Below are 54,075 nucleotides of genomic sequence, written 5' to 3'. Positions count from 1 at the left end.
CCTCGACACCCGCACCTACCACAAAGGCGTCAAGGTCTCCAATGCCCAGATGGCAAGCCTCGACATCACCGGCGACGCTTTCCATCCAGAGTGGAACTACACCATCACCCCAAGAAACACGTAGCGGTTATTCTGCGAACTGTCCTTAGCGTCCGAAATTTTCGATTTATTTCGGACGCCATAACCCGGATGGCCGCCTTGAAGGGATACGAACCGCCGATCCTGTCTTTCCGCAGTTGAGGAGCGAGATTCAATTATCGGCTCTGCCAATTTCAAATCTCTTCATACAGGCGGTGCCACCTTCCGACGTGGCAGCCGGCCGAGCAACAAGGCTAGCCCGGCTATCGCAGGTAGCGCATCACTTCGTGTTTACCGACGTCGCCAGCGATACCCCGTGCATGATTGGCGATGCGATCGTCGACACGAGGGCGACGAGATCGGCCTGCCGTGCGGTGGAGGTCTTCGCATAGGCCCGGCTAAGATGGGTCTTTAACGTATTCTCGCTTATGGCAAGCGCAGCAGCACATTGAGCTGCACTCAATCCTCTGCCGATCTGCAGGACGACCCGTGCCTCGGCCGGGGTCAGATTGTAAAGCGTGATCAACACGTCTTCTGGCGGAGGAGAAGCTGAGATGGCGGTTGATATGAACACGGCAGCGCATGCAGGCCTAAACGCTGCTCGGGCCGTTCCTTCGCTCAATGGCAGGATATAGGCGACCGCCGGAGACTGGCTCGGTGTGGAAATCGGAAGGCCGATACCGCGCGATCCTAACAGGGCGTCCGCATGGGCCGCGGCCTCTATTGCTTCCAGCAATGCGCGTGAAACAACCGGCGTTTGGGCCTGAAGAACGCCGTTTCGCGAGCGCAGAAGTACTTGCTCGTCAAGCATTTTGGCCGCATGGGCGTTGGCGTGGAGAACTGCACCATCTGCTCCAGTGAGTATGACGGGGACTGCGAGGCTGTCGAGTACACCGCGATACATACCGGTGGTGAGGCGCGTCTGATCCAGGAGGTCGCCAATCAGGGAAGCCCGTCGCAGGTGGGGTGAAAGCAACGCCAGAAAGCGCTGTTCTTCGGCGCTGATGGGCGGCCGATTCGCCCACGTCGTCGTACTGAATAGTCCGATCCGGTCGGCAGTATGGACGAACTTCGTCGTACACGCCTCGCGCAAGCCTTGAGGTTTTGCCCATTCCTGAAAGAATGCGGATTCCTCCAGTTCCACCTCGCTGACGAGAGACAATGTCCGCTGCGGCAGATCGATGTCGCCAATGACCGCTGCCCTCAGGCCCGGTATCGCGTCGAGCTCGTAGTCCTGTAGCGCTCTCAACTGCTCGGCATCCCAGGGAGATTGAGCCGCAAATCTACCTCGACTGTCCGTGACGCTGGTGAGCGCAATCGTCGTATAGGCGGCGTCGATGGTACTCGTAATGCGGGTCAGGACGCCCGTCCAGCCTTCCGGGCTCAAGGCGCAATCATAGATCTCGCCGATAATCGAGGACAGAATTTCGTCACCCAGTCTGCTCATACCGTCCCCTGCACAATCGCTTCGTCTCACCTCCGCCAGTCGGGCACTGGCAGCAATACCAGAAGATATGCAATCGAAAGCGCTCGTGGCGCAAGCTCCGCCGGGAGACAAAACTAAGACATCATACTTGCGGGTGACGACATTGCCGGGAGCGTGCTCTAGACGTCGTTGGTCAGGACGCGACGCGTCCTTCAGAGAACTTCGATTTCAAGAACATCCATGGATATCTGACCCCACTATCGACCGCGCCAATGCACAAGATTCGTTGTGGTGTTCCGTTTCGACTTGKGTTTGTTGAATTTTCATCTTTTTTAACAAACAAAGAGGTCTGAATATTGAAAACATATATTTATTCATCCGCGGATTTACCTGAACATTTGGGAAATGACGCACGTTTTTCATTGTGGCGCGATATATATACGGCAGATATCGCAGCTGTTGAATTAGGAATCTCCGACAAGGATCCATTCTATGCCAAGTTCGAAGCTTCGCATATTGGGGGGCTAGTCTATGCAAAAATGACCGGAACCATCAATCGCGTCACGCGATCCCGGCAAAGCATCCTTGCAGACACACACGATTGCTATTCGCTCGTCATCAACACGAGCCCCACACCGATCGGGGGGGCTTACCGGCAAAACGAGATCGAATTGAAGCCGGGCGAAGCATTCCTCGATGCGGGCGAGCCGCAGACCGTTGTAGGCCAAGATCGCAATAACTGGATCCATCTTGGCATTCCGAAGAAGCTCTTGGATGTATCCTTCGCCAAGATCAACGACAGGCAGGGCCTTGTCGCCAGACACGACGCCGAAGCGCTCCGCCTGCTGCGGAATTATCTCATGCTTTTCGACACAGGCGGTCTGCCCGCTTCGCCGACGCTGGCTGCCCATATTGCAGCGACTATCATCGATCTCGTTGGGCTGGTCACGGGCGCAAAGGGAGACGAAGCGGAACTCGCCGGCTTGACCGGCTTGCGCGCAGCGCGCTTGGAGGCTGTCCTGGCCCACATCCGCACCGACGTCGCCAATCCCGAGCTTTCCGCCGAGTTCATCGGGCGTAAGCTCCAGCTCTCTGCTCGCTACATACAGGATCTCCTGGCCGCGACCGGGTCCGGATTTTCCGCGCGCGTTCTCGAGCTGCGCCTGCTGCGCGCCAAAACTATGCTGAACGATCCTCGTCATGCTTCCAAGAGGATCAGCGAAATCGCCTACGAGGTAGGGTTCAGCGACATCTCGTATTTCAACCGCTGCTTCCGGCGACGCTTTGGAGATACGCCTGGCTCCGCTCGCTAGGTCGAACTTCCAAGATCGTTTCGGCCGTATGTGTTCTTTAGGTAAGGCGTGTCCCCAAGTCCAGTCGACGCGATGGCTTTGCTCATGTTGATCCCGGTCACGCGAAAGCCCGTGACCTCATAAACATGGCGGGCGCGTTCGTTGTCCTTGGCGACCCGCAGCTTTATTTGCTCAAACCCTTTGCCCTTCAGCTCGTCTTCGAGAACCTCCAAAGCCTGTTTGCCAAGGCCTTTTCCCTGATGGGCGGCAAAGATGTGAAAATCGCTGATGAATGCCGAGCGCATCGCCGCGTCCGGCTTGTACCAGAGGTAGCCGACAAGCATTTCAGGGCGTTTCGATTGATCGATCAAACAGAGCAAGACCTGCCCGCTCGTATTGACGCCGTCAGGGAGATCGGCTGCAATTTCCCGTTTCGCTTGCGCAAGCGAATGAAGATCCGAAAGCCCGTAGTTTGACGAAATTTCGGCGGCATATTCAGGGATGAAATAAGCGAGATAGGCGGAATATTCGCTTTCTCGCATCAGCCTTAATGAAATCATTGAGTCATTCCCGTTGTGACAGCGAGCATCAGTGTCGAGTACTAGCGACTTATGCTGATTACGCAACTACCGCTCCCCGGGCGTTCAATCCGGTAATGAGACCGGTCGGGCTGTGGGCAAAGCGCTGGGATTCAGCGCGCACACCGTGGACAAAGGCAGACCACTTGCGGGGGTGTCGAACGCCTCCTCGCTTCGTGGGCCGAACTGCGACGCGCCAGTCCTCGTAGGTCTCGTTGAGCGAAGAAGTACCCCCGGCAGGCTCGACGCGGCCGCGCCGCCGGTAGTCTGGCGCTTTTGCGAAGGGCCTTGTGCCAAACCAGATCCGGATGGCGCCTGTGATGGCGAGGGAGACCTGCCAGACACGCGCCGGCAAGCGCTTGCATCAATAGCCTGGTCGATATTCAGCACAGCGGCTGCCCGTCGGTCGCATCGAGCAGAAGGATGGCGAAAAGCACAAGACAAACGACCAGCACAAAACGCTGCTGCCAGACGATGCGGCGCGATCCGGCAATCCGCCGGTCGAGCCCAGGCGGGGCCGTGTCGGGTGTGCGAAACCGCATACGAAACAGCAGGTCGTCGATGGCGGCAAGCCCTGCCGCTTCGGTCTCGTGGCTTGACGCAAGGCGAAACAGCAGGGCGTCGAAGAGCAGGTGGATCGTCAATGCGAGGACGATGAGACCGAAGGCGAGCAGGAGGAGCCAGCCGAGTGGTGAAGCAAAGCCTTGATACCCTGCCGTGATCGGGCCGAGGACTACGGGTAACAGGGCTGCCAGCCCGCAGACGATCGCATTGCGCGCGAGATTGCGCGCAGCCGCCGAGGTTGTCGTCTTCCACTGCGTCATTGCACACCCTCCGTCACGGCAGGGATGGTTTCCACTGGCAGATGAACATGGCGCCCCGCGCCCTCGATCAGCCGAAGTGCTTCGCCTGGATTGTCGCAACGTCGGCTGACGAGGAGCCAACGCGCGACGACGCAGGCGCTGCGCTGGAAGCCCAGCGCACAGCAGACGAGAACCGGTCCCTGCTGCCGCGCAGCCTCAACAAGGTTCGCCGCGGCCCGCATCTCGGCCATGTCGAGGGCCGTAAGATCAAGTATGGGGAAGCTGTACCAGCGCGCGACCGTGCCACTCGGCCGCTGGAGCTCCCCGGTCATGTCGATCACGCTGGCAAAACGGTCGGCCTCGCGGCGACGCGGAAAACGACCGAGATGGACACCGTCGGCAATCACCACGGATTCCGGCATCCGCCGGGTCCAGAGCCAGATGTTGATGAGGGCGCCGAGACGGTAGGGCGCCAGTAGCCAGCGGCTGGCAAGCGTGACCCGGCCGTCGGCGCGCTTCTGGAATATCCGCGGGCCGGCGCCGAAATATCCGACAGCGACAATCGCCAGAGCAAGGGCCGGCCAGAGAAACAGGAGTGCCGCGGCCGAGCGAGGGGTGCCGAGCGCTGCAAGGCCGAGGCAGACGACGGCACCGCACAGATAATAGATGCCGAGACGGCGTGACTTTGGATCGCCGGTCGCTGCGAAATTCGCCAGAGGCGAACCGGCATCGCGCGGAAAAAGCCAGGCGGCAAACAAACCAAGCAGCATGCCGGTCGGTATGTCGATGACATGATGCTGCCACGTGGTCAGCACGGAGGCACCGATCAGGAAGCACCAGACGTGCCAGCCAAGCCGCGCCTTGCGCGGCAGCCGGCCGCGTAGGTGATCCCAGATGACCACCAGAAGCGCGATATGCAGCGACGGCGCCTGGTTGAACGGCTTGTCAAAGCCACCGAGGACGGCGAACATGAAACCGGGCAGGCCACTCGTTTCCGGCCGCACGAAGATCGCTTCGAGCGGAAACGCGATAAAACAGGCGACGGCAACGATCTGGATCGTCAGATACCGCCTCGCGAGCGTATCGACATCGCGCGGTGCGGTGTTGACGAACAGGCAGAGCGCATAGAACAGATTGATCGACCAATACGGAATGATCGTCCATCCGAGAAACGGAATGGCGCCTTCCCATGCGAAGGCAACATTCGGCACGTAGGTGCGTTGCGATGCCAGCCAATTGGCACCGCCATAGCTGAGATAGAAGAACGGAGCCAGGAAAGCGAGCCAGAGCGCCGCTCGCTTCAGGACCGGCGCTGCCTGGGAAAAAGTGGGACGTGCCTTCTCCACGCTTTGCCCTCAGGTTCTCTCGGCAAGTGAGACGGTGAAAATGCCCCACTGGTCGATGCGCTGTTCGATCTTGCGGAAACCGGCCGCAGCGACCAGCTGGTCCATTTCCTCCTGCGTCCGGCGCCGCATCACCCACGCCTCGCCGCCGCGGTGGGAGGTCAGCGCGCGGGCGATCATCTCGAGTTGGGGATGCCATGGCTGGTTGGTGTAGATAAGCAGACCCCTGGGCTGCATTGCGCGGGCGATCCCATTCAGTGAGGCGGCGACCATCGCATTGTCGGTAAACAACTCGTAAAGGCCGGAGACGATCGCGAGATCCGGGGCCGGCGTGATCGCAGCCAGCCCCTCTCCATCAAAGGCATCCTGCTGGCGGAAGCTCACGAAATCACCCAGTCCACGCTCGGCGATGCTCTTGCGGCCGGCATCGACATTGATGGAGGAATAATCCTGCAACCGCGCACTATCGGGACGCACCGAAGCCGTCTCGATCGCATCAAGGACATAGCGGCCGTGCCCGGCCGCTATATCGAGCATGTGGGTACTGCGGCCGGCTGCTTTCAGGCGCTGCAGCGCGCGATCGATCAGGTCCTGCAAGTGCAGCTTGCGCTGCCTGATGCCGCGCCAGCCGATCGCCTCGAGGAACACCTTGTCGATCAAACGCCCGCCGGGACCGAGCCCGCGCGGCTTGTTCTCGTAGACGTAATCGAGCGTCGAGCCGGAATCAAAACCGGTCTTGACCCCGGTCCTTATGCCTTCGGACACCAGGGCGCCGATCTTGATGTTGAGGCGGCTGAGGGCCCAGTAGATGCCGCGTGGGGATGTGGCGTCCAGCGGGCTCGCGAGCCGGTCAGCCTCGTCCTTGGTATAGCCTTCGACATCGGCGGAGCGAAGGTCGGCAGGCGCCCGGGGCTCGGCGAAACGCGCATCGATAAAACGGCGGACCTTGGCCAAGGCAATCGCGCGGTCCTTTTCGCCAAGCGTGTCATGGTAGAAGCCGGCAAGGACATGCCGTTCCTTGATACGGCTGCCGAGGTTTTCGTAAAACCGGTGCTGCGGCGCGTGTCGCACCACCCAGTCGCTGCCGGAGATCAACAACTGGGTTGGCACGGTGATGGCGCGGGCGTCGCCGACGACCCGGGCTGCCGCCTCATAGAGCTGCAACAGGATGTTGGAAGCAATCGGCCGGGAGATCAATGGGTCGGATTCGTACGAGGCGATACGCTCAGGATCATGCGTCAGAAACCTCGCCTTGACATAGGAATTGACGAAGAATGTCCCTTTGAGCTTTTCCCAGAGCGCAATGCTTTCTTTGGCAAAAGGCACGTAGAGCTTGACGCTGAAGGCCGGTGAGGCCAGCACGAGCGCACGGATCGGCGGCGCATAGTCGTGCACCCAGGTGGTGGCCAGGACCGCGCCGACGCTCTGCGCGATGACGGCAATGTCTTCGACGGCAGTACCGCTTGTCTCGCTGACATGGCGGACGAAGCAATCGAGATCACGCGCCGAGGCCGCAAAGGATGGCGAATAGCCGCGCGCTCCCGGTGAACGCCCGTGGCCGCGTGCGTCCCAGGCGTAGAAGGAAAAATCATCGAGGCCGAGCTCAGTGGCGAGATGGGCGACGCGGCCGCTATGCTCATGGCCGCGATGGAGAAGAATGATTGTGCCCCTTGGTGCAGCGCTCGTCGAAGGCCACGCCCGATAAAAGAGTCGGGTGCCGTCATGCGAAGCGAATTCGGATTCACGCATTGGTCTGGCCGTCGAGGACGGTTGCCCGCTATCGGCAGTTTGCAGCACGGTCTTCTCCAATTCTGATGGGTGGATAGGTTGCATCCATTGGCGGGCACAGTGATTTGCTTTCATTGCAAAAGTCTAGTTGCAAATGTAAGTCCTTTGCATGAACCGATATGAAGTACGGCCTTCCTCACAGGTACGACGATCTGCACCGCCCGAGCCGGGATAGACTTCTCCGATGCCACGAAATTCCACTGAGGTAACATGTCTGTCTATCAATTGAAGTCCCGATTTCAGAATATTCTTCGCCCTCTGGTGCGCTCCCTCGCGGCACGAGGCGTCACCGCCAATCAGGTGACGGCCGTTGCTGCCGCCGTCTCGGTTGCATTGGGCCTTTTTCTGAGCGTCGCCCCGCTTCCGCATTGGTTCCTGCTGGTGCCTGTATGGTTTCTCCTGCGCATGGGTCTCAATGCCATCGACGGCATGCTCGCTCGCGAACATGGGCAGAAGAGCATTTTAGGCGCGTATCTGAACGAGATCGGTGACGTCGTGTCGGATGTCGCCCTGTATTTGCCGTTTGCGCTCATCGATCCGAACGGCTTGGTACCGGCAATGGCCGTCATATTCCTCTCGGCGCTGACGGAATTTACCGGCGTTCTGGGTCAAACGGTCGGCGCAAGCCGGCGTTACGACGGGCCACTGGGCAAGAGCGACCGTGCGGTGCTTTTCGGCGCGCTCGGAATCTTTGTCGCGGTTGGTGGTACGTTTGCAGCATGGACTTGGTGGCTCTGGGCAGTGGTGGCTCTACTTCTCGTATGGACGGTCATCAACCGTATCAGCGCCGGCATTCGCGAGGCGCACACGGCCGCCCGATAGCGAGCGGACCACCGATGCTGCCGGCTCTTCCATCGGCAAATGTCACCCGGAAAACCGTAGGGCAGCACATAAGCGTCTCGCAGCGACCAGTCTTTTGGATGCACCCCGACTATTCCACGGAGGGGATGACCCTTAGCGGGGTAGCGTAAGACTCGATACGGAGCGATTCGTGACCAAGTATGCTGACGCGTCGAAGCGGTGCTTCCTCAAGTGAACCGTCGGCGCTTTTGCGGACTGCGAACTGCCAGAATGACAATTCGCCGTCGGCGGCCAAAGCTTTCCCGATGGCACTCGCATCATTGCCCTTGAGTCTGGCGATTTCAAAAGCCGTGAGCCCGACAATGATCTCGTCTTTGACGGTGACGGTTTTGAATAAGGAAATGGGCTCCTGAGCGGATGTGGTGCCGGTAAACGACATTGCTAGCCCCATGAGCCTGCGCAGAGCAGGAGAATTGTTGACTTGAGATGGGACGCAAACATTGGAGCCCTCTGAGTTGAAATCGCGTCTTTTGGCTTTGTCATATCGCGACCTTGTTTCTCGGGCGTTTCAATCTACGCGCAGATTCGGCGACCGGCGACCCGCGACAGTGGCGGTAACAGTTGCTTTGTGAATTCCGGATTTCTCCGGAAGCGGCGTCTGAATGTTTTCAGGATGCGAAACGCCGTGTTCGCTTTGCTCATTGGCGGCGGCGATCATCACGGCGCTGATTGTGTCGTAGGCTCCCGCCCAGGCGGTTCGCAATGCGGGCGTGAAGCGCTCGCCGAAAAACAAAGACAGAGTTTCGAGAAGGGCGGTGCCGACGGTAACATAGTGTTCGTCGCGGACACCGTAACGTACGTGCTTGACGGCGAGGTTCGTTAGCGTCGGAGTGACTGCCTCGATCCTCCGCAGCGCGCCCACGACGAGTGCCAGCGCCGCCATCAGCTTCTTGCCCTGTTCCGACATGTCTGTCCGCGGGAACAGGCGTTTGAGTGAGGGGTCGTTGACGAACAGCCGTTCGTAGAACAACGCCGCTGCATCGTCGCGGACGCTGAACACCTCGGCGAAGCTGCGTTCCAGCATGATAATTTCGGATTCCTGCATCGCCCATCTCCTGCGTTTTGTCGAATGCTGCACGACAATCGCAGGCCTATGTTTCAGTCAGAGTTCGCTTCGCAGGCCCGAATGTTTCAATTGTTTCAATGCAGGCATCCTTTCGGTGTTCCGACGCGCGCCACACATCCGGAGCGCTTGCCGTCAGAGACACGAGGATGCGGCGGATATCCTCCGGCGTAAACGGCTTTTCGATCACCGGACATCCGGCACGGGCTAGGAATCGCCCTGCGGCGGGTCCCAGCGTATCGCCCGTGATGAAGCCGATACGGGTTGAAAGTGCCGGATGGGCGGTCCGCAGCCATTCGTAGAAGGCAGGCCCGTCACCGCCAGGCATATGGATGTCGCAGAGGATTGCGTCCAGCGAGAGATCGTCTTGTTCAAGCCGGGCTTTCGCTGCCTGCCCGCTATAGGCGGCGACGACGCCGAAGCCGAGCTGTTCCGCCATGTCCGAAAGCAGCTCGGCGATTCCCACTTCATCGTCAATGACGAGAAGCTGCCGTTTTTTGGCGGGGGGCGCGGCCTTGACCTCTTGGCGCACGCCAACGCCACCGCTGTGCGGAGCGGATCCCAACGGCAAACGCATGATGAAACAGGCACCGTCACCGGCGGGCCGGTCGTCGATTTCGAGCGTGCCGCTATGCGCTTCGATGAAGCCCCGAGAAACCGCGAGGCCGATCCCCGTGCCGATGCCCTGCGGTTTCGTGGTAAAATAGGGATCGAATATGCGCGAGCGGATGTTGGGCGGAATGCCGGGACCGTTGTCGGATATGCTCAGACGTACCATCTCGGCACCGGGCTCATTCTCAGCAGCGATCCGAATGCGGCGATCGCCGTTGCTTTTTGCTTCAAGCGCCTGTTGCGCGTTGACCACGAGATTGACGATGACCTGATGGATCTGATCACTATCGATCCAGAGCGCTGGCAGAGTTCCGGGCAGGTCCGTTTCGACGATAACGCCTGCGCTTCGCAAATTGTAGCTCAGGAGATCGAGAGCGTCCTTGACGAGCTGCGCCAGAAGAACGGCTTGTCGCTCGGTTTTGCCTTGCCGGGCCATGTCGAGAAAGCTGCGCACGATGCGGGCGCAGCGGTTGGCAGCATTCTCGATCTTGATGGTGCGCTGAGCCAGATCCTCTTTCTGTATGAGACCGGCTGCTCCGCTGTCCAGTCTTTCGCGCAGCATCATCGACTGACCAATGACGATCGACAAAGGGTTGTTCAACTCATGCGCAACGCCGGCGAGAAGCGAGCCGAGAGCGGCAAGCTTCTCCTTCTGATGCAGCTCCTCGCGCTGCCGCTCGATTTCCGCCTGTGCCCGGCGCGTGACGGTTAAGTCTCGCAAATGTGCGGCAAACAGTCGTCTTGTTCCCAGGGTGACATCAATGATGGTAAGCTCAATCGGGATCCGCTCTCCATTGGCACGCATTGCTTCGAGTTCCAGCCGCTGACCGAGAACTCGGCTTATCCCGTTTTCCAGATAGGATTTCATGCCGCGGCTATGGGCAGATCGCAGCTCGGGCGGAATAATCAGATCCGAAATCTGACGCCCCATCGCCTCGTCACGGGCGTAACCGAAAATCGAAACGGCCGCCGGATTGAAATCAACCACGATGCCCGTGTCGTCGATCACAACGATCGCGTCGAGGGCAGTCTCGACGATAACGGCATGATAGGCCTCAGCCACTCTTTGCGCTTCGATCCGCTCGAAAAGCTCCTGCTGTTGAACCTTCAACTGGGTCAGGTCACGTGAAAGCACTATGAATCCGGAAGCTTTGGCGCCTTCCATAGGAAAGGCTGTGATCGTTTGCTCGACATAAAGCGTACCGAGCGGGCCATAGTCCCTCCAGCCTTCCCGGCGAATACTGTCTCCGGGATGCATGTTCTCTATGACTTGTCGATAGGATTGGTGAATGGCGTCTCCAAGTACATCGGAGACCGTGCGGCCGACAACGGCTTGCTCTGCTTTGCCGACGAAGTCGAGATACTCCCGGTTCACCGAGCGATAGCAACAGGCCGGATCGATGAAGGCAGCGCAACCGACGAACCCGGCGAAGAATGCGCGCAGGAGGTGCGGGTCACCCACGGGGAAACGTTGAACTTCGCTGACCTTGCAATCGGGGTCGATCATGCCCAGCGTTTCCCCGGCGTGTAGATATAACCGGTGCCGCGCACGGTCTTGATTGTTTGCGGCTTGGCCGGATCGTGCTCGATCTTTTTGCGAATTCGGGTGACGCGAACGTCGATGCTGCGATCGAAGGGATCATTGTCGCGTTTGTGTGCAAGGTCGAGAAGCCGATCCCGCGTCAGGACCCGATCCGGATTCTGCAAAAAAGCCCGGATCAGGTCGAATTCCATCGCCGTTAGCGGTTCACCGGTACCATCCGCATGAACAAGGCAGCAGGCCTCCACATCGAGAAACATTTTTCCAAAGGGAGTTCTTTTCGCGCGTTCCAACTCATCGCTTTTCTCATGCCGGGCGACCGGCGCGCATTGCTGATTTCGACGAAGGAGTGCACGAATACGCGCCTTCAACTCGCGCAGATCGAAAGGTTTCGTAACATAGTCGTCGGCGCCGATTTCGAGGCCGACGATCTTATCGACGATGTCGCTGGCAGCCGTCAGCATCAGGATAGGCATGCTGCTTTTGGCGCGGATACGCCGAGCGATCGAAAAACCATCTTCGTCCGGCATGTTGACATCGAGAAGGAGAATGTCCGCCTCTTCTTCCGCCAGCAGCTGATCGAGCGCCGCGCCGCCAGTTGCCGTGCGCACTGAAAACCCGCTTTTATTCAGATACTCGGCGATCATGTCGCGCAAGTGTTCTTCGTCATCGACGACGATGAGGCGCGGCAATCGTGCCAAAGGTTGCTCACCCATGCGGATCTCCAAAGAGTGCTGATAGGGACAGGAAAATCGGCACTAATGCGCCCATGGCATCGCCACACTGCCGGTAACCGCGAGAGCCGGCACACAAGCCGATACCTGGGCCACGCAAAGGCAGCGAAACAATGAATTGGGTTCTTGCCGGCCGGCGAGACTTATCAATGCGCATGCAATCTTCCCCGTCTCGACAGCTGCTGGCGCATGGCAAGTCCCTAAACTAGTGCTGTGTTCTCTCGAACCATCGCATCGAAATCGCGGGCTGTCTTGGACTCACGAGAACTAAACTTGACCTCACGCGAACGAACGCAAATTTTCGCCGGCCAGCGGTCGTTTCGAAGGGACTGAGGACCGCCGTTTCCAGTTTTCATGCGCAACTCGCCATCGTGATCCTTGCATGCGAGATTTTGAGAACATATGGGGCCAGGAAAAGCTCAGATAAAAATCCTGGGGCGTGTCCGCCAAAACGATTTTTCTTCCGTCGTCCCCGGCTTGAAACAAAAGAAACACAGATGTCGATTGGCAGAAATTAGCGCGAAACGAACCGGCTTTAGTGTCCTGATGTCGACAACAAGATCGGCAACACCATCAAGGCCGCAGGACGGCAGGAGAGCAATATGAAGACCAAGACCCAGGCCATCGGCCGCACGTTGAGCATCGATGAACTCGCCCAGGTAAGCGGCGGCCACAACCCGCCCACGTACCTTGTCGGCCTTGCCGCAACGCGGACGACCGGCATCACCCCCTTGATTCCGGTCGGCGTTTCGGTCCCGCCGGATCCGTATTTCGTCGGCCACTAATTAATCGACCCGAACAATCGGGCCGACTAATTTCGCGCAAAACCGGGCATCCGCGAGGGTGTCCGGTTTTAAGCGTTCATGCCATCGTTTGGAGAGCTCGCTTAGACGGGCTGGAGGCGGTCATTCCATCAGAAACGGCGCGCCTGCTACACTGGGATCGTAGGCGATGCGTCTTTGACCTGTCCTTGTGTCGGCGAAATCCGGCATGGCATTGACGACGCGCAGGCCGGGCCAACGCAGTTGGCAAAAGCGGGCGGTGACTGTCATCGCCTCGCCGCCTTCCGTCTCGCGAAAGCGGTGACGTCATCGAGGCGAGGAGATGGCGTATCTTCCGTGTCTTTGCGAACGCACAGTGTGCTAAATGACGGACAGCGCCGCCTGGCGGCCGCTATCACGCTTAATGCGTCCGCCTTCGAACACAACCACGCGGTCGGCTGCTGCAATCGTCTCGGGACGGTGGGCAATCATGATCCGGGTGATGCGCAGCCGGGCCAGTGCCGCTGCCACCTCCCGCTCCTTGGCGATGTCGAGATTGCTCGTGCCCTCGTCCAAGAAGAGGATGGTCGGTCGGCGGTAGAGCGCACGCGCCAGCAACAGCCGCTGGCGTTGTCCGCCGGACAAGCCCGTGCCAATCTCCCCGATCATGGTGTTGTAGTTCATCGGCATGGCGAGGATCTCGGCCTCGACCCCCGCAATCGCGGCACATTCGCGCATCAGGGCGACGTCGAGAACAGGCGCGAAGAAGCTGATGTTTTCGGCGATCGAACCGGTCAGCAGCGGGTCGTCCTGCATCACCACGCCGATCTGCGAGCGGAAGGCGGCGACGCCCATCTGATCAAGCGGCCTTCCATCCACCAGCACCTCTCCCATCGACGGCCGGAGAAGACCCAGCATGATCTTCATCAACGTCGTCTTGCCGCTGCCCGAGGCGCCGGTAATCGCGATGATCTCGCCGGGCGACACCTTCAAGTTGAGCCCGTCCAGGACGGCAGGCTCGCCCTCGCCGTAGCGGAAGCTGACGCCGCGCAATTCCAGCGCGCCATTAAGGGTCGGAACGACTAGGCCCTCATTGGAGAGGCCGGGTTCCGGCGCAGCCAGGGCGATGTCGGCAATGCGGTCGAGATGCAGGTCCAGCATGTTCCACGCGATGAGCGCCTCAAGAAGCTTGCCGGCGGTGTCGAGGAACTGCTGTTTGTAGGCGATGAAGGCAAACAGCATGCCGAGGCTGAGATCGCCGGACATCACCAGCCGCGCACCGACATAGACAACCAGGATCTTTTCCAGCCCATGGATCGCATCATGGCCGATCCGTACCGTGAGATTTTGTCGCAGAAGCGCGAGCTGGCGGTTGGCGAGGCGCACATAGCGAACCTGCCAACGGGCCTCGCGCTCGGTCTCGGCGCCGGCAAGCTTGATCGCCTGCATCGTCCGCAGGGTTTCGATGAAACAGCTCTGTTCGGCCGCCGCATCGAGGATCGCTTCTTCCTGCCGGCGGCGCATTATGCCGAGACTGCCGAGGCGAAGGGCCACGAGCAGCGCGAGCGCGCCGAGCACGATCCCCGCCAGCACCGGGGAATAGACGAGGATCACCATAAGCGTGAGCACCGCCATAGCCCCGTCGACCAATGCGGCGACGAGACCTTGCGAAATAAGTTCGGTGATCGGGCGCGTTGCGCCGAAGCGCGAGGTCATGTCGCCGATGCCGCGCTTTTCGAACCAGTCGAGAGGCAAGCGCAGGAGATGATGAAACAGCGTGGCGACGACCTGGAAATTGATCGCGCTGGAGATCGTCGCCAGCAGCCGCCCGCGCAGCCAATCCGCGCCAAGCTTGATCGCTGTAAACAATCCGAAACCCAACGCCAGCGCCGTCAGAAGCCCCTGATCACCCCGGAGGATGGCCTCGTCGACAGCGAACTGCATATAAAAAGGGCTCGCCATGACGAAGGCCTGCAGCACGAGGCTGAGGAGCAGCGCCTGGACCGCTGCTGGCCAGAGCGGGCCGAGGTCGCCGCAAAGTGCCCGCACGGAGAGCCGCTTACGCTCGTCGAGCTTGCGGAACCCGGCCGTAGGCCGTAATTCCACTGCAACGCCGGTAAAATGGCGAGCCAATTCCTCCATCGTCAGCCGCACGACGCCGCGCGCGGGATCATGGATCACCGCCCTGCCCCGCCCGACGGACTTCAGCACCACGAAATGGTTCATGTCCCAATGCAGCACGGCCGGAAGATGCAGCCCGGCGATTTCATCCGGTTCCAGCCGCACGCCCCGCCCGTCGAGATCAAGGCCTGACGCGATGTCCAGTAGGGATTTAAGGTTCGCCCCCTTGACGGAAACGGCGAAGCGATGACGCAGGGCCGGCATGTCGACCATATGGCCATGGCTTGCGGTCACCATGGCAAGGCAGGTCAGGCCGCATTCGGTGACCTCGGCCTGCAACAGCAGGGGCAGGCGATGACGGCTCATGAGCGTGTCCTTGCGATCATATTCCTCAGCGGTTCCAGCATCCAGTCGAGTACCGTGTGCCGCTCCAGAATGATCTCTGCCCGCAGCGTCATGTCCGGCCGCAGCATCTCCTCATGATCGCCCTCCACGACGCGCTGGCTGTCGAGGCGAACCGTGACGAGGTAGGCAGGTTCCTGCGACCGCACGGGACCTGCGACCTCCTCCGGGGAGAGCATGGTTTCGGAAATGCGGTCGATGATTCCGCCCTGTGCGCCGAAACGCTGGAACGGAAAGGCGTCATAGGTCAGCCGAACAGGCTGGCCGGTTCGCAGAAAACCGATCGCCTGCGGCGGCACGAAGAGTTCGGCATGCATGATAGTCTTGGTCGGAACAAGGGACATCAGCGGCTTCGTGGGGTCGATCAGTTGGCCGACCGCGGCCTGGAGGGCGCTCACGCGCCCAGCCACCGGCGCCCGTACGACGGCGCCACCCCTTGCCGCGACCTCGGCCTTCTGTTGCCGCAAAGCTTCCACAGCGCCACTGAGGCGGGCGATCCGGTCCCTGCTGTCTGCTGGCAGTTGGGCCCGTTGCAACGCGATCTGCCGTTCTTCATGCACAATGGCATCGCGCCGCTGCTCCAGTGCCCCAAGGTCCTGCCTGCGAACGAGCCAGGCATCTTCGCGCACTCGTAGATCGGTATCAGTGATCAGACTGCGCTGGCGCAAGTGGTCGCCGGACTGAAACTGCTCGCTCGCAACCCGTACCCGCTGCTCGAGCAGGTCGCGTTGGCCCTCGAGGCTGTTTCGTTCCGCCTCCAGGGCCGCGATGCGGCTGTCGAGACTGCCCTGCTCGTGATCCACACGGATCGCTTCGCCGGCGATCTGCTCCTGCAGCAAAACCTCTTGGCGGTCCAGTGCCCGGCTGAGGTTACCCTGCAGGCTTCCGCCATCCTGGCCGTAACCGATGCTGAACAGGGCGGCGCCGGCCTCGACCAGAGTGCCGTCGGTGACGAAAAGCTCCGACAGCGTTCCGGATTGCGGTGCCGTTACCCGCACGATTCCTAGATCCGGAACGACAAGGCCGGTGGCCGGCTGCTTACGGGCATAGGGCATCGAGCCGATGAGGACGATGGCGATGATCACCGATCCCGCCAGAAAAGCGGTCAGTGTCGCAAGGGGGAGCGATCTGAGGTCGAGCAGGCCGGGAATGGCCTGCGCGTCGGGATGGATGGTCCGAAAGAGGGTCGTGGTCATGCAGCTACCATGATGGGTGTTGGATCGTGCCCGTTAGCCGCTTCTAGGCAAACCCCATTTCAGTCGTATTTCAAAAAGCACCTCCTTCCGGTTTGAATGTTTCGATTGTTTCAGAGCGAGGGCGCCAGCTGATGCCTCTCGGGAGAGAATTGACAGCGCCGCGGATCCCAATTGCTGGAGATCGGCTGGTCGCCAACCGGCGACAGGAGAGTAAAAGCGTCATTCCCAAAAATGAAACATAGCTGAAACAAGCCGAAATCCGATTGAAACAGCATGAACTTATTGTGTGACCATGATGATCGAAACAGACCAGCTTATCAAACTCGCTGCCGGTGCCCTGCTCTTTTGCGCGGCCCTCGCAAGCTCTTCGCTTCCGGCTGCGGCAGGGCCGCAGCCCGAGCGAATTGAGAAAACCGAAGTGGTCGGAACTGCATTCCGACTTACCTTTTCGAGTGGCAAAGTTCTTCAGGGCAAGGAACTCGTTGGCGCAACCCTGTCGCTGCGCTTGTCCGGCGATACTGTCGCTCACCGTGTCCGCATTGACGACATCGTGACCGACAGCCGTGATCCCGACGGCGAGGTGTTTCTGCACAAGGTCACCGTTGTCGATGGCCCAACACCGGTCGAACTCTGCGATCCTGATCCTGATGGAAATCGCTGGATGTTTCCGCTCAAGGGGCAATGGAATTCGGAGGGAAAGATGATTTCGCAGTCCGGTTTTACCCTTACATGTTCGGCCGGAGCACAGGGGAAGTGCGTCCGCTTCGGTTACAAGCCCTGGAAAACCCTGCCCGATGGGACGGATCTGGCGGAGTATCACCGCGCCTGCGTCAATATGGTCCGCGCCGACTATTGCGGCGACCGGGCCACGACCCGAACCGGCATGAAGATCGACATTTACGACGATCGCGGCATCCAACGCGAGGCACAGAGTTCCGGGGGCGACGAGCTGAGTTTCGAAGCGGGATGGAGTACCACGGGTGCTGTCTGCGTGGCTCATACCCGCGTCCCGGATAGGATGACGCTCGACGGCCTCCAGCACTCCTGTCCCCGCCTCGCCGACCGCCTCGGCTCGGTGCTTTGTACCGCACAGAACGCCAAAGCCGGACTGTTCGGCAAGGCGTTGATTTTCAACCGCTCCCGCTAGCGGCAACACCGTTTCCTGTCTTCAAATCCTCGAAGCGCAGGAATTTCAAAACCGCTGGATTGTCCTCGGTTCCCTTCAAACAAAAGGAAATGATCATGAAAGTCCGTCAACTCGTCGTCGCCGCACTTCTGACCGCGTCAGCGGTTCCGGCATCTGCGGAAATCGTTAGCAATGCCATCACCTCCAACGCGATTACCTCGAACGCCATCACGTCGAACGCGATTACCTCAAATGCCATCACCTCGAACGCTATCACGTCGAATGCGATTACCTCAAATGCCCTCAACACGAACGCTCTTTCAGCCGCGAGTGTCGCACCCGTCGGAAAGACCGGCGCCGGTAGTGTCGATGACGTCATTGGCGTGGAACTGCCCGATGGGAAGATCATTGCGAAGTAAGCTCGGGCGGGGCGAAGCAATTCGCCCCATCCTTGGTCCCTTTGAAGGTTCTCCTCAGAGCGTGAGGTTGCCGACAAACCATAAAGTCGCCTCCGAATTGGGGCGACATTGAATTTGATCCCTCAGATGAGCCGCTGCGCCTTGGGGTAAGTCGAACGCGGGTCTCTGAAGCAAACCAACGGAGTCTGCCATGTCGCACAGTGCGTTCGGTTGCTGCGCATTAACCGCATTTCTTCTAGCCGTTGCACCGAGTCACGCTCGTGCCAACGATCAGCAGCAACTCTTCGTATGCGGATCCGGCCCTGATGTCGCGCCCACCAATCGATTCGAACTGAAAGGGGTGCAGCAGGTCGAAGGCGGATGGACGGATTTGCAGTTCATTGGCTTCGGTGAAGGATTGGAGCCCGTATATTTTCCGTCCGAGCCTGGCCCCGGCAGAGACAAGTTCTTTTTCTCCAATTCCACCGGCGTCGACGGATATCTTGTAAATGTGCGCTTCAAGAATGGGAAAAACGCCTACCGACTCTATTCACTCCATATTCCCCCAACAACAGAAGGCGACGAAATAGGAAGCGGCGAGGCCGGTCTTGAAATCACCGGCCCTCAGGGCGAAGTCCGAAAGTTCATGTGCGACGAGAGACCTTACATGTTCATCGCTTATATGCACGACGCCATGAGTTGCGATTTCAGCAATCCCTATGGCGCAGCCGGCTGCGACTATTTCAACGTGCCACGCCGCAAGGCAGGCGACCCGCTTCGATAAGGTCCCCAATGTTTCCTTCCCATTTCAAATCAACAACTCTCCCTCTTGCGCAGGTATCGCAGGATCAGCCACTCGTTTACCAGTACCACTTCCGCTCAAGGGCCTCCGCTGTTCAGAAGGCGAGATCGTCGCAGTCCAAAAAACTATTGGAAGACCCGGAGTTTTAGCCTCATGAGAACCACCAGCACATTATATTTTGCCTTTGCCGCGTTGACCATGCTACCCGCGAGCGCATTTGCATCCTGCTCTAATCTTCAGGTCCTTCTCGATAAAGCCTATTCATTCGCCGTCCGATCTGAACACGGTTTTGAGATTGACGGCGGCTACCAGCAGTTGATCGATCCCAACACTGTCGCATGCAGCATCTGGCCGGCAAGGCCGGACCTCACTTTGCTCGCAATTCCCCGGCTCGAATCCCATCCATCGGCCGAAGATGAAACGCGCGGCGACATTGAAATGATCATCGCAAATACCAAATCGGGCAATATCGTCGCGCGATATGTCGAAAAGGGAGCCGCCCTTTCAGACGCCATCACATTTGACGGCGTCGGCCTCGATACCGGGCGTTATGACATTAAAAGCGGGCAGCGCGCCTTTGGTTTCAGAGCCCGCTACTCGTTCCAACGCATTTCCCTTCAGCGAGACTGTGCTCTGGCTCTACTCATTCGATGAGAAGGCCATTTCGCCGGTTCTGGAGGGCCTTAAGGTGGAAATTGGAAGAGGGGAAAACGATCAAAATTGCACAGGCTTTTTCGAGGCAACAATGTCTGTGATCACCCCGGGCAAGCCTGGACTCCGTGGATACCGGGCGCTGATTGTTGACCAGCTCACAAGTACGGAAACCACCAAGCCAGGTGACGAGGATTGTTTGTTGGTCAGCAAAAATACAGCACGCAAACGGTATGTCCTGCACTATGGCGACCCCCACTACGGCGCGTTTGGCGGTAAGGGCGCCTTCAAGGACGCCTCCTACAACGATCTCTTTTCGCCGATACTAAGCGATCGATGAAACATTCTTTCGCGGCGGACGGCAGCACTCCCCTTGCGACACCGGGCAGTACATTCGATCCCTGAGACGACGTGACGGAAACAGCTTGGGGCTCTTAACACGCGGCGAGTGGCGAATGGCGAGTGGCGAGTGGCGAGTGGCGAGTGGCGAGTGGCCTGCTCCAGCCAACGCAAGAGGATTGCAAGCCAATGGATCCGGAACTGAAACTGCTCCTCGCAGGTATCGTGATGGCATTCTATGGCCTGTTCATGACAGCATTGATCAGAAAATACCGTCAGGTCCAGCAAACCGATCTCTGGATCGCGGCATCGGCCCGGATCGTTTCGTCGCGGTCCGAAGGGCGCACGATAACCAACTGGACCGGGTCCGGCCGCGACGCCATCAAAGACACGGAAATCCGGAACTTTGCCCTCATTCGCTACATATTCGAGGTCGATGGCCGCAGACTCGAGGGAAAGCGGATCAGCATCGGTGAGGACTTAGGGAATTTACAGGTTGCGGAAAAACTGCAGCGTTATCCGGTAGGTGCGAGCGTGACCGTTTTCTATGACAAGGACGCGCCGGAAAATTGCGTTCTGGAGCGGGAATTGTCCGGCCGTACTTTTAAGATCGGCATTCTCGCCTGCGCGCTGTTTGGCATATGCGGATTGTTGGCCACCCTTGCCGCCAGCGGTGTGCCCGACTGGCTGGGCCATCTCGGCGGCGGTTCCGGCCTGACGCCCAGTGCAATGTTCCTCGCAATTATCGGCCTGTTTGCAGCGGCATTCGGATGCGCGCTGCATCGAAGCGGTGCCGCCACGTTTCATTGGTCCAGAGTGACCGGGACCATTGTTTCGTCGTCCGTCGATACCGTGGAAATGCGGCCGTCGTTCAACCCGGCCCATTTTTGGCGGATAAGGACACTGTACAGATCGCGCACCCGTTACGCTTATACGGTGGCGGGTGTGACATACGAGAGCGATCGGACCAGCTTCAGCGCCCAGAGCTACGCCAGCTTCCGGCTTTTTGCGAAACACGGTGCCGCCCAGTTCGCTGCGGGGCAGCCGGTAGACGTATTTTACAATCCGAGTGCCCCCGAGCAGGCCGTGCTGACACCGGGCACACCGGGTCAGCTCATGGTTTGGCTGACAGCCGCAGCATCCTTGGCTGGCGCCTTGCAACTTGAGGGATTGATTTGAATCATGCGATGCTTGGTGTTCTGCTGTTTGTCCCTGCCGGCCGCACCGAAAGTACGGTTCGTCGGGCCTTGCAGTTGTCGCCAACCTGCTTTGCCATGTTCATTCCCGCAGCGCAGAAACCCGACCCGGTAGACATGTTTGCCACGGGCGCTATCCACTGCTGCCCGCAGCTTGATCTCGCTATATCCGTGAGTATGCAGCACCGCCTCCAAGGCGCTCAACGCACGCTAAACATTTTTATCCTATACCCCTCACGCGGGGCGTTCATGCTCACGGGCGGACGACAAGGCACGGAAGATGGCGCGGTTTTCAACGGTGCTGTCGCGAACTTCGTTCAAAAAGCTCTCTTTGCGGAAGATCCGCTATCGCGATCGATTGAAGAGCAAGGCGCCCCGTCGACGGGCCTCGGCCTCATCGCAAGGCGTCGCCGCAAATTCCGGGCGTAATTTCAATAGCGCCTTGGTCGAAAGCAGGTCGTCCCAGCGGGTATGCGCTACGCAGACCGCGCCGTCCGGCCCCCAGCCAGCCTCGAATGTCCAGGCCGGATCGCCATCATCGGAAACTGGAACGATACCGGCTATATCGCTCATCTCGATCCAGGTGCCGTCGCGGGTGTAAGTCGCACCTCGTCCTTCGTAGTCGGCGCGCACCATATGCTGGCAAGCCTGGTAGAAGGGCGCGAGGTCAGCTCCGTTAGACGCGCGGCGGAAGGGATTATAGCCCCACAGAATGCACTTTCCCTGAGAGCCGGACGTACAAGCCAGGAACCAGCTCTGAGGGTCTTTCACATAACGGCCMCCAGCGTCCCAACGTCCTTCAACCGGAAAACCGGCACGCCGTCCATAGGCGTCCGGTTCACACATCGGTTTCCAATTGCCGCCGACGCCGTCCGCGACGCTGAAACGATGCAGAAGGATGGTCGGATCTTCTGCAGCAGGCTCGACACCGTCAAGACGGGCAGTGAAGACCTGCCCATCGAAGCCTCGAATTTGCATCACCGCCCCGACAAGCTCCTCGGAACCCAGGCGCCGTCCGTCCGTCATCGTCCATTCGAACCGCGTCTCGTGGACACGCATGGCAGCCTGGGCGGGCGCGATGGCGAACAGAAAGCTGACAAGGGCGACAAAACGGAGAAAGTGGACCATGGTTCAGATCTTAAGCATGTCGCGCAAAAGTGTGGAGCCGTTTTCTTCTGTAAGTGAACGCGGCCATCCTGGCCGCGTCGAGGCTGACAAACCGCTCAGTGCCCTGACCTAATTTATCGTCCGTCTCCAAATTTGATGGGAAGGGACACTGAAATCACATTCATGCTGGCCTGCGATGCGCTGCCTGCTGCGGGCACGGAGCACGGGACGGAAGGCCCCATGCCCCTGGGCGAGCCATCGACACGCTCGGACGTGAGGCCGCTCTTGGCGCGACCATTGAGGCCGCCAGTGCCCTTGGTCGAACCGCCAGCAGTGGCGGCGGTCGCCGTAGCAAGGAAGACACTGGCGAGGGCAACGAAGGTTTTGTTCATGATCCTATCCCGTTCTGTTTGAGTGGATGCACCATAACGAAGAGATGTTCCCCGTGGATTTCAGGTTTGTTTCTGCCGAGTTTCAGTGGCCATGTTAAAAACTCTGCCTCTGCCGATCATTGATCCGGCTATCGGGCTAACGGACTCCACCTCTCGGTTCAGGTGCCCTGATCGGGAGAGGACCGCGATGCGATTGAGCGCCACGGCAATCCTTTCGCGGCAGCGACTGGCTGGTCAGGCACGCGCGGAGCATCGATTTCGCGAAACCTCGGCAGTCACCGCATCAAGGAGCGGCACGCGCTTGCCGATTTCACCTACGACACGTTCGGAGAAAAGGGCTGCGCGATTGCCTTCTGCCTCAGTGGCAGCCGCGAGATGCAATCCGCCTATCGTCAGTGATCTCGAGGGCTATCTGGTATGCCTCGGTTGAATTGGAGCTCCGCCTGTCGGCTGCGGTGATGCAGCGCGCGGCCATTTCGGCAGTCGCAATTGACGAAAAAACACCCTGCCAGGATATAGGATCGAAAGACATCGCAGCGAGCGTCTTGCAGCCGCAAAAGTGCCGATTCTAAGGGTAGCAAGCGCCGCCGTTGTCGGAAGCGTCACCGCCGCACCGCTACTCGAGAATTGCAGGCCGGTCTCGCCAACATTTGTGCTGCTGATGTGCCATGGCGGTCCGGCATTGTGAAAATGGAATGCAGCATAGACGAAGTCGTTCTTCAGGGGCGCGCCGGATGGGAAAAGCGAGAAGTCGGCACAGAGCGCCGTCCCTCGGCGGGGCCCCCGTGATCAGAGGAACCCGCATTCCTGTCTACGACATCGCTGCATCGGTGACCGCAGGCATTCCGACGCAGCGCATCCTTGAGGCCTATCCTGGTCCCAGCGAACACCAGACACGGCTGGCAGCGATTTTTGCGGAAGCGAATCCGCCGCGGGGTCGACCACGTTTGGCCGCCGATATTCCAGAAGGCGCCGTGATCGTCACTGATCGACGGATTTCCCGTCGCAGGAAGGCGGATGAAATTCCTTATTGATGAATGCCTGAGCCCGGAATTGGCGAAACGAGCAATTCAGGCCAGCCAAATCACCTGGCTGAAGCTATCAGAAGGTCTCCTGACATCCGTGCTGGAGTTGATGAGATTGGATCTCGCCGTGCCCGATCAGACGGAAGGGGCGAGGCGACACCGAACAGACCTAAACCCGGACTTCGTAAAAACTAAAAGTGGCGAAAAAATTTATCATTGCGATCCGTTTTGCCCGTTTCCAACGTCTTCTGATAGCCGAGCGCAATTCGCGCCATTGGAAGATGATAGTTGGAGAAGACCGATGAGCATTAAGACCGCTAAACAAATCACACTCATAAACGTCCTTTCGGTTTTGCCGGAAAACCAGCAGGCGCTTGTTGAGTTGTTACAAGAAAATACCGAAACGATTATCCGGTCGCTCAAAGGCTGGATTGCGACCGATCTGATAGCGAGCGCCGATGGCGAGCAGGTGGTCATTCATTCCCGGTGGGAAACACAGGCAAACGTCATGGCTATGCGTACCGATCCACGCATGGCTGCTTATTTTCCTAGAATTGCCGCGCTCGCATCTTTAAAATCGATTGTCGGCGAAGTCGTGATGTCGCATCATCGCTGATATCAAAGAACTAGGCCCTCATGATTAATGATAACGAATTCAAAAGTCTGCTCGCGAGCGTGCGGCCGAGGCTGCACCGCTATTGCGCTCGTATGGTAGGCTCCGCGGTTGACGGTGAGGATGTGGTCCAGGATGTCCTGCTCCGCGCCGTCAAAGCGCGGTCTATCAACACCCAGATTGACAATATGGAGGGCTGGTTGCTTCGCGTAGCGCACAACGCCAGCTTAGACTTGCTACGCCGTAAGGCCAGATCGCGTTTCGAACCGCTCGAAGACGAAATGCATTTCATCTTTGAAGAACTGCCGCAGCTCGAGTTAGCAACGGTCGGATTTCGGACCTTTCTGGAGCTTTCGACTCTTCAGAGATGTGCTGTCGTACTGAAGGATGTGCTCGGCTACACGGTCGAAGAAGTTGCCGAAGTTGCAGGCTGTAGTGCGCCTGCCGCCAAATCAGCACTGCAGCGTGGCAGGTTGCGTTTGAGAGAAATCTCTCAGCAAGACCGCAATGATATCGTCTTGCCACTTCTAAATGATGATGAGCGTCGCCGGATGTCGGCTTATGTCGATGCTTTCCGCTCGGGCGATTTCGATGCGATCCGTAGGATGCTCGCAGATGAAGTTAGTGTAGATTTGGTCAATCGGCTCCAATTGACTGGCCGAGATCGCGTTGCCCCGTATTTCACGCGGTATGCGGAAGCAGAGAATTGGGATTACCGGTTCGGCGCAATCGATGGCTATCTCTCGATGCTGGTCTATGACAAGGCCAATCCTTCAAAAAGACCAGCGCACTTCATCATCATCGATTGGACAGAGGACAAAATCCTGAGAATTCGGGACTTCCTATTTGCCCCCTATGCAATCGAAGCTGCCGACTGGGTGCTTGTTGGTTGAAATGGACCTGGGTGACTGCTTTTTGGCGCGTTCCGGGCGAAACCCAGCTGTCCCAACAGACTGGTAGGCTGGTTTGCTCCAAAATCATGCCAAACAGAACAACGCATCTCGGCTGCATAAGTCGAAGGGTTCAATCGGAAAGGCGTTACTGGCCTCACGGCTCCATAGCGGGCTGCCACTGCGCGCGTTCCGCAGCGGCGGTAGAGCTGATGAAAGCAGCCTGACCCACTATAAAGGGCGTGGACTGCGTTCGGGATTCGATCGCTTCGCAGAATGTGGAGCGATCGATGACGCTCTCTCTCTCAAATTTTACGCGCCATGCTTGGCGAGGAGAGATCTGACCATAGGAATGACCTTCGTCCCATAAAGCTCGATGCTGCGCATAAGCTTCTCATGCTCCATCGGGCCGGCCGAATATTTCATCTGGAAACGCGAGATTCCGAGTGTTCGGACGAGGTTTGCGATCTTCGTCGCCACCGTTTCCGGCGATCCCGCGTAAAGCGAGCCATGCTCGATCTCGTTCTCGAAATCTCGCTCCGTTACGGGCGGCCAGCCGCGCTCTCTGCCGAGACGATCACGGATCTTCTTGAAATGTGGAAACAGGTCACGGCGGGCCTGCTCGTCGCTTTCCGCGATATAGCCCGGCGAGTGGACTCCGATTTCACGTCCGGGACTGCCCGCCTGTTCCGATGCCTTCTGATAAAGTTCGACATAGGGAGCGAACCGTCGTGGATCGCCGCCGATGATGGCGAGCATAAGCCGCATGTCATGCCGTACAGCACGAATGACTGAGTCCGGGCTGCCGCCAACACCGATCCAGGTTTTCAGGCGTCCTCCGGCGATCGGAGGATAGATGCGCTGATCCTTCAATGGCGGGCGCCAGTCGCCTTCGTAATCGATCACGTCCTTGGTGACGAGCTCGGAGAAGAGATCCAGCTTTTCCTCGAAGAGTTCCTCGTATTTCGACAGATCGTAGCCGAAGAGTGGGAAGGATTCGATGAAGGAGCCGCGACCGAGAATGACCTCTGCACGTCCGTTGGAGAGCGCGTCGAGGGTAGAAAATCGCTGGAACACCCGGATCGGATCGTCTGAGCTGAGGACAGTAACCGCCGATCCCAGCCGTATTCGTTGCGTGCGCGAGGCAATGGCGGATAACACGACTTCCGGTGCAGACACCGCAAAGTCCCGCCGATGGTGTTCGCCGATCCCGAAAAAGTCGATGCCATTCCGGTCAGCGAGAACTCCCTCTTCGATAACGTTGCGGATGACCTGCGGCTGGGCAAGAAGCTGTCCGTCGGGAGCCGTTGTGACATCGCCGAACGTGTCGAGGCCGAATTCAAGATCATAAGTCATGGGACCTGCCATAAGGTTTTGAGGTGAGCATGCTCGTCAGGGAGCTCTGCGGGACAAGGAGATAGCGAAATTCGGGTTGGCGTCTTGCCGGATATCACGGTCTTCTGCGCATATGGCCGGTGGCATGCGGTCACCGGGTCTGTCCGCCACGCCGCGAGCCCCGCGACCAAGGCCACTGGCCATCGATCTCGGCTTCCAGGGAAAAGCTCAGGAAAGTCCGGATCAGCACGATCAGTCCGAGAAGGCCGACGCTTTCCCAGGTCAGGGGCGCGATGATCGTGGCGATGATGTCCGCACCGATCAGGATTTCCAATCCGAGCAGGATCCCTCGCCCGAGATTGGCCCGGTACCGGTCATAAGCGGCAGGCCTCGATGCAGAGGTCAGGTCACGAACGTAACCGACGGTGGCGACCACAACCCCGATTAGGATTACAGCGACGCCGAAGAACTCGAGACCTGATGCCAGCGGCTTTAGGATCGGTGCGATCAAGCTCGCCAGGCCGCCGACTTCGCTACCAAATTCCATTGCAGTTTTCCTTCGGGTTCGGTGAAGCGGCGTATCCGTCTGATGAAGCTATATTGATGCGAAAGGCACCCACCAACAATTGCATCAATAATGTCGACTCAATTGCCATCTTTGAAATTGTGAGAGGCCGTTTTGCCCCTCTCCGTCTTAAACACACTCAAGCTTTGCCTGGCCGATTGATTGTCAGGAAGTGCCCGGCTTCTCCGGACCCGTATGGTAGCCCAGGACCTTGCCCTGCAAGTCTGCGTCGGCATTCGAGACCCGCTTGTGCTGCCGCAGATGCTCTGACCAACGACTCTGCCCTGAACCATTCGACCAACGTTTCCGGATCGGCTGAGTCTTCGGTGACGCCCCAACCATACGCACCGTCGCGGCGACGTTCCTGGGAAAGCGTGTCCAGCGCATGCCGGAAAGCAGTACGGTGATGCTTTTCGACAGGTACTCGATCAGGATCAGGACAGGACCGCGGTCATGGGCAACAGGTTCGGCAAAGAGCGGTTCTGGCCAGTGGTTGGAAGGCACCATGTCGACATCACCGGCAGGCAGCTTGAGACGGTGCATGATGAAGCCGGCGACCAGCAATCCGGCCGCGCCGGTCAGCAGTGCTCCATGATGCCGGTAGCCTCACCAGCCGCACCCCAGCCGAGGCTGCCGGCCGTCATGGCGCCGTTGAAGACAGTGAGGTCACGGCCACGCACATCTTCGCCAGCGCATCGCGGACGTTCTGATCGTCCCAGGAGTTCATCGAGGTGCGCTCCAGGATGTCGTTCGAGAACCCGGCCTTACGCAGCAAGCGGCTCGAGATTGGCCTCGATCTGGTCGCGGAAATTCTCGTAGCGACTTGGCAGCTTCAGCGCTTCGCCCAGATGAGCCGTGTCCTCGTCCCTGTTGAAACCGGGCTCGTTGGTGGCGATTTCGAACAGGATCCCGCCCGGTGTACGGAAGTAGATGGCCCAGAAGTAATCGCGGTCGATAACCGGCGTCACCTGGTAACCGGTGTCCATCAGCGCCTTGCGAACCTCGAGCTGCTTCTCGCGATTTTCGACAGCAAAAGCGATGTGATGGACCGAGCCAGCCCCCTGGCGGGCAAACGGCGTTTTCGGGAGCGAAGCCAGATCGATCGTGTCGGCACCATTGCCGCCGGGAATGATAAACCGGGTAACGTCGCCTTCGACTTCCGCTCGCTCATAGCCCATGAAGCGAAGCAGTTCTTCCGTGGCGGCCGTCTCGTGCAGGTTGAAGCGCGCTCCGGAAAAGCCGCGGATGGCAACGTCGTCCGCTACACCCTGACCGTTCCAGGCGGCGCGGTTGTCGTCAGTGGTCTCGACCAGTGCAAAGCCGTCACCGTCGGGACCGATGAAGCGCAAGCGGTTGGCGCCGAACACGGTGTCGCTCTCAACTCCGCCAACACCCCTGGGCGAGGAAGCGATCCTTCCAGAAGGACAGCGCACCCTCTGGGATGGCGAACTGGGTTTCGCCGACTTCACCAACGCCCGGGCGACCGGTCATCATGTTGGCAAAGGGGAAGTAGGTCATGACGGAACCGGGCGTGCCGTTTTCGTCACCGTAATATAGATGGTAGACGCTCGGATCGTCGAAATTCACGGTCTTTTTCACGCGCCGCAGACCGAGCGTGTCGGTGAAGAACCTGTTGTTCTCTCGCGCATCCGACGCCATGGAGGTGATGTGATGCAGTCCCTTGATGTCCTTGATCATGGCCGTTGCCTTTCTGCGCTGGCGTTGTCCGTTTCGTTGAACAGAGATTTAGCTGGGTTGATTGCTGCGCGGAATTGCAATATTTCTTTCGAGTGAATTGCATTTTCTGAAACAATTGAGATGAATGACTACAAAGCCCTGAAAATCTTTCTGCTGGCGGCCGAGAAGCGCAATTTTGCGCAGGTCGCACGCGAACTCGACATGACCCCTGCCGCTGTGACACGCGCGATCGCGGCCCTCGAGGACGATCTTGGTGTCCAGCTTTTCGTTCGGACCACCCGCCAGGTATCGCTGACGACAGACGGCGCCGTCTTTGCCGCCCAGGTTCAGCCTGCGGTAGATGCGCTCGACAGCGCCCGCAAGGATGTCAGGAACGCGCACAAGGCCGATCAGGGCCGCCTGAGGATCAGCGCGCCTACATGGTTCGGCAAGGCCGTGCTGCCACCGATCCTCTCGGGCTTTCGGGAGCTCTATCCCAAGATGAGTTTCGAGATCTCGCTGTCGGACGGGCTGGTAAATATCGTCGACGACGATTACGACCTGGCGATCCGCATCTCGTCGCAGCCATCGGACAAGTTCACGATCTGGCGCAAGATCCGTATCGTACCGCGCATTCTGGTTGCCGCACCGGGAAGCCGGTTCGCGGAGATGCAGCATCCAAGCGTGCTGACACCCGACGATTGCCTTGCCTATAGCGGCGAAAGCAGGCGGGAAAACTGGGTCCTGTCGGATGGCGGATCGAGCATAACGATAGCGGCCGGCCGGGCATTCAGCGCCAACAATGGCGAGGTTCTCGCCGACATGGCCGCCGATGGCGCCGGCGTTGCCATGCTGCCCGGCTTTCATATTTCGGAACACCTGAGGACGGGAAAATTGGTTCATGTCCTGCAGGGATGGTCGCCGCCGGATCTCTGGCTGACGCTCTATTACCCGCCCTATCAGGCCCTGCCACCGCGCATCGCTTCGTTCTCGAAATTTTTCGAGGAACAGGTTGCTGTCCATATGGTGACGCTGGACTGAACGACACATTGTCGCAGTTGGGCCAGATGCCTCAACTGCGCCAGATGTCACGCGACCTGATGCGCGGTTATTTCCGCTGCGACCAGCGCCTGCAGGCGCCACAGATTGCGGTCCTGAATTCCCTCTCCACAAAGATAGACGACGGTCTTGGCAGATACTCGGCACAGGAGCCACCCTCGCCGCAGGCCTTTGCGATCAGTTGTGCCGCCTGTTCGGCCGGCAGCGGACGGCCTGTCACGCGCTCGCGCCAAGGGAGATGAGAAGTTCATCCAACTGCGCGAACTGCTCGGGCATCGCGTCTTCCATGCCGACGAAAGCCTCGTCGAGGGCTTCCTTCGAGGGATAGAGCTCTTGCAGAACCAGCAGGGTTCTGCCGTTTTCTTCCTCGAAGGTCACCGTGGTGACGGCGCCACCATCGCTTTCGTCATTGGTCCACACGAGGCGCGAAGGCGGCGACACTTCGAGATACTTGCCGAAGAAGGCCATTGAGTTCGAGGCGTCGTGTCCGAACGCGATGCGATAGCTACCCCCTGTGCGAACATCCATCTCGCAGGACAGAAGGGGGATGCCGATCGACTTCGGCGCCCACCACAGCTTGAACAACTCGGGCTTGGTCCACGCGTCGAACACAAGGCGAACCGGGCCATTGAAGGTGCGCGACACGACAAGTTCGCGCTCGGACCTCCGTTCGACCGTCGTGTGGCCGTTACTCGCTCTGTCGCCCATCGACTTTCTCCTTCCGTTTCAGGACCTCGACGACTTCGTCCAGCGCGTCGAAGCGTGCGTTCCAGGTCTGGCGGCGCGCTTCGATCCAGGCCGCCTCTTCCTCGAACCCGCGCAGGCCGAGCCTGCAGGTCCGCACGCGGCCGACCTTCTCTGTCGTAACCAGCCCCGCCTGCTCCAACACGCCGACGTGCTTCTTCATGCCCGTGAGCGTCATGTGGAACTTCGCTGCAAGCTCCGTGATCGAAGCATCCGCACTCCCGAGCTGCTCCAGAACGCCACGGCGCGTGGCGTCCGAGAGCGCGGCAAAGCAGGCGTCAAGACGAGCTGTCGAAAACTGAACCATATAGTTCAGTGTATCTAGCACGCCGATCGGAGCCGCGCAAGGGGGCGCGATCGGCCTCCAAGGTGATCGGCGAGATGGAACGTAGCCGAGCGTAGCCCGAGTAGATTGGCGGCCAGCGTCGTTTCCGCTGGCAGTCCCGAAAATCTTTAACCGGCTTTTACCGAAGCGCGCCCGCCTTCAGGGCGTCGATGCAAGGATTTTGATATGACCTCCCGTGATATTCCATCATTAGAGATTTTTCAGCGAAGGATGAACCGCTTCTGCGAGCTCCGACTTGCGCCCCTCCTGCCCTCGAGGTCAGTCGAGGACCTTTCAAGCTACATGATCGGCCTCATCTCGATCACCAGCGATGTCAGATCGGCCAGCTCCTCCAGAAAGGCGGAGCTGCGAATGAGGATGCCGTGACGCGCCGCAACCGCGTTGCCGGCAATCGCCGTTGCGGGAGCTGACGGCACGAGTGCACAGGGGCAGGCCGCAACCAGCACCGCCAGCATGATCTGATCGTCATAGGCAACGAACCAGGCAATGGCTGCAATCGTCAAGACAGGCGCCAGATATTGCTGCGCGTAACGTTCAAGCAGTCGGCGCAGGCTGCTTGTGAAGAGGCGCCGCAGCGTGTCAGGTGGCGGCTCGCTTTCATCTCATTCAATTTGCACCTCGCTATTGAGGAACAGATGAGCTTTGCGGCCGTGCTACCAGCAGGGATTTAATGCATCGCGAGGGTATTGAAACTTATAATGACGATCGAACTTCCCGGACCAACTCCTGAAACGACTGGGCGCAATCTACTTCGCCGTGCGCATCGGCAGTCCCGGCAGACTTGTGTTCGATACGGTCCACGCCTTGAGCATGGAGGGCTTGTCTTGCTCGGAGATTGCACGTCGCACTGGCGCAGCATCGCGAGACGGCTAACTTTCGAAGCGCCACGCAACGGCTGCCGAACAAGGACGCGCCATGTATCATCCGCTCCCATTTCGCGCACGGGGCGTATGCCTCTTGTTGCTTGTCCCGTGTCAAGCAGCGCCTTAGCTTTGTCCAAGCGGCGCGGGCCGAACAAAAGGGGATTGCCATGACAAATGCTGCCGAAGAGATCGAAATCGATACCGGCGTCGCCGCCGTCTCCTACAGGGATCCGCAAGCGCCCGCGCTCTTTGCGGAGTCGCTTCGGACGACAGGCTTCGGCGTGCTGAAGGACCATCCGATTCCGCAGTCGCTCGTGGATGCGATCCACGACGACTGGCTCGCCTTCTTCGACAGCGAAGCAAAGCATGCCTATGCCTATGACAAGGAAAAGTATGACGGCTTCTTCTCGACCGCCGTGTCTGAAGTCGCCAAGGGCAACGACAAGAAAGACCTGAAGGAATACTATCACTATTTCGGCTGGGGCCGGTATCCGGCCGAAGTATCGGATGCCGCCCGCCGCTACTACGAGACCGCGGGCGCTCTGGCAGCAGAGCTATTGTCGTGGCTCGAGATGCATACGCCAGACGACGTGCGCGCCGGCCTTTCCATGCCACTTGCCGACATGATCAAGGACAGCCCCGCAACCCTGTTGCGTATCCTGCGCTACCCGCCCCTGTCAGGCAAGGAGGAGCCCGGTGCGTTGCGTGCGGCCGCCCATGAAGACATCAATCTGCTGACCATCCTGCCAGCCTCGAACGAACGCGGATTGCAGCTCAGGACTGCCGGCGGCGAGTGGGGCTACGTGCCATCGGATTTCGGGACGCTGGTCATCAATGTCGGCGACATGCTGCAGGAGGCGTCCGGCGGCTACTACAAGTCCACCAGCCATCGCGTTGCCAATCCCACGGGCGAGAGTGCGCGCCGGTCGCGCATCTCGCTGCCGCTGTTCCTGCAGCCGCGACCCGAGGTCGTGCTGTCTGATCGCTACACGGCTGGCTCCTATCTTGACGAACGGCTGCGCGAACTTCGCGTGAAGTAGCGCGATCAGGCAGAAAGCTCGCGTCTGACGCTGGCGATGAGCGCCTGGGTGAAGGCCAGCCCGAGTGGCGTGGCCGACGACTGGTCACGCACGCAGATCGCAAGATTTTCCCGGACATTGGGGGCGTCGAGCGGCACGAGCGAAAGCTGGCCACTMACCAATTCGTCCCTGACATCGAAGCGGGTGAGGATGCTGATGCCGGCGCCGGCGCGTACTGCATGCTTGATCATGACAATGGAATTGGATGTGAGCGGAGCTTTTGCCCAGGGCGACGCGTTGGGAAACAGCGTCTCGATCAGCGGCCGCAGACTCAGGCTTTCATCGACAAGCAGCAACGCCTCGCCCGCGCATTCCGTGGGCGTCACTGATGCGCGCCCGGAAAAGCGATGGTCGGCAGCGACAACCACGCCCATGCTGATCGGAATCGTCTCCACCACCCAGTAGTCCGAACTCGGCGGCATGTTGAAGCCCAGGACAAGATCGACTTCGCCACCCTCCAGCAGCACCAGCATCTCGCGGGTACCGCCCACCCGCACCACCACGTTGGCGTCGGGATATTGCCTGCGGATGCCGACCAGGACCTCGGCAAAGAACGAGCCGGCAAAACACTCCATCATGCCGATGGCGATCTGTTGCCGCTCCTGGCCGCGCAGCTTGGCGAGATCGTCGGAGATGCGCTCCATGTCGGCCTGCCACCTGCGGATCTGGTCGGCCATCAACCGGCCGGCCGGCGTTGCCCGCACACCGCGGGGCAGTCGTTCCAGAAATGTCGTTCGGTATTCCGCCTCCAGATTGAGGATGTGGCGATTGATCGCCGAAGGGGCGGTATTGAGGATTTCTGCTGCGCGGCGGATCGACCCGGCTTCGATAACCTCAACCAGGCAACGTGTTGCTGTCGTAAAAATAGGCATTCAATATGACTGCTCTCACTTTGAGCACGGGGCGTGCCACTATCTGTACTTGCGGGCCCGGTTCCCCGTCCATACACTTTGGAAAAGTCAGGGCGGAGTTCGCTGCCCGTTCATCTTATCTGTCTGGCGCAAAAGGTAAATGCGCGATGCGAGCGTTTCGACGTTCGCCGCGCGCGGGGCCGTGCGCGCCGATGAGGGCCCTGTTGCAAATGCCTGTTCACATCCTTGCTTCCGACTTCGTCATCACCATGAATGCCCAAAACGACGTGATAGCAAACGGAGCCGTTGCCATCGACGGCGACCGGATCGTTGACGTCGGGCCGCTGGCCCAGGTCAGCCAACATCATCAAAACAGCCCGGTGCGGCGTTTGGCCAACCGGTTGCTGATGCCGGGCCTCGTCAATGCTCACCTGCATTCGGGCGTGTTGCGCGGGACCGCCGAGGGCCTGCCGGTCTGGGACTGGCTGCGCATGTTCATTGATCCCATGCACCGGGTGCTGCGACCGCGCGAGGCGGAAGCCGCGTCGTGGCTCTGCTATGCCGAGTCCGTCTTGTCGGGCACCACGACCGTGGTCGACATGTGGCGCTACATGGAAGGCGCGGCGCGTGCTGCGAGCCAGATCGGCAATCGCACCGTCATGGTTCCATATGTCGGCGAGCACCCCGACTACGACTACTTCGACCACCTGGACGACACCGAGCGGTTGCTGGAAAACTGGCACGGCAAGGCGGATGGCCGCGTCGAGGTCTGGGTCGGGCTGGAACATGCCTTCTATTCCACGGAGGCGGGCCATGAGCGCGCCATCGCGCTCGCCAAGAAGTTCAAGACCGGGTTCCACACCCATTCCAACGAGGCGGAAGTGGAGCTCAACGAGATGCAGCGCCGCTACGGCTGCCGGTCGATCCAAGCCCTGGAAAAGCTCGGTCTGCTGGATGCCGATCGGACACTTCTTGCCCATTGCGTCTGGCTCGATGACAGCGAGATCGAACTGATGGGAAAGCGCGGCGTCTCGGTCGCGCACAATCCGGCAAGCAACATGAAGCTCGCCAGCGGCTACGCGCCGGTCGAAAAGCTCCGGGCGGCAGGCGTGGCCGTAGGCATCGGCACCGATGGCGAGAAGGAGAACAACAATCTCGACATGTTCGAGGAAATGAAGTTCGCCTCGCTTCTCACCAAATTCGCCACCCTTGACGCCGCAGCACTGGACAGCTGGGACGTGATGCGCATGGCGACCATCGAAGGCGCAAGAGCCATCGGCAAGGACCACGAAATCGGTTCGCTCGAAGTCGGCAGGAAGGCCGACATCATCGCGGTAAGGACCGACACGCCGCGCATGACTCCGTTGTTCGGCGGCAAGGACGGCAACCTGCACCACAATCTCGTCCACGCCATGCGCGGCGGCGACGTCGATATCACCATGATCGACGGGCGGATCGTGGTGGAAAACGGCGAGCTCAAGACGGCCAGCATGGCGGACCTGATTGCCGAAGTGCATGCCGTGGTGCCTGGGCTGTTCAGCCGTCGTGCCGCCTGGCTCGCGCAAAACAGCGCAGGAGCGATCAGCCCGATCGGCACAGCCAGCTAACAGATTTCGGGTCTTTCGACCCACCTGCACGCGCATACAACAAAAACAAAGGGAACGAAAATAATGACCAGCCTTACACGTCGCACAACGCTCAGCCTCATGCTCGCCGGAACGGCCCTGATGATGGGTCTTGCCGGTGCAAGCCACGCCGAAGAGCCGAAGAAGGTCGTCTTCCTCGTCAACGGCAATCTCGGGGACAAGTCCTATTTCGATCTCGGCGCCAAGGGCATGGAGATGATCAAGGCCAAGTATGGCGACAGGGTCGAGACCAAGGTGATAGAGATGGGCACCGACCAGACCAAGTGGCTGCCGACCTTCCAGGACGTATCCGACAAGGACTTTGACGTCATCGTCGCATGCACCTTCGAGATCTCCGACATCATGACCGAGGTGGCACCTGAATATCCCGACAAGACCTACATCCTGATCGACGGTGTCATGCCGTATGAAAAGGGCGACTACAAGAATGTCTATTCCGTGGTGTTCAAGCAGAACGAGGGTTCCTATCTCGCCGGCATGCTGGCAGCTGGCCTGATCAAGGACGGAACCCTCCCCGCAACGGACGGCAACAATATCGGCTTCCTCGGCGGCATGGACATTCCTGTCATCAACGACTTCCTCACAGGATATGTGGAGGGCGCCAAGGCAGTAAACCCTGATGTAAAGGTCGCGATCTCCTATGCCGGTTCGTTCAACGATGCGGCCAAGGGCAAGGAACTGGCGCTGGCGCAGTATCGTTCGGGCACGGCCATCGGCTTCAACGTTGCCGGTCTTACCGGGCTTGGCCAGATCGCCGCCGGCAAGGACGTCAACAAATACTCGATCGGCGTGAATTCAGACCAGGAGGCGATCTTCCGCGACACCGATCCGGCGATGGCCGATAAGGTCGCGACGTCGATGCTGAAAAATGTCGAGATCACACTGGCGCGCGCCTACGACCTCTATGTCGACGGAAAGCTGCCGGTCGGACAGGTCGAAGCAATCGGCCTGAAGGAAAACGCGGTCGGTCTGGCGGAAAATGGCGTGATGGCCAAACTCGCCAAGGATGACCTGAAGAAGCAGATCGCCGCGGCCAAGGAGAAGATCATCTCCGGCGAGATCAAGGTGACCTCCGGCTTTGCCATCGACCAGGCAGCACTAGAGGCCCTGCGCACCTCCGTCCGGCCCTGAGGCGAACATGAGCGATGCTCCGATCATCCGCTTCGAGCGTATCTCCAAGCGCTATCCCAACGGAACTGAGGCCTTGTCAGGCGTATCGTTCTCCATCGCCGCAGGTGGCATTCATGCCATCTGCGGGGAGAATGGCGCAGGAAAATCCACCCTGATGAAGATTCTGTTCGGGTTGGAGCAGCCGACCGGGGGCACAATCCAGCTGGATGGCGAGGCGGTCTCAATCGCTTCGCCCCGGGTGGCGGCAAGCCTCGGCATCGCCATGGTGCACCAGCATTTCTCTCTCATTGCGTCGCTGACGGTAGCGGAGAACATCCTGCTGGGGCAGGAGCCGCGGCGCGGTCTCTTCATCGACCGGGTCGAGGCGCGTCGGCGCGTGCTGGCCCTGTCGGCACGCTATAATCTCGATGCGGACCCCGATGCGCGGGTCGGCGCACTATCGGTCGCGGCACAGCAGAAGGTCGAGATACTGAAGGCGCTGTCGCGCGACGGCGTGCGGGTGCTGATCCTCGACGAGCCGACCGCCGTGCTGACGCCGCCGGAAACCGACGAACTGTTCCAGCGCCTGCGCGACCTGCAACGGGCCGGCCTCACCATACTCTTCATTTCCCACAAGCTGCGCGAAGTCAGGGCGCTGTCTGGCCATGTCACGGCGCTGCGGCTCGGCCATGTTTCCGGCGACAGCCGGATGGACATGATATCGGATACAGAGGTTGCCGCCTTGGTGATGGGCTCTTCCCGGCCCGCGGCAGTCGCCCGCGCCGGTCGCAGGGTCGGGGAGATCAGCCTCACCGTCGAGGACCTGCGGCTGGAGGCAGCCAGTGGCGCGGACCGGTTAGCCGGCGTCGATGTCTCGATCTGCGCCGGCGAAATCGTCGGCATAGCCGGCGTCGATGGCAGCGGTCAGCGCGGGCTGGTTTCCGTGCTATCGGGCGCCCGCAGGCCCACAAGCGGGACAGTAACCTGGAACGACCGGCCCGCGGCCGGACTCGACACGGTCGAATGGCGCCGCAACGGCATGGCCCATCTGCCGGCCGACCGCTTCCACCAGGGCGGAGCGCGCAGCCTTTCGGTCACCGAGAACGCACTGGCCGGCGCCCATCGCCTGGCGCGGTTCGCCCAAGGCCCGTTCATGCGCCGACGCGCCATGGAACAGCGGGCGGGCGAGATTATCCAGGAGTTCGGGGTTCGTTGTCCCGGGCCAGGTGCGCCGCTATCGGCGCTGTCAGGCGGCAATGCGCAGAAGGTCATCGCCGCGCGTGAATTTGCCACTGGGCCGACCTTCCTCATCGCCGACCAGCCCACCCGCGGCATCGACATCGCAGCCGCAGCCTTCATCCAGAGCCGCATCCTGGAGCTTGCGGCATCCGGTGCGGCCATACTCCTGATCAGTGCCGACCTCGACGAGTTGCTGGCGCTCTCGGACCGCGTGGCCGTCCTCTATGGCGGCCGCATCGTCGCCACGCTCGACAACGGACCGGAACTGACCCCGGAACGGCTCGGGCCGTTCATGCTTGGACTGGACAGCGCCGCATGATGATCCGCGAGGCGCTGGCGCCCTTTTTCCTGACCGTCCTTGTGCTGATCGCCATCCTTGCTTTGGTGCTGGTGCCGATCGCGATGACGCAGCCCGACCCCTGGGGTATGGTCGACACCTTCCTGCTCGGCCCGTTCCGCAACCCGCGTCACACCGGCAACATCGTCGAGATGGCCACACCGGCCATGCTATGCGGCCTGGCGGTGGCACTGATGTTTCGCACGGGCATGTTCAACCTCGGCGTCGAGGGTGCCTTCTTCCTGGGCGGCCTTGCAACGGTTGCCACCGTGCTGCTGGTGCCACTGCCGGCCTTTGCGCTGGTGCCGGTGGCCTTGGCCGTCGGCACTGTGATCGGATCGAGCGTCTGTGTCGTGCCGGGCTACCTGCGCAGCAAATACGACGTGTCGGAACTCGTTTCCTCGCTGATGCTGAACTTTGCGGCGCTGTTCATCGGCCTGTATGTGGTCAACTATGTGCTGCGCGACCCCGCCGCGGGGGCGATGGTAAGCTACAAGATCCCGCTCGAGGCGCGGCTGCCGCGGCTTGTTCCGGGAACCCGCATCCATCTGGGCACGCTGTTTGCGATCCTCGCCTGCATCGCCGGCAGCATCTACCTGTTCCGAACCACCTGGGGCTTCGAATCCCGCATCGTCGGCGCCAATCCGGGCTTTGCCGCCCATCTGGGTCTTCCGATCCGCCGTATCATGCTGCGGGCGCAGATCATCGGCGGAGCGATCGCCGCTGCCGCCGGCGGCATCGAAATGCTCGGGCTCTACCAGCGTTTCTCCTGGCAGTCGTTGCCGGGCAATGGCTGGACCGGCGTGGTCGTGGCAATCCTGGCGCGCGACCATCCCCTGCTGCTGATTCCCGCGGCACTCTTCCTCAGCTACCTTCAGGTCGGTGGGGACCTTGTGGCGCGCAATCACGACGTGCCAAGCGAAGTGGTCGGGCTGATCCAGGCCCTGATCCTGATCTTCGTCACCGCAAGCGCCATCATCCGCAATCCCCGCCTTCTCGCATGGATTGCCGGACGCAGGACGGAGCAAGCGGCATGAGCAACCTGTTCGACATAACATCAGTCATCGCACTGGTTCCCGTGCTCCTGCGGGTCACGACGCCCATTCTCCTGGCAGCGCTCGGCGTGCATATCTCGCAGCGTGCCGGCGTGCTCAATCTCGGCATGGAGGGCATGATGCTGTCAGCCGCGCTTGCGGGTGTCGTCGTCAGTGCCCTGACCGGCAGTGCCTGGATCGGCCTGCTCGGCGCATTGTTCGCCGGCCTGGTCCTTGCCGGCATGCTGGCCGTTGCCGTGCATGGGCTGAAGGCCGACCTGATCCTGGCCGGCATCGCGCTCAACATGCTGGCGGCGTCCGGAACCACGCTGATCCTGTTCATGCTGACGGGCGACAAGGGCATGTCCGGCTCGATGGCGAGCCAGGTCCTTCCGTCCCTGACGCTGCCTCTCATCGCTGGCATTCCCGTCCTCGGCACGCTGCTGTCCGGGCATCACGTCCTCACCTACCTAGCCTTCGTCCTGGTGCCGGTTGTCGCCATCACCATGATGCGCACGCCCTTCGGCATCCGGCTGCGGGCGGTCGGAGAAAACGCAGAGGCAGCGGCGACGGCGGGTATCGACGTTGTGCGCATGCAGGTGGTCGCGCTGCTGATCTCGGGCCTGTTTGCCGGGGCGGCTGGCGCCTTCCTGTCGATGGGCTACGTCAGCTGGTTCTCCCAGAACATGAGCGCCGGGCGCGGCTTCGTGGCGCTCGCCGCAGACCTCATGGGCTATGGCAGCGCCTGTGGCACCATGCTCGCCTCCCTGCTGCTCGGCACAGCCGAAGCGGTGGTGATCGCACTGCAGGGAAAGGGACTGCCCAGCGAATTGCTGCAGGCGGTCCCCTATATCGTTCCGGTGATCGCGCTGGTGATCCATGCGCGCCGCCGACACAGGGTGGCCTGAGGCCGCTTCATTTCTTCATCATGTATTCAGGAGCAACAGACCATGTCCGTCCATAAAGTGATTTTCGACACCGATCCCGGGGTGGACGATGCCATGGCGCTGCTGTTCCTGCACCTGTCGCTGCAGATCGAGCTGGTCGGCGTGGTCACGACCTTCGGCAACGGCACGATCGACCAGACGACCCGCAACGCCTTGTACCTCGTCGACCGATTCAAGATGAACGTGCCGGTGGCCCGCGGCGCGGCCAAGCCGCTGGTCGGAGAACCCATGGATCCGCCGGATTTCGTGCATGGGCAGAATGCTCTGGGCAATGTGACGATACCGGACGGTTTTGAAGGCGTGGCAGACCCCCGCCCCGCCCATCGCTTGATCATCGACACGGTGCGGGCGGCACCGGGCGAGATCACCATCATCGCCGTGGGGCGAATGACAAATCTAGCGCTCGCACTGCGCGAGGCCCCTGATATCGTGCCGCTGGTCAAACAGATCGTGGTCATGGGCGGTGCCTTCGGCATCGCCGGTGTCCAGGGCAATGTCACGCCCGCGGCAGAAGCAAATATCATCGGCGATCCCGAGGCGGCAGACGAGATCGCCGCCGCCAGTTGGCCGATCACATTTGTCGGTCTCGACGTCACCCAGAAGACTTTCATGCCGACCGACTATCTTGAAGGTCTTGCCAGGGATGGCGGCGAAGCCGGGAAATTCATCTGGGAGGTGTCGCGCTTCTACGAAGCCTTCCACCAGGCCGGCGGCGTGCCGTCGATCTTCGTCCACGATTCCTCGGCCGTCGCCTATCTGCTGCGCCCCGAGCTGTTCGAGACCAGGACCGGCGCCGTCCGCGTCTCGACCGAAGGCATCACGCGCGGCATGACGGTCCAGAAGCCTGATGGGACGAGTTTCCCCCCCGGCGCCTGGGACGGTCGCCCCTCGCACCACGTCTGTATTTCTGTGAATTCTGAGGGCTTGCGAGAGCTCTATCGCAACACAGTTACTCAAGCCAACGCCGCTATTGGCCAAACCTCTGCCCGAACGTGAAGCACTTCGGCAAGATTGGGCAGGAGACAGGCCGTATCGCAAGCCTGTCGGATGACGCGATCACCGTGACGGTCACGCGTCTGATCACCGTGGGCGCGGCGAGCTTTCTGGACGTCCACGTCGGTCGACCGGCCCGCGTAGCTTGGCCGCCGTTAGGCTGTTTCGACAAACCAGATACATCTCCAGCCGGCCACGGCAGCGTGACGTCGGTGGGATTAGTTTGCAGCCTCGATGATGAGCTTCGCCACAACGTCGGGGTGAGACAGCATGACCCCGTGGTTGGCAGCCACCTCGACCGCTGTCGCTTTGAGGCGCTTTACCTGGTCTCGCTGCAGTTGCGGCTGGATGACCTTGTCATCGGTGGAGACGACGTCGAACGAGGGAACATTGTGCCAGGCCGCCTCGGTTACTGGCGTAGAAATTGCTTTGACGCCAAACGCCCCTTGCGTGGCAGCGATCAGTTCCTGCTCGCTACGCGGCGGCTACCATTTAGCGGAGATCGCCTGCGCTCGACGGTCTTCACCTACGACAAGACGAAGCTTACGGAAGACAAGCTGCCGAAGTCGCTGCTCGATCTCGCCGGCGCGCCCGGAAGGACCGCCGAGGCGCGAGCGTTTCACAACCGCTACCAATGGTATGGCCAAGCAAGAGATCGAGCTGTGAGTTATACAGGCGAAAGCCAACACATTCCGGCTTCTATGCCGATTGTAACCCGATACCGTCCACCATCCMTTTGAAACCGGCTCCAGATCGCGATTGCGAATTGCCTGCCATGATTTCTCAGCTCACGGGTGATCACCCGCGGTCGGGTCGAGGATGAGAGGTCCTTCTGCCTCCAGCCGGACGCGGCCTCTGCCGATGCGGACGAGGCGTATTGGCGCCTCTTTTTCTTCGAGCCGGCGACGCAGCAGCAGGAGCCGGGTTTCGAGATTGTCCTTGATCTCTGGCATGCGGGCACCGGCCGCGAGCCGCATTTCCCGGTTCGTGAATTCGCTCCTGCCGTCGCTCAGATGCCATTCGAGCATCAGGCGCAGCAGGGTACCGGCAACGCCCTTCACTATGTAGGTGCCGTCGACGAACACGCTGTCGTCGAAGCGGTGATGGACGACGCGGACTTCTCGCCCGCCGGCAGCAGACTCGGTCATGCGGGCCGCCGGTCTCAATTCGGCGGCTGCCGCTTCCCGTTCGCTGGCCCTGAGGGCACTGGCAGCCTGTCCAGCCAGAATTTCGAGAGCAGCCTCGTCCTCTTCACGGAAGGCGAGCCGCTCCGTGCTCTCGATGAAGAGCAGGCCCGTCACCGTGCCGCCGGCTGTCATGGGAACGGCAATCTGGCTCATAGCCGTCGGCAATTGTGGGAAAGCGACGGTGCGTGTCGTATTTTCAGCCCCTTCCGCCTCCAGACCGATCGCTTCGCCGAAGCGGCGCACGCGGCTCATATCGCTGACCTTGATCGTCTGACCACTCGTTACCGCAGCACCGATCAATCCCTCGCTGCCGGCGACTTCCGATCCGAGGCCGGAGCGCTCGTAGCCGATGCTACCGGTCGTGACCAGGCAGCCGCGGTGGCTGTCGTGGATGAGAACGAGCGCATTGTCGTATCCGAGAACGTGCTGGACGCCGCCGAGCAGGCTGTCAATGATCTCGCCGGCCTCCGCCTGTCGCTCGATGGCTTTGGTCGCGTGGGACAGCGCGGGAAGGCTGACAGGCGCACGGCCGTTTATCTGCGGGGTGGTGTCCACCGGCGAGGGAACCTTTTCGATCCCATGCACACGAAAAATATCGGCGCTCCTCAGCCGCATGACATCCGACATGCCAATCTGCGCGCTGCTCGCCTTGAGCTGGCGGGCGATCTTGTCGAACAGCGCGCCGGTATCGACAGAACGCACAAAACCGATGTCGAGCAGGAACTGATCGCCTGTGAACCCGTCCACGAGGATCAGCGTGACCTTGGGATTGGCGCGTACATTCGCCGCCGTCTTGGCGAAGAACTGGTTGGAAAGAGCGACATGCTCCTCATCAACCCGCATCACATGGGAGAGATAGGATACATTCGGCATGCCATCGGCCGAGGCCGTGGCGATGATGGAGGGGATGACACCCTCGAAGCAGGCGGAAAGATCGGAAAGCCGCAGCGTCATTGGGACCTCGCGCCAGCCTGCGTCCCTGCCAGCATGCCGGCGAGCGGGCCGGGCGTCTGGACATATATTTCACTGATCACGAGGCGGGCGACTCGCGCCTCGTGCGCCGTCAGCCATGGCGCGATGAGGTGCCGGGGCACGCCGAGGGATTCGAGCTCGTCCGTTGCAGCGGTCATGAAACGGTCGGCACGATCGAGGTCGGGGGGTTCTGTCCCACGCATCCCGGCAGCCCCTTTCAGCTGGAAACTGACATAGTCCGAAGGGCTGACGAAGGTGGCGGCGATCCGCCCGGTCTGCCGGATGCAGAATTCGAGCCGTGGCCACTGCCAGGCGGAAAAGATGACGTCGATCGTCTCGCGGTTTTCCAGAAGATGAAAGCCGACACCGCGTCCTGCCGAAGGACGGCCGGTTTCGTCAGCCACAGCGATGATGCACATCAGCGGCCGATTGAAAAAATCGAGGAGCCTGTCGTCGAGCCTCACTGCCTTCCCCCGTTGCTTGTCCCTGATCTTCTTAGCAAACTTTTAGGATATTCGGTACGGCTTGCACATTCATTTAGGAACGCCGGTTTTCACGCTGCGCTATAGAAGCGCCGTACCGGCTGGACGGCCTGGATAATCCCCTGCCCGTCTTCGGCGGCCTCGTGCCACCAAACGAAAGAACTCGCCGCCCCGCCCCGCATGCCGGAGCGCGGAACGGAATTCTGCGTCCCGCCGTAAGAGCGAAAGCATCGACGATCGATGCATTGCGAACCTGGAGAGAGAAAGATGAAAAAATTCGCCGGTGCGGCGATCTCGCCGCTGGGGCATGGGATGCCAGCGATGGCGTTCGGCAAGCATGTCATCCGCATGATGGCGGCCAATACCGGCGGTTCGCTCGGCATGTTCGAGGCCTTCGTGGAGGCCGGCGAAGGCCCGCCATTGCATGTGCATGAGCGCGAGGACGAGTTCTTCCGCGTGCTCACCGGCCGCTTCGGCTTCTGGTGCGCCGGCGACTATGTCGAACTCGCGGAAGGCGGCTGCATTGCGCTGCCGCGCGGCGTGCCGCACCGCTTCCGCAATGTTGGGAAGACCGAGGGCCGCCTCATGGTGGTCGTCACACCGGGCGGGTTCGAAAGCTTCTTTTCGATCGTCGAGCTCTGCAGGCCCGAAACCCCCGAGCAGATCGCTTCGGTCGCGAAAGGCTTCGGCCTGACTTTCCCGCCCGAGGACGACCGCGAGGTCGCCTAAACCACTTCAAACAAACCACCGGAACCTGAACAACGGTCCATCGAAAGGAGCCCGAAGGATGACACATGTACCTTCCAACGAAAACGGAATGACCCTGACAACCACGCAGCTCGATGCCTATCTGGCGCGGATCAACGTCGAGCGGCCGTCGCGTCTCGACATCCTCAGCCTGACACAGCTGCATCGCGCCCATGTCATGAGCTTTACATGGGAGGCGCTGGACGCCTTCATGGGATGGCCCTCCGTGATCCCCCCGGCTGCGGCCTTCACCAAGATGGTCGAGAGGCGGCGCGGCGGCTGGTGCTACGAGATGAACGGCCTCTTCGGCGCCGCGCTTGAAGCACTCGGCTTCCGAGTGACCCGTCTTTGCGGCGGCGTCGACCGGGAAAGGCTCGGCGATATCGCCATCGGCAATCATCTGACGCTGCGTGTCGACCTCGAACGTCCCTATCTCGCCGAGGTCGGCGTGGCGGACGCCATCGTCGAGCCGGTGCCGCTGACCACCGGGCCGATAAGCCAGCGCGGCTTCGACTTCTCGATCATGCCGGCGGACGGCGGCTGGCTGCGCTTCCACAACCATGTGCGCGGGATTGCGAAGAGCTTCGATTTCCGGCCCGACCACAGCGACGAAGCCGCGATGGTCGCAACGCATGGCTGGCTGATGCAGGATCGTGGCTCCCCCTTCACCAATGCGCTCGCGGTCCTTCGGCACACGGCGGACGGCTATGTCGCACTTCAGAACGACCGTCTACGCTGCGTGACGGCAAACAGCCTCAGCGAGCAGCGCATCACGAGTGCCGACCATCTGGCCGATACGTTCGAGACCGTATTCGACCTCGACATTTCCCGACCCGGCCGCGTCTGGGAGCGCCTTCAGGCCATCGGCCACGACAAGGCCGCCTAAGCCGGTAACCGCATCATTCCACATCCAAGGAAACATCAATGCTTCGCATAACTGCATTCGCCCTTGCTCTCGCCTTGAGCACGACCCCCGTCCTTGCCGATCCGGCGCCGGGCGGTGCCTATAAGACCGACCCCTCTCACTCGAGTTTCAACTGGTCGTTCAACCATTCCGGCCTGTCGCACTACACCGCGCGCTTCACGAAAGTCGATGCGCGGCTCAACTGGAAGCCGGAAGAGCCGGAAACCTCCACGCTTTCTGTGACGATCGATCCGCTTTCGATCCGCACCGACTATCCCTGGCCGGAAAAGGTCGACTTTGATGCGGAAATCGGCGGGGAGCAGACCTTCCTGGCAGCCAAGCCAATCACCTTCGTTTCCAAGACGATCCACGTGACGGGCGAGAAGACCGGCACCGTAGAAGGCCTCCTCACCTTCCGCGGTGAAACACACCCGGCAACGCTCGATGTCACCTTCAACGGCTCGATCGCCAAGCACCCGATGATGGGCGTCCCGAAGATCGGCTTTTCGGCGACCGGCAGGATCCGTCGCAGCGAATGGGGATTGGATTTCGCAATCCCCGCACTCGATGACACAGTCACCTTCGCCATAGAAACGCAGATGGTCCCCGCTGATTACGCATTCCAGTGAGAAACAAAATGAGATGCAGATCCGGCCGGACCTGCATCTCAATCATTGCAGCAGGCCGCACCTTTTGGTCTTGAAAGGAGGAGAAACTTCGATCTCGCCATTCCGTCGACGAAGGTTTGAACATGGGGTAGTCGCGGGCGGTTCACCCCATGACCATTCTCTCGGCACTAGCTGGCGGGGGTGGTTGCCCCGATAAGATGGAAATACGGGCTCACGATTGGAACCGGGCCCAAAACATCGAATGGAGGCAACCATGAAGCAGTATATCGGGCTTGATGGTTGTCGACGTGGTTCTGTCATGCGCTGACAGCGGAGGGGACTCCCGCGATTTGCAACGATGCCCTTGGACTGCCTAGGCGGCCTGCCTCGGGAAGTGCGACTACATAGCCTGAAAGGGCAGTTTTGCCGAAGCGACTTTCCCTCGGCCACCTCGCATCCCCCGGACAAACAAAAAACCTCCCGTGTGCAGCCAGCACACAGGAGGGTCTTTTGCGGTGCCTGCGGTGGACCGTTTCGCCGTTAGGCGGGCAGGTCGAAGCGGTCGGCGTTCATCACCTTCGTCCAGGCGGCGACGAAGTCCCTCACGAACTTCTCCTTGCTGTCGTCCTGGGCGTAGACTTCCGCATAGGCGCGCAGCACGGAGTTGGAACCGAAGACGAGGTCGGCGCGGGTCGCAGTGAAGCGGACACCGCCGGTCTTGCGATCGCGGATCTCGTAAAGGTTCCTGCCAGTCGGGATCCAGGAGTACGCCATGTCGGTCAGAGTGACGAAGAAGTCCGTGGTGAGCGCTCCGACTGTGGACGTGAAGACACCATGCCCGGTGCCCGCATGGTTGGTGCCGATGACGCGCAGGCCACCGACGAGAGCCGTCATTTCTGGCGCGGTCAGGCCCAGAAGCTGAGCGCGGTCGAGGAGTAACTCCTCGGCACTGACCAGATAGTCATCCTTCTGCCAGTTGCGGAAACCGTCGGCGAGTGGTTCGAGCGGCGCGAAGCTGTCGGCGTCGGTGTGCTCGGCAGTGGCGTCGCCGCGGCCGGCGGCAAACGGCACCTGGATGTCGAAACCGGCAGCCTTGGCGGCCTGTTCGACACCGTAGTTGCCAGCCAGGACTATGACGTCTGCAACCGAAGCGCCGGTGTCGGCGGCGATCGGTTCGAGCATGGCGAGAACGCGGGCGAGACGTTCAGGCTCGTTGCCGGCCCAGTCCTTCTGGGGCGCCAGCCGGATGCGCGCGCCGTTGGCCCCGCCGCGATTGTCTGAACCACGGAAGGTGCGGGCGCTGTCCCATGCGGTGCTGACGAGGTCGGAGACGGAAAGGCCGGAGGCGGCGATTTTCGCCTTGACGGCCGAAACGTCATAGGTCGTGCTGCCTGCCGGGATCGGGTCCTGCCAGATCAGGTCCTCTGCCGGGACATCCGGGCCGATGTAGCGAGCCCTCGGGCCCATGTCGCGGTGGGTCAGCTTGAACCAGGCGCGTGCGAAGGCATCCGAAAACGCCCCGAAGTCGTTGCGGAAGCGCAGCGAGATCTCGCGGTAGATCGGGTCCACCTTGAGCGCCATGTCGGCGTCCGTCATCATCGGGCTAAGGCGGATGGTCGGGTCTTCCACGTCTACCGGCTTGTCCGCTTCAGCGATCGAGATCGGCTCCCACTGGGTTGCGCCAGCCGGGCTCTTTACCAGATGCCATTCGTGCTTGAACAGCATTTCGAAGAACCCGTTGTCCCACTTGGTCGGCTCGGTGGTCCAGGCGCCTTCAAGGCCGGATACGACGGTATTCCGGCCGATGCCGCGTCCCTTGGTGTTCACCCATCCGAGGCCCTGGAATTCCGGACCTGCCGCTTCAGGATCGGCGCTGAGGTCGGCCGGGTTGCCATTGCCGTGGGCCTTGCCGATGGTGTGGCCGCCGGCGGTGAGCGCGACGGTCTCCTCGTCGTCCATGCCCATGCGGGCAAAGGTCTCGCGCATTTGCGCGGCGGTGGCGAGCGGATCGGACTTGCCGTTGACGCCTTCGGGATTGACGTAGATCAGCCCCATTTGGACAGCAGCAAGCGGGTTGGAGAGCGTGGCGGGCTGAGCAACATCACCGTAGCGGCCGTCGCTGGGAGCAAGCCATTCCTGCTCGTCACCCCAATAGACGTCCTTTTCCGGATGCCAGATATCTTCGCGGCCGAAGCCGAAACCAAAGGTCTTCAGCCCCGCAACGTCATAGGCAATCGTACCGGCAAGCGCGATCAGGTCGGCCCAGGAGATCCGGTTGCCATACTTCTTCTTGATCGGCCATAGCAGGCGGCGGCCCTTGTCGGTGTTGACGTTGTCCGGCCACGCGTTCAGTGGCGCGAAACGCTGGTTGCCGGTATTGGCGCCACCACGGCCGTCGGCCGCGCGATACGAGCCAGCCGCGTGCCAGGTGACGCGGGCCATCATGCCGACGTAGCTGCCCCAGTCGGCCGGCCACCACTCCTGGCTTTCAGTCATAAGAGCCCGCAGGTCAGCCTTCAGGGCCTCTACGTCGAGCTTCTTCAGCTCCTCGCGATAGTTGAAATCCTTGCCGAGCGGATTGGTCTTGGTGTCATGCTGGTGAAGGATGTCCAGGTTCAGTGCGTTCGGCCACCATTGCGTGACAGATTTGCCGAGGGCCGTGTTGCCGCCGTGCATGACCGGACACTTCCCGGCCGGTTTTGTCTTTGTGTCCACGTTAACTCTCCCTAAATCTCAAACTCGGGTTGACGTTGCGAGCCAAGTGTTTCTGCGCGGGTTGGGTGAACCACCCGTCAGGTTCAAATCCCTTGATAGCCAATAAGCAAGCCTGCCGATAAATTCCAATTGTATATTCTAAAGGGGCTGATAGCTTTAGATTATGATTGGTCTATCCATGAAGCATCTGCGTTATTTCGAAGCTCTGGCGCGTTTAGGGCATTTCGGGCGGGCCGCGGAATCCTGTGCGATTTCCCAGCCGGCGCTGTCCGTGCAAATCCGCGAGCTCGAGGAACTGATCGGCGCCCCGCTCGTGGAACGAGGCAGCAGGCAGATCCGCTTGACTAGCCTCGGTGAGGAGTTTGCCGAACGCGTGCGTGCCATTCTGCGCTCGGTCGATGATCTCGCAGAACTGGCGCGCGCCACCCAAGTATCGCTCACGGGCCGGCTTCGCATCGGCGTTATTCCGACGATTGCTCCTTATCTGCTGCCCGATGTCATCAAGACGCTGACGCAGCGCTATCCCGGGCTCGACCCGCGACCGCGCGAGGCGGTGACCCAGCGGCTGATCGAGGACCTGCAGGAGGCGAGACTCGATACCGCGATCGTAGCCCTTCCCGTGTCCGAGCCGACGCTGGAGGAGATTCCCCTCTTCGACGAGGAGTTTGTTCTGGTCCGGCCGCTCGAGGACGCGGGAAAGCCCGTGCCGAGTTCGGAAATGCTTCAGGAGATGCGCCTTCTCCTGCTGGAGGAGGGGCATTGCTTCCGCGAGCAAGCGCTCTCTTTCTGCAACATCGCCGCCGCGCCCCCCCGCGAACTCATGGAGGGAAGCTCACTCACCACGCTAGTGCAGATGGTTGGTGCTGGCATCGGCGTCACGCTGCTGCCGCAGATGGCAGTGCGTACGGAGACGCGCTCAGCGGATGTCAGCGTGTTCCGCCTGTTGGAGCCCCGCCCCTTCCGTACGATCGGCATGATCTGGCGCAAGACCAATCCCTTGGTGTCGCAATTCGGTCCGATCGCCGAAATCGTCCGTGACGCCGGCACCCGCAAGAAGTGCGAACTTGGGGATCTCCCCGGTGTCAGCTAGGAGCCGTCATCTCAACTTTTTATTGCAGATTAAGATGTAGCCCGGTTTCTACAAAGCCGGGATCAACTACGACGTGGCAGCACAAGCTCCCACTAAACCGATCACAAACGCCATCAAGTTTTTGAACAGCCTCGATGGCAATCCACGATCCACGGTGGTGTGCTGAGGGTTCTGCAGGCGGCATCCTAAAGTAGCTGCGCGACATGGGCCGTTAGTTGCGGGGGAATTGATGACCGATTGCTCTGCAATCGGGATTGTCCGGGCGAAGAGCCTCATGAATTTCTTGGACAGATGCTCGGGTTTCGCTCTTCAGCGCGCGACGCCGATCTCATTCACCGCGACGCCTTTTTGACATCGTTGCTCGACGGGTTGGTCAGGATAGCGCTCGCGATGATGTGAACGAGATGATCGACCCGTGGCGCGAACGAGGGTAGGTCAACGAGCCAGCCGAGTGCCGACATCAAGCCGAACAGGTCGTCCCCATTCATATCGGTGCGCGCCGTACCTTCGGCCTGAGCACGGAACAGTAGTTGCGCGCTCGCTGAGTGCACCGCTGCGCATGAAGCATAAAGAGCTGAGTCCGGGTTTGTGCGGGCGGTGGCCATCAAGGTGACAACGCCCCTATAGCTTTGGGCGAATGCCACCCATTCGCGGATCCAGGACACGAGCGCTTCACCAGGTGAATTCGACATTTCAAGTTCGTCTGCCTTCTGCGTCAGTATGTCGAGATTCGTACAGAGCAAGGCTTCGAACAAGGATTCTCGCGTCGGGAAATGACGAAGCAGCGTGGCCAACCCGACGTCGGCCCTACGGGCGATATCGTGCATCGACGCATCGGCACCATGCTCGGTGACGGTCGTCGAATCTGCGACGATGTGGGAACCGATCAGCGCGGTTTCCGCTCTGTGCCGCAAGCCTCCCCGGGGTCGTCGCCGATCCAAAGGATGATCATTGCAACCAACATCACGACGCAGCCCAGTGACTGCCACAAGGTGAGCGTTTCCCGGAGGAAAACAAAAGCGAGTCCTGCGGCTGCGACAGGTTCAATCATGGATGCAACGAGCCCCGCTAAGGCCGTCCGGCAACGCGCCATTCCAACGCAGTAGCACACATAGGCGAGTGCCGTCGGGCCGAGTCCAAGATAGAGCAGCACGCCGAAGCTTCGCCAATCGGTGACTAATGCCCTCATCATCTGCCAGTTGATGGTAGCGAGCAGAAAGGACATGGGTGCGAGAAAAGCGGCCGTGATCACGAGGCCAAGTCCCGAGACCAATACCGCAGAATAATCGACAGTCAGCAACCGGGCAGCTTGTGTTAGGAAGACGAAGGCTATCGAGGCAAATATCGATAGCATTAGGCCCACCAATGTCGGCAGATTACTGCCTTTCATGTCCTCCCCGACGAAAGAAAGAAGGCCAATGGCCGCCAAGACGAGGGCGGCGACAACTTGCCCGGACACCTGTTCCGTGCGCCGCCAAAGGGCCCAGATCATGGCTAGCGCTGGCGGCAAGCATACGGTGAGAAAGACAGTAACCGTGACGCCCAATAGCCAAAAACTCCTAAATAGACACACCTGGAAAATTGCACAGCAGATCCCGAAAAGGAAAAAGCAGGGCAAACTCCTGAGCCGGGGGATACATCTTTTCCAACCATTCGAAACGACGGCGAAAAGCAGGACTGCGGGACCCGCCACGATGGTTCGTGCGAAGCCATAGACCTCGTCCGGAACGCTGAGCTCATAAGGAACGAGTTTGCTTGCGACACCGACTGTCGCCCACAACACAGCCGCGCACATCACGAGAAAGAGACCCGAGAGATTGCGAGAACGGACGATTGCGCTAGCTCTTGGCTGCAAGATGCGTTGCCAGTCGTAGACCCGCTGCCTAGTGCGGAGGCAACCGAAGGCGTGTCCTCTAAGTCCACCACTCACGGCGGAAATGATATCCGGGTGCGCTTCCTTCCTTGGACTAAATGCCTCGGATCGGGGGGCGCTCAGAATATTGGGATTTGTTCGTTTAGCAGACAGTGATTCCTCCTCTCCGAACGGCATGGCATTGCGATTCAGGATGCGACGCTCCCCCGCCGCTCGCCAATCGCGCGCTGGCGGTGATCATGCGCAGCTGTTTGTCCTGCGGATACGAGTTCGGGGCTAGTTTCCAGGATATTTCGGTCCCGAGCTTGCGACGCAGGGCCGTGGTGTAGTCGCTTGATTCCTTCGGTACAATTACGAAGGCCTGGTCGCCGCCGATGACTTCCTCCGCGAAATAGGCGGCCAGCGGGCGGTCGGGATTCTGGAACTGCTTGGACGGAACCGCGATCGCGTTGATCGTATAGCCCCTGTCGATCGCCCTCGCCCTGGCTTGCTGAACCGGCATGCCGTCATTGTTCTCGCCGTTGCCGGATATGTCGATGACCATTCGATCGGCGTGGCCCGGAAACCTGTCGAGAAGCATGCTTCCGATCGCGATGGCCGAGGAAATGGATGTTCCACCTCTGATCCTGCGGCCGAGGCCCGTGTCACCCTTGCTGCTGATAATGCCGGCGGCGGCTTCGGCATCTTTTGGTCCGCAAATCCTCGTCCAGGGCAGGACGGACCTAATACTCTGCGGACCTGCCCACTCGAAATAGCTGATTGCAATGCAACCTCGGGGGTTGCTTGAAAGAGCCTTCATGATCTCGGGCGACATCAGGGCGGCGGCGTGACCATTCCGCTGCAGGTCCGCGGTGGCGGGGTCGATCGAAGACGAGAAATCGACAGCGAAGACCACGGCGACATCGACGTCGAGCCCTTGTGCCTGATCAGTTCCGGAGGCGCGCGCCTCAAATCCCATCGCCGACATGACAACAATCGCCACCGCCAGTTTCGTGAATGACAGAATGCCCATGAACCCCTCTTGACGGTTTCCGCGCGGGACGAACCCGTGGGTGACCTGGCATCGACGCCGTTACAACCGGACCCTCGTCGAGGAAACGGTTGCATGAGACCCCCTTATGGGGGGTGTGCGGGCAAATGACGGCTGTCGATGCAACGGATGCAGGCCATGGACAGGCCGACTCTTGCAGCGTAGGTTGCAGCGCAGATCATTGATCTGCCAGTTGTTTCATGTCTCTTATCTGTTTGCGCATTCCAGCAACGCGGGGAGTAAGGCGGTGGCGATTGACGTCGATCGGCTGCAGCGTGCATCAATGAACCTATCGGACGTGATCGCCGATCCTGCGCGCTGGACCGGGATTCTGGAAGATCTGGCGACGTCGTTCGGTGCCATGGGTGCAGGCCTGATCCCGCAGTCCGGGTCCGAAGGGGCGATGACGACCGCCAGTCTCAGGGAGTGCCTCCAGACCTATGTTGGCGAGAGCTGGGCAGAACAGGACAGCGAAAGCCATCGACGCGCGCGGGCGATCAACATGCGGGGCGAGGTGGCGCTGGATAGCGACCTGATCGACCGCGAGGACCGCTACGTGCCGTTCTTCGATGATTTCCTGCCCCGCTTCGACGGGAAGGGCTGGGCAGGCATCGGCCTTCGCACCGGCGCCGACTTCTGGTCGCTGACATTGCACCGATCCCTCCGCCAAGGGGAATTCGGAGAGGCAGAGCGGGCAATTCTCCAACAGTTTTCCGTGAGACTTAACGAAGTCGGCAGCCTCGCGCATCTGGCAGGGCGCGTGACGCTGTCCACGGTCGCCAAGTCGTTCGACCAGATCGGCAAATCCGTGGTCGCGATCGACCAGACAGGGCGGTTCATTCAGGCCAATGCCACGGCACAGCGGCTGTTGGGCACCTCCATCCATGTCGCCGGCGGCCGACTGATGCTTCGTGACCGACATGCCGCAACCGAATACGAAAGGGTGGTCAACCGCCTGCAGCGGCTACGCGAAGGCAAGACCTTGCGCGCGGCCCCGATCATCGTCCGGCGGGAGAACGCTACCCCGCTTGTGATCAGGGTCCTGCCCGTCGACGGCGCGGCTAAGACGCCGTTCGTATGCGCTCGAGCTCTGCTCGTTATCAGCGAGGTGTCATGGCCGGGCAGGACCGAGTGGCAGGTTTTCGCCCGCGCCTTCGGACTCACCCCCGCAGAAGCGCGCCTTGCAGGGCTTCTCGCGAGCGGCAGTTCTCTCGAGTACGCCGGAGATGCTCTCGGCATCACCCGGGAGACCGCCCGAAGCAGGATCAAGGCTATCTTCCAGAAGACTGACACTCATCGCCAGGGCCAACTGGTGGCACTGCTGGCCTCATTGACGTAAACAGGGAGACGGGAGGCCTAGGCCGGATCGACATTCACCGGAGCCAGATCATCGCTGCTGCGAGATGGACAAAGCCCTCGAAGTGGATGGTTCTGCGGTCATAGCGTGTTGCGAAGCGGCGGAAATGCTTCATTCGATTGAAGCAGCGCTCTATGCAGTTTCGATG

The 54,075-nt window shown here is 60.3% G+C and carries 50 protein-coding genes and 7 pseudogenes; 27 read left to right on the top strand and 30 right to left on the bottom strand.

Annotated features, from left to right (window positions below; all coding sequences use genetic code 11):
- The coding region (locus AC1DMK_RS27995; RefSeq protein ID WP_477857258.1) for an ISAzo13-like element transposase-related protein at positions 1–124 on the top strand (124 nt) is incomplete at its 5' end.
- A 234-nt stretch (positions 125–358) separates the two neighbouring features.
- On the opposite strand, the gene AC1DMK_RS27990 is transcribed toward AC1DMK_RS27995, so the two are convergent.
- Complete coding sequence (locus AC1DMK_RS27990; protein WP_477863627.1) at positions 359–1,525, bottom strand: helix-turn-helix transcriptional regulator; 1,167 nt, start codon at positions 1,523–1,525, stop codon at positions 359–361.
- Between the two features lie 518 nt (positions 1,526–2,043).
- On the opposite strand from AC1DMK_RS27990, the gene AC1DMK_RS27985 reads away from it, so the two are divergent.
- Complete coding sequence (locus AC1DMK_RS27985) at positions 2,044–2,817, top strand: AraC family transcriptional regulator (RefSeq protein ID WP_477863626.1); 774 nt, start codon at positions 2,044–2,046, stop codon at positions 2,815–2,817.
- Here the strand turns inward: AC1DMK_RS27985 and AC1DMK_RS27980 are convergent.
- The 4 genes from AC1DMK_RS27980 to AC1DMK_RS27965 all read right to left on the bottom strand — a co-directional run bounded on the left by AC1DMK_RS27980 (position 2,814) and on the right by AC1DMK_RS27965 (position 7,317).
- Positions 2,814–3,422, bottom strand: a complete 609-nt coding sequence (locus AC1DMK_RS27980; protein WP_477863625.1) for a GNAT family N-acetyltransferase — start codon at positions 3,420–3,422, stop codon at positions 2,814–2,816. The two genes, AC1DMK_RS27985 and AC1DMK_RS27980, sit on opposite strands and share 4 nt — an antisense overlap.
- A gap of 335 nt (positions 3,423–3,757) precedes the next feature.
- Positions 3,758–4,198 carry a hypothetical protein gene (locus AC1DMK_RS27975; RefSeq protein WP_477863624.1) on the bottom strand — a complete coding sequence of 147 codons (441 nt, stop codon included), beginning with the start codon at positions 4,196–4,198 and terminating at the stop codon, positions 3,758–3,760.
- A complete protein-coding gene (locus tag AC1DMK_RS27970) occupies positions 4,195–5,523 on the bottom strand; it encodes a phosphatase PAP2/dual specificity phosphatase family protein (RefSeq protein ID WP_037067061.1) in 1,329 nt (442 codons plus the stop codon). Before AC1DMK_RS27970 ends, AC1DMK_RS27975 begins: the two co-directional genes overlap by 4 nt.
- A gap of 9 nt (positions 5,524–5,532) precedes the next feature.
- Positions 5,533–7,317, bottom strand: coding sequence for a bifunctional alpha/beta hydrolase/class I SAM-dependent methyltransferase (locus AC1DMK_RS27965; RefSeq protein WP_477863623.1), 1,785 nt, complete (start codon positions 7,315–7,317; stop codon positions 5,533–5,535).
- 201 nt (positions 7,318–7,518) lie between these two features.
- On the opposite strand from AC1DMK_RS27965, the gene AC1DMK_RS27960 reads away from it, so the two are divergent.
- Entirely contained in the window at positions 7,519–8,130 is a 612-nt protein-coding gene (locus AC1DMK_RS27960; protein WP_477863622.1) for a CDP-alcohol phosphatidyltransferase family protein, read from the top strand.
- 109 nt (positions 8,131–8,239) lie between these two features.
- Here the strand turns inward: AC1DMK_RS27960 and AC1DMK_RS27955 are convergent, their stop codons facing one another.
- The 4 genes from AC1DMK_RS27955 to AC1DMK_RS27940 form a co-directional block, all read right to left on the bottom strand.
- Positions 8,240–8,548 carry a hypothetical protein gene (locus tag AC1DMK_RS27955; protein WP_477863621.1) on the bottom strand — a complete coding sequence of 103 codons (309 nt, stop codon included), beginning with the start codon at positions 8,546–8,548 and terminating at the stop codon, positions 8,240–8,242.
- Between the two features lie 129 nt (positions 8,549–8,677).
- Entirely contained in the window at positions 8,678–9,214 is a 537-nt protein-coding gene (locus AC1DMK_RS27950) for a globin family protein (protein ID WP_477863620.1), read from the bottom strand.
- Positions 9,215–9,260: 46 nt separating this feature from the next.
- On the bottom strand, positions 9,261–11,351 hold the full coding sequence (locus AC1DMK_RS27945; RefSeq protein ID WP_477863619.1) for a hybrid sensor histidine kinase/response regulator: 2,091 nt from the start codon (positions 11,349–11,351) through the stop codon (positions 9,261–9,263).
- Positions 11,348–12,100 (bottom strand): response regulator, encoded by a 753-nt coding sequence (locus AC1DMK_RS27940; protein ID WP_477863618.1) that lies wholly within the window; start codon positions 12,098–12,100, stop codon positions 11,348–11,350. Before AC1DMK_RS27940 ends, AC1DMK_RS27945 begins: the two co-directional genes overlap by 4 nt.
- A gap of 620 nt (positions 12,101–12,720) precedes the next feature.
- On the opposite strand from AC1DMK_RS27940, the gene AC1DMK_RS27935 reads away from it, so the two are divergent.
- The gene (locus tag AC1DMK_RS27935; protein WP_477863617.1) at positions 12,721–12,903 is read left to right on the top strand and encodes a bacteriocin; all 183 of its coding nucleotides are present in this window, start codon (positions 12,721–12,723) and stop codon (positions 12,901–12,903) included.
- A gap of 120 nt (positions 12,904–13,023) precedes the next feature.
- Here the strand turns inward: AC1DMK_RS27935 and AC1DMK_RS27930 are convergent, their stop codons facing one another.
- The 3 genes from AC1DMK_RS27930 to AC1DMK_RS27920 form a co-directional block, all read right to left on the bottom strand.
- The gene (locus tag AC1DMK_RS27930; protein WP_158447642.1) at positions 13,024–13,170 is read right to left on the bottom strand and encodes a hypothetical protein; all 147 of its coding nucleotides are present in this window, start codon (positions 13,168–13,170) and stop codon (positions 13,024–13,026) included.
- A 90-nt stretch (positions 13,171–13,260) separates the two neighbouring features.
- The gene (locus AC1DMK_RS27925; RefSeq protein WP_477863616.1) at positions 13,261–15,366 is read right to left on the bottom strand and encodes a peptidase domain-containing ABC transporter; all 2,106 of its coding nucleotides are present in this window, start codon (positions 15,364–15,366) and stop codon (positions 13,261–13,263) included.
- Positions 15,363–16,598, bottom strand: coding sequence for a beta-barrel domain-containing protein (locus AC1DMK_RS27920; RefSeq protein WP_037067068.1), 1,236 nt, complete (start codon positions 16,596–16,598; stop codon positions 15,363–15,365). Before AC1DMK_RS27920 ends, AC1DMK_RS27925 begins: the two co-directional genes overlap by 4 nt.
- 295 nt (positions 16,599–16,893) lie before the next feature.
- Between AC1DMK_RS27920 and AC1DMK_RS27915 the strand changes: the two genes are divergently transcribed.
- From AC1DMK_RS27915 to AC1DMK_RS27895, 5 genes and pseudogenes are all read left to right on the top strand, one after another.
- On the top strand, positions 16,894–17,745 hold the full coding sequence (locus AC1DMK_RS27915; RefSeq protein WP_477863615.1) for an ADYC domain-containing protein: 852 nt from the start codon (positions 16,894–16,896) through the stop codon (positions 17,743–17,745).
- Between the two features lie 95 nt (positions 17,746–17,840).
- Complete coding sequence (locus tag AC1DMK_RS27910) at positions 17,841–18,143, top strand: hypothetical protein (RefSeq protein ID WP_037067069.1); 303 nt, start codon at positions 17,841–17,843, stop codon at positions 18,141–18,143.
- A gap of 190 nt (positions 18,144–18,333) precedes the next feature.
- Positions 18,334–18,906 (top strand): hypothetical protein, encoded by a 573-nt coding sequence (locus AC1DMK_RS27905; RefSeq protein ID WP_477863614.1) that lies wholly within the window; start codon positions 18,334–18,336, stop codon positions 18,904–18,906.
- Between the two features lie 171 nt (positions 18,907–19,077).
- Positions 19,078–19,915: pseudogene (locus AC1DMK_RS27900) on the top strand (PA3715 family protein).
- A 188-nt stretch (positions 19,916–20,103) separates the two neighbouring features.
- A complete protein-coding gene (locus AC1DMK_RS27895; RefSeq protein WP_477863613.1) occupies positions 20,104–21,093 on the top strand; it encodes a DUF3592 domain-containing protein in 990 nt (329 codons plus the stop codon).
- A 362-nt stretch (positions 21,094–21,455) separates the two neighbouring features.
- Here AC1DMK_RS27895 and AC1DMK_RS27890 read toward each other — a convergent pair whose 3' ends face one another.
- Positions 21,456–22,238, bottom strand: a complete 783-nt coding sequence (locus AC1DMK_RS27890; protein WP_477863612.1) for an ADYC domain-containing protein — start codon at positions 22,236–22,238, stop codon at positions 21,456–21,458.
- Positions 22,239–22,351: 113 nt separating this feature from the next.
- On the bottom strand, positions 22,352–22,609 hold the full coding sequence (locus AC1DMK_RS27885; RefSeq protein WP_477863611.1) for a hypothetical protein: 258 nt from the start codon (positions 22,607–22,609) through the stop codon (positions 22,352–22,354).
- 770 nt (positions 22,610–23,379) lie between these two features.
- On the opposite strand from AC1DMK_RS27885, the pseudogene AC1DMK_RS27880 reads away from it, so the two are divergent.
- The 4 genes and pseudogenes from AC1DMK_RS27880 to AC1DMK_RS27865 form a co-directional block, all read left to right on the top strand.
- Positions 23,380–23,643 (top strand): annotated as a pseudogene (locus AC1DMK_RS27880) (DUF433 domain-containing protein); the annotation flags it as partial.
- 58 nt (positions 23,644–23,701) lie between these two features.
- Positions 23,702–23,800, top strand: a pseudogene (locus tag AC1DMK_RS27875) (IS5/IS1182 family transposase); the annotation flags it as partial.
- Between the two features lie 135 nt (positions 23,801–23,935).
- The gene (locus AC1DMK_RS27870) at positions 23,936–24,250 is read left to right on the top strand and encodes an antibiotic biosynthesis monooxygenase (RefSeq protein WP_477863630.1); all 315 of its coding nucleotides are present in this window, start codon (positions 23,936–23,938) and stop codon (positions 24,248–24,250) included.
- 20 nt (positions 24,251–24,270) lie between these two features.
- On the top strand, positions 24,271–25,140 hold the full coding sequence (locus tag AC1DMK_RS27865; protein WP_477863610.1) for a sigma-70 family RNA polymerase sigma factor: 870 nt from the start codon (positions 24,271–24,273) through the stop codon (positions 25,138–25,140).
- Positions 25,141–25,449: 309 nt separating this feature from the next.
- Here AC1DMK_RS27865 and AC1DMK_RS27860 read toward each other — a convergent pair whose 3' ends face one another.
- The 5 genes and pseudogenes from AC1DMK_RS27860 to AC1DMK_RS27840 form a co-directional block, all read right to left on the bottom strand.
- On the bottom strand, positions 25,450–26,493 hold the full coding sequence (locus AC1DMK_RS27860) for an LLM class flavin-dependent oxidoreductase (RefSeq protein ID WP_477863609.1): 1,044 nt from the start codon (positions 26,491–26,493) through the stop codon (positions 25,450–25,452).
- A 130-nt stretch (positions 26,494–26,623) separates the two neighbouring features.
- On the bottom strand, positions 26,624–27,019 hold the full coding sequence (locus AC1DMK_RS27855; protein WP_051974190.1) for a DUF1622 domain-containing protein: 396 nt from the start codon (positions 27,017–27,019) through the stop codon (positions 26,624–26,626).
- A gap of 157 nt (positions 27,020–27,176) precedes the next feature.
- Positions 27,177–27,717 (bottom strand): annotated as a pseudogene (locus AC1DMK_RS27850) (MFS transporter); the annotation flags it as partial.
- 2 nt (positions 27,718–27,719) lie between these two features.
- Positions 27,720–27,788 (bottom strand): annotated as a pseudogene (locus tag AC1DMK_RS27845) (hydrolase); the annotation flags it as partial.
- A 13-nt stretch (positions 27,789–27,801) separates the two neighbouring features.
- A pseudogene (locus tag AC1DMK_RS27840) lies at positions 27,802–28,735 on the bottom strand (VOC family protein).
- A gap of 120 nt (positions 28,736–28,855) precedes the next feature.
- Between AC1DMK_RS27840 and AC1DMK_RS27835 the strand changes: the two are divergent.
- Positions 28,856–29,755, top strand: a complete 900-nt coding sequence (locus tag AC1DMK_RS27835; RefSeq protein ID WP_477863608.1) for a LysR family transcriptional regulator — start codon at positions 28,856–28,858, stop codon at positions 29,753–29,755.
- Between the two features lie 47 nt (positions 29,756–29,802).
- Here AC1DMK_RS27835 and AC1DMK_RS27830 read toward each other — a convergent pair.
- The 4 genes and pseudogenes from AC1DMK_RS27830 to AC1DMK_RS27815 all read right to left on the bottom strand — a co-directional run.
- Positions 29,803–29,984 (bottom strand): annotated as a pseudogene (locus tag AC1DMK_RS27830) (gamma-glutamylcyclotransferase); the annotation flags it as partial.
- Between the two features lie 5 nt (positions 29,985–29,989).
- Positions 29,990–30,481: an SRPBCC family protein gene (locus AC1DMK_RS27825; protein WP_477863607.1), complete on the bottom strand. Its 492-nt coding sequence runs from the start codon at positions 30,479–30,481 to the stop codon at positions 29,990–29,992.
- Positions 30,462–30,824 (bottom strand): ArsR/SmtB family transcription factor, encoded by a 363-nt coding sequence (locus AC1DMK_RS27820; protein ID WP_477863606.1) that lies wholly within the window; start codon positions 30,822–30,824, stop codon positions 30,462–30,464. The genes AC1DMK_RS27825 and AC1DMK_RS27820 overlap by 20 nt, the downstream gene beginning before the upstream one ends.
- 317 nt (positions 30,825–31,141) lie before the next feature.
- Positions 31,142–31,366, bottom strand: a complete 225-nt coding sequence (locus AC1DMK_RS27815) for a hypothetical protein (RefSeq protein WP_477863605.1) — start codon at positions 31,364–31,366, stop codon at positions 31,142–31,144.
- A gap of 527 nt (positions 31,367–31,893) precedes the next feature.
- Between AC1DMK_RS27815 and AC1DMK_RS27810 the strand changes: the two genes are divergently transcribed.
- Positions 31,894–32,766 (top strand): 2OG-Fe(II) oxygenase family protein, encoded by an 873-nt coding sequence (locus AC1DMK_RS27810; protein ID WP_051974191.1) that lies wholly within the window; start codon positions 31,894–31,896, stop codon positions 32,764–32,766.
- A 5-nt stretch (positions 32,767–32,771) separates the two neighbouring features.
- Here AC1DMK_RS27810 and AC1DMK_RS27805 read toward each other — a convergent pair whose 3' ends face one another.
- On the bottom strand, positions 32,772–33,677 hold the full coding sequence (locus AC1DMK_RS27805) for a LysR family transcriptional regulator (protein ID WP_477863604.1): 906 nt from the start codon (positions 33,675–33,677) through the stop codon (positions 32,772–32,774).
- A 209-nt stretch (positions 33,678–33,886) separates the two neighbouring features.
- On the opposite strand from AC1DMK_RS27805, the gene AC1DMK_RS27800 reads away from it, so the two are divergent.
- The 7 genes from AC1DMK_RS27800 to AC1DMK_RS27770 all read left to right on the top strand — a co-directional run bounded on the left by AC1DMK_RS27800 (position 33,887) and on the right by AC1DMK_RS27770 (position 41,702).
- A complete protein-coding gene (locus AC1DMK_RS27800; RefSeq protein ID WP_477863603.1) occupies positions 33,887–35,263 on the top strand; it encodes an amidohydrolase family protein in 1,377 nt (458 codons plus the stop codon).
- 63 nt (positions 35,264–35,326) lie between these two features.
- Entirely contained in the window at positions 35,327–36,433 is a 1,107-nt protein-coding gene (locus tag AC1DMK_RS27795; RefSeq protein WP_477863602.1) for a BMP family ABC transporter substrate-binding protein, read from the top strand.
- A 7-nt stretch (positions 36,434–36,440) separates the two neighbouring features.
- Positions 36,441–37,970, top strand: coding sequence for an ABC transporter ATP-binding protein (locus tag AC1DMK_RS27790; RefSeq protein WP_477863601.1), 1,530 nt, complete (start codon positions 36,441–36,443; stop codon positions 37,968–37,970).
- Entirely contained in the window at positions 37,967–39,025 is a 1,059-nt protein-coding gene (locus AC1DMK_RS27785) for an ABC transporter permease (protein ID WP_477863600.1), read from the top strand. Before AC1DMK_RS27790 ends, AC1DMK_RS27785 begins: the two co-directional genes overlap by 4 nt.
- A gap of 14 nt (positions 39,026–39,039) precedes the next feature.
- Positions 39,040–39,930 (top strand): ABC transporter permease, encoded by an 891-nt coding sequence (locus AC1DMK_RS27780; protein WP_477863629.1) that lies wholly within the window; start codon positions 39,040–39,042, stop codon positions 39,928–39,930.
- 42 nt (positions 39,931–39,972) lie between these two features.
- Positions 39,973–40,965: a nucleoside hydrolase gene (locus AC1DMK_RS27775; protein WP_477863599.1), complete on the top strand. Its 993-nt coding sequence runs from the start codon at positions 39,973–39,975 to the stop codon at positions 40,963–40,965.
- The gene (locus AC1DMK_RS27770) at positions 40,962–41,702 is read left to right on the top strand and encodes a hypothetical protein (protein WP_477863631.1); all 741 of its coding nucleotides are present in this window, start codon (positions 40,962–40,964) and stop codon (positions 41,700–41,702) included. The genes AC1DMK_RS27775 and AC1DMK_RS27770 overlap by 4 nt, the downstream gene beginning before the upstream one ends.
- Positions 41,703–41,750: 48 nt before the next feature.
- On the opposite strand, the gene AC1DMK_RS27765 is transcribed toward AC1DMK_RS27770, so the two are convergent.
- Both AC1DMK_RS27765 and AC1DMK_RS27760 read right to left on the bottom strand, forming a co-directional pair.
- Positions 41,751–43,103, bottom strand: a complete 1,353-nt coding sequence (locus AC1DMK_RS27765; RefSeq protein ID WP_477863598.1) for a pyridoxamine 5'-phosphate oxidase family protein — start codon at positions 43,101–43,103, stop codon at positions 41,751–41,753.
- On the bottom strand, positions 43,100–43,585 hold the full coding sequence (locus AC1DMK_RS27760; RefSeq protein ID WP_477863597.1) for a pyridoxamine 5'-phosphate oxidase family protein: 486 nt from the start codon (positions 43,583–43,585) through the stop codon (positions 43,100–43,102). The genes AC1DMK_RS27765 and AC1DMK_RS27760 overlap by 4 nt, the downstream gene beginning before the upstream one ends.
- Positions 43,586–43,870: 285 nt before the next feature.
- Between AC1DMK_RS27760 and AC1DMK_RS27755 the strand changes: the two genes are divergently transcribed.
- The 3 genes from AC1DMK_RS27755 to AC1DMK_RS27745 are packed head-to-tail and all read left to right on the top strand — an operon-like array spanning position 43,871 to position 45,883.
- Positions 43,871–44,332, top strand: a complete 462-nt coding sequence (locus tag AC1DMK_RS27755; RefSeq protein ID WP_477863596.1) for a cupin domain-containing protein — start codon at positions 43,871–43,873, stop codon at positions 44,330–44,332.
- 58 nt (positions 44,333–44,390) lie between these two features.
- Entirely contained in the window at positions 44,391–45,236 is an 846-nt protein-coding gene (locus AC1DMK_RS27750) for an arylamine N-acetyltransferase family protein (RefSeq protein ID WP_477863595.1), read from the top strand.
- 38 nt (positions 45,237–45,274) lie between these two features.
- Positions 45,275–45,883: a YceI family protein gene (locus AC1DMK_RS27745; RefSeq protein ID WP_477863594.1), complete on the top strand. Its 609-nt coding sequence runs from the start codon at positions 45,275–45,277 to the stop codon at positions 45,881–45,883.
- A 519-nt stretch (positions 45,884–46,402) separates the two neighbouring features.
- Here AC1DMK_RS27745 and katG read toward each other — a convergent pair.
- Entirely contained in the window at positions 46,403–48,577 is a 2,175-nt protein-coding gene (gene katG / locus AC1DMK_RS27740; RefSeq protein ID WP_477863593.1) for a catalase/peroxidase HPI, read from the bottom strand.
- Between the two features lie 163 nt (positions 48,578–48,740).
- Here katG and AC1DMK_RS27735 point away from each other — a divergent pair, with 163 nt between their 5' ends.
- Positions 48,741–49,667 carry a hydrogen peroxide-inducible genes activator gene (locus AC1DMK_RS27735; RefSeq protein ID WP_477863592.1) on the top strand — a complete coding sequence of 309 codons (927 nt, stop codon included), beginning with the start codon at positions 48,741–48,743 and terminating at the stop codon, positions 49,665–49,667.
- A 332-nt stretch (positions 49,668–49,999) separates the two neighbouring features.
- Here AC1DMK_RS27735 and AC1DMK_RS27730 read toward each other — a convergent pair whose 3' ends face one another.
- The 3 genes from AC1DMK_RS27730 to AC1DMK_RS27720 are packed head-to-tail and all read right to left on the bottom strand — an operon-like array spanning position 50,000 to position 52,546.
- The gene (locus tag AC1DMK_RS27730) at positions 50,000–50,581 is read right to left on the bottom strand and encodes a TetR/AcrR family transcriptional regulator (RefSeq protein WP_477863591.1); all 582 of its coding nucleotides are present in this window, start codon (positions 50,579–50,581) and stop codon (positions 50,000–50,002) included.
- A complete protein-coding gene (locus AC1DMK_RS27725) occupies positions 50,554–51,717 on the bottom strand; it encodes a DMT family transporter (protein WP_477863590.1) in 1,164 nt (387 codons plus the stop codon). The genes AC1DMK_RS27730 and AC1DMK_RS27725 overlap by 28 nt, the downstream gene beginning before the upstream one ends.
- Positions 51,683–52,546: a DUF1194 domain-containing protein gene (locus tag AC1DMK_RS27720; protein WP_477863628.1), complete on the bottom strand. Its 864-nt coding sequence runs from the start codon at positions 52,544–52,546 to the stop codon at positions 51,683–51,685. Before AC1DMK_RS27720 ends, AC1DMK_RS27725 begins: the two co-directional genes overlap by 35 nt.
- Positions 52,547–52,817: 271 nt before the next feature.
- Here AC1DMK_RS27720 and AC1DMK_RS27715 point away from each other — a divergent pair, with 271 nt between their 5' ends.
- On the top strand, positions 52,818–53,909 hold the full coding sequence (locus tag AC1DMK_RS27715) for a helix-turn-helix transcriptional regulator (RefSeq protein ID WP_477863589.1): 1,092 nt from the start codon (positions 52,818–52,820) through the stop codon (positions 53,907–53,909).
- The last annotated feature ends 166 nt before the right edge of the window (positions 53,910–54,075 follow it).

Source organism: Rhizobium sp. 05L419 (genome assembly GCF_056397845.1).
This window is presented reverse-complemented; position numbering and strand designations above follow the sequence as displayed.

Coding starts and splice junctions, on each gene's coding strand:
- AC1DMK_RS27870 (WP_477863630.1), top strand. CDS start 23,936: ATGAGCATTAAGACCGCTAAACAAATCACACTCATAAACGTCCTTTCG.
- AC1DMK_RS27735 (WP_477863592.1), top strand. CDS start 48,741: ATGATTGGTCTATCCATGAAGCATCTGCGTTATTTCGAAGCTCTGGCG.
- AC1DMK_RS27785 (WP_477863600.1), top strand. CDS start 37,967: ATGATGATCCGCGAGGCGCTGGCGCCCTTTTTCCTGACCGTCCTTGTG.
- AC1DMK_RS27750 (WP_477863595.1), top strand. CDS start 44,391: ATGACACATGTACCTTCCAACGAAAACGGAATGACCCTGACAACCACG.
- AC1DMK_RS27835 (WP_477863608.1), top strand. CDS start 28,856: ATGAATGACTACAAAGCCCTGAAAATCTTTCTGCTGGCGGCCGAGAAG.
- AC1DMK_RS27755 (WP_477863596.1), top strand. CDS start 43,871: ATGAAAAAATTCGCCGGTGCGGCGATCTCGCCGCTGGGGCATGGGATG.
- AC1DMK_RS27885 (WP_477863611.1), bottom strand. CDS start 22,609: ATGAACAAAACCTTCGTTGCCCTCGCCAGTGTCTTCCTTGCTACGGCG.
- AC1DMK_RS27945 (WP_477863619.1), bottom strand. CDS start 11,351: ATGATCGACCCCGATTGCAAGGTCAGCGAAGTTCAACGTTTCCCCGTG.
- AC1DMK_RS27865 (WP_477863610.1), top strand. CDS start 24,271: ATGATTAATGATAACGAATTCAAAAGTCTGCTCGCGAGCGTGCGGCCG.
- AC1DMK_RS27825 (WP_477863607.1), bottom strand. CDS start 30,481: ATGGGCGACAGAGCGAGTAACGGCCACACGACGGTCGAACGGAGGTCC.
- AC1DMK_RS27940 (WP_477863618.1), bottom strand. CDS start 12,100: ATGGGTGAGCAACCTTTGGCACGATTGCCGCGCCTCATCGTCGTCGAT.
- AC1DMK_RS27895 (WP_477863613.1), top strand. CDS start 20,104: ATGGATCCGGAACTGAAACTGCTCCTCGCAGGTATCGTGATGGCATTC.
- AC1DMK_RS27985 (WP_477863626.1), top strand. CDS start 2,044: ATGACCGGAACCATCAATCGCGTCACGCGATCCCGGCAAAGCATCCTT.
- AC1DMK_RS27930 (WP_158447642.1), bottom strand. CDS start 13,170: ATGACAGTCACCGCCCGCTTTTGCCAACTGCGTTGGCCCGGCCTGCGC.
- AC1DMK_RS27860 (WP_477863609.1), bottom strand. CDS start 26,493: ATGACTTATGATCTTGAATTCGGCCTCGACACGTTCGGCGATGTCACA.
- AC1DMK_RS27800 (WP_477863603.1), top strand. CDS start 33,887: ATGCCTGTTCACATCCTTGCTTCCGACTTCGTCATCACCATGAATGCC.
- AC1DMK_RS27745 (WP_477863594.1), top strand. CDS start 45,275: ATGCTTCGCATAACTGCATTCGCCCTTGCTCTCGCCTTGAGCACGACC.
- AC1DMK_RS27775 (WP_477863599.1), top strand. CDS start 39,973: ATGTCCGTCCATAAAGTGATTTTCGACACCGATCCCGGGGTGGACGAT.
- AC1DMK_RS27935 (WP_477863617.1), top strand. CDS start 12,721: ATGAAGACCAAGACCCAGGCCATCGGCCGCACGTTGAGCATCGATGAA.
- AC1DMK_RS27920 (WP_037067068.1), bottom strand. CDS start 16,598: ATGACCACGACCCTCTTTCGGACCATCCATCCCGACGCGCAGGCCATT.
- AC1DMK_RS27910 (WP_037067069.1), top strand. CDS start 17,841: ATGAAAGTCCGTCAACTCGTCGTCGCCGCACTTCTGACCGCGTCAGCG.
- AC1DMK_RS27820 (WP_477863606.1), bottom strand. CDS start 30,824: ATGGTTCAGTTTTCGACAGCTCGTCTTGACGCCTGCTTTGCCGCGCTC.
- AC1DMK_RS27905 (WP_477863614.1), top strand. CDS start 18,334: ATGTCGCACAGTGCGTTCGGTTGCTGCGCATTAACCGCATTTCTTCTA.
- AC1DMK_RS27765 (WP_477863598.1), bottom strand. CDS start 43,103: ATGACGCTGCGGCTTTCCGATCTTTCCGCCTGCTTCGAGGGTGTCATC.
- AC1DMK_RS27925 (WP_477863616.1), bottom strand. CDS start 15,366: ATGAGCCGTCATCGCCTGCCCCTGCTGTTGCAGGCCGAGGTCACCGAA.
- AC1DMK_RS27975 (WP_477863624.1), bottom strand. CDS start 4,198: ATGACGCAGTGGAAGACGACAACCTCGGCGGCTGCGCGCAATCTCGCG.
- AC1DMK_RS27795 (WP_477863602.1), top strand. CDS start 35,327: ATGACCAGCCTTACACGTCGCACAACGCTCAGCCTCATGCTCGCCGGA.
- AC1DMK_RS27960 (WP_477863622.1), top strand. CDS start 7,519: ATGTCTGTCTATCAATTGAAGTCCCGATTTCAGAATATTCTTCGCCCT.
- AC1DMK_RS27855 (WP_051974190.1), bottom strand. CDS start 27,019: ATGGAATTTGGTAGCGAAGTCGGCGGCCTGGCGAGCTTGATCGCACCG.
- AC1DMK_RS27810 (WP_051974191.1), top strand. CDS start 31,894: ATGACAAATGCTGCCGAAGAGATCGAAATCGATACCGGCGTCGCCGCC.
- AC1DMK_RS27950 (WP_477863620.1), bottom strand. CDS start 9,214: ATGCAGGAATCCGAAATTATCATGCTGGAACGCAGCTTCGCCGAGGTG.
- AC1DMK_RS27990 (WP_477863627.1), bottom strand. CDS start 1,525: ATGAGCAGACTGGGTGACGAAATTCTGTCCTCGATTATCGGCGAGATC.
- AC1DMK_RS27955 (WP_477863621.1), bottom strand. CDS start 8,548: ATGTCGTTTACCGGCACCACATCCGCTCAGGAGCCCATTTCCTTATTC.
- AC1DMK_RS27790 (WP_477863601.1), top strand. CDS start 36,441: ATGAGCGATGCTCCGATCATCCGCTTCGAGCGTATCTCCAAGCGCTAT.
- AC1DMK_RS27915 (WP_477863615.1), top strand. CDS start 16,894: ATGATCGAAACAGACCAGCTTATCAAACTCGCTGCCGGTGCCCTGCTC.
- AC1DMK_RS27725 (WP_477863590.1), bottom strand. CDS start 51,717: ATGCCGTTCGGAGAGGAGGAATCACTGTCTGCTAAACGAACAAATCCC.